General features: G+C 66.4%; 55 protein-coding genes. 40 read left to right on the top strand and 15 right to left on the bottom strand.

The window, feature by feature from the left end; genetic code table 11:
- A partial coding sequence (locus IEX97_RS13565) for a hypothetical protein (RefSeq protein WP_229776599.1) occupies positions 1-298 on the bottom strand: 298 nt, incomplete at its 3' end.
- 111 nt (positions 299-409) lie between these two features.
- Complete coding sequence (locus IEX97_RS07385) at positions 410-790, bottom strand: SPW repeat protein (protein ID WP_188882072.1); 381 nt, start codon at positions 788-790, stop codon at positions 410-412.
- Between the two features lie 440 nt (positions 791-1,230).
- Here IEX97_RS07385 and IEX97_RS07380 point away from each other — a divergent pair, with 440 nt between their 5' ends.
- The 3 genes from IEX97_RS07380 (at position 1,231) to purU (ending at position 4,285) form a co-directional block, all read left to right on the top strand.
- Entirely contained in the window at positions 1,231-2,256 is a 1,026-nt protein-coding gene (locus IEX97_RS07380) for a Gfo/Idh/MocA family protein (protein ID WP_229776597.1), read from the top strand.
- A gap of 88 nt (positions 2,257-2,344) precedes the next feature.
- On the top strand, positions 2,345-3,328 hold the full coding sequence (locus IEX97_RS07375; RefSeq protein ID WP_188882071.1) for a Gfo/Idh/MocA family protein: 984 nt from the start codon (positions 2,345-2,347) through the stop codon (positions 3,326-3,328).
- 54 nt (positions 3,329-3,382) lie between these two features.
- The gene (gene purU / locus IEX97_RS07370; protein WP_373289421.1) at positions 3,383-4,285 is read left to right on the top strand and encodes a formyltetrahydrofolate deformylase; all 903 of its coding nucleotides are present in this window, start codon (positions 3,383-3,385) and stop codon (positions 4,283-4,285) included.
- Between the two features lie 7 nt (positions 4,286-4,292).
- Here the strand turns inward: purU and queE are convergent, their stop codons facing one another.
- Genes queE through queC form a run of 3 tightly spaced genes read right to left on the bottom strand, consistent with a single transcriptional unit; the run spans position 4,293 to position 6,197 of the window.
- On the bottom strand, positions 4,293-5,030 hold the full coding sequence (gene queE / locus IEX97_RS07365) for a 7-carboxy-7-deazaguanine synthase QueE (RefSeq protein WP_188882069.1): 738 nt from the start codon (positions 5,028-5,030) through the stop codon (positions 4,293-4,295).
- On the bottom strand, positions 5,011-5,502 hold the full coding sequence (locus IEX97_RS07360) for a 6-pyruvoyl trahydropterin synthase family protein (RefSeq protein WP_188882067.1): 492 nt from the start codon (positions 5,500-5,502) through the stop codon (positions 5,011-5,013). The genes queE and IEX97_RS07360 overlap by 20 nt, the downstream gene beginning before the upstream one ends.
- The gene (gene queC, locus IEX97_RS07355; protein ID WP_188882066.1) at positions 5,499-6,197 is read right to left on the bottom strand and encodes a 7-cyano-7-deazaguanine synthase QueC; all 699 of its coding nucleotides are present in this window, start codon (positions 6,195-6,197) and stop codon (positions 5,499-5,501) included. The genes IEX97_RS07360 and queC overlap by 4 nt, the downstream gene beginning before the upstream one ends.
- A gap of 257 nt (positions 6,198-6,454) precedes the next feature.
- On the opposite strand from queC, the gene pheS reads away from it, so the two are divergent.
- The 4 genes from pheS to IEX97_RS07335 are packed head-to-tail and all read left to right on the top strand — an operon-like array spanning position 6,455 to position 10,881.
- A complete protein-coding gene (pheS, locus tag IEX97_RS07350) occupies positions 6,455-7,492 on the top strand; it encodes a phenylalanine--tRNA ligase subunit alpha (RefSeq protein WP_188882085.1) in 1,038 nt (345 codons plus the stop codon).
- A gap of 23 nt (positions 7,493-7,515) precedes the next feature.
- The gene (pheT, locus tag IEX97_RS07345) at positions 7,516-9,969 is read left to right on the top strand and encodes a phenylalanine--tRNA ligase subunit beta (RefSeq protein ID WP_188882065.1); all 2,454 of its coding nucleotides are present in this window, start codon (positions 7,516-7,518) and stop codon (positions 9,967-9,969) included.
- 56 nt (positions 9,970-10,025) lie between these two features.
- Positions 10,026-10,343 carry a cell division protein ZapA gene (locus IEX97_RS07340; protein WP_188882063.1) on the top strand — a complete coding sequence of 106 codons (318 nt, stop codon included), beginning with the start codon at positions 10,026-10,028 and terminating at the stop codon, positions 10,341-10,343.
- A 4-nt stretch (positions 10,344-10,347) separates the two neighbouring features.
- Positions 10,348-10,881 carry a CvpA family protein gene (locus IEX97_RS07335; protein ID WP_373289420.1) on the top strand — a complete coding sequence of 178 codons (534 nt, stop codon included), beginning with the start codon at positions 10,348-10,350 and terminating at the stop codon, positions 10,879-10,881.
- A gap of 134 nt (positions 10,882-11,015) precedes the next feature.
- Here the strand turns inward: IEX97_RS07335 and IEX97_RS07330 are convergent, their stop codons facing one another.
- Entirely contained in the window at positions 11,016-11,381 is a 366-nt protein-coding gene (locus IEX97_RS07330) for a phage holin family protein (protein ID WP_188882059.1), read from the bottom strand.
- Between the two features lie 102 nt (positions 11,382-11,483).
- Between IEX97_RS07330 and IEX97_RS07325 the strand changes: the two genes are divergently transcribed.
- The 15 genes from IEX97_RS07325 (at position 11,484) to yajC (ending at position 26,502) form a co-directional block, all read left to right on the top strand.
- Entirely contained in the window at positions 11,484-13,850 is a 2,367-nt protein-coding gene (locus IEX97_RS07325) for an endonuclease MutS2 (RefSeq protein WP_229776595.1), read from the top strand.
- Positions 13,851-13,882: 32 nt separating this feature from the next.
- Entirely contained in the window at positions 13,883-15,145 is a 1,263-nt protein-coding gene (gene tyrS, locus IEX97_RS07320) for a tyrosine--tRNA ligase (RefSeq protein WP_188882082.1), read from the top strand.
- A 292-nt stretch (positions 15,146-15,437) separates the two neighbouring features.
- Positions 15,438-16,148: a sporulation protein YunB gene (gene yunB, locus IEX97_RS07315; RefSeq protein WP_188882058.1), complete on the top strand. Its 711-nt coding sequence runs from the start codon at positions 15,438-15,440 to the stop codon at positions 16,146-16,148.
- 251 nt (positions 16,149-16,399) lie between these two features.
- Positions 16,400-17,446, top strand: coding sequence for a LysM peptidoglycan-binding domain-containing protein (locus IEX97_RS07310; protein ID WP_188882056.1), 1,047 nt, complete (start codon positions 16,400-16,402; stop codon positions 17,444-17,446).
- On the top strand, positions 17,385-18,521 hold the full coding sequence (locus tag IEX97_RS07305; protein WP_188882054.1) for a phosphotransferase: 1,137 nt from the start codon (positions 17,385-17,387) through the stop codon (positions 18,519-18,521). Before IEX97_RS07310 ends, IEX97_RS07305 begins: the two co-directional genes overlap by 62 nt.
- 51 nt (positions 18,522-18,572) lie before the next feature.
- Positions 18,573-19,475, top strand: coding sequence for a nitrilase-related carbon-nitrogen hydrolase (locus IEX97_RS07300; RefSeq protein WP_188882053.1), 903 nt, complete (start codon positions 18,573-18,575; stop codon positions 19,473-19,475).
- Entirely contained in the window at positions 19,472-20,323 is an 852-nt protein-coding gene (locus IEX97_RS07295) for an NAD+ synthase (RefSeq protein WP_229776593.1), read from the top strand. The genes IEX97_RS07300 and IEX97_RS07295 overlap by 4 nt, the downstream gene beginning before the upstream one ends.
- A 15-nt stretch (positions 20,324-20,338) precedes the next feature.
- Positions 20,339-21,082 carry a YebC/PmpR family DNA-binding transcriptional regulator gene (locus tag IEX97_RS07290; protein WP_188882051.1) on the top strand — a complete coding sequence of 248 codons (744 nt, stop codon included), beginning with the start codon at positions 20,339-20,341 and terminating at the stop codon, positions 21,080-21,082.
- Between the two features lie 70 nt (positions 21,083-21,152).
- Complete coding sequence (locus IEX97_RS07285) at positions 21,153-21,572, top strand: hypothetical protein (protein WP_188882050.1); 420 nt, start codon at positions 21,153-21,155, stop codon at positions 21,570-21,572.
- Positions 21,572-22,126 carry a crossover junction endodeoxyribonuclease RuvC gene (gene ruvC / locus IEX97_RS07280; protein ID WP_268238327.1) on the top strand — a complete coding sequence of 185 codons (555 nt, stop codon included), beginning with the start codon at positions 21,572-21,574 and terminating at the stop codon, positions 22,124-22,126. The genes IEX97_RS07285 and ruvC overlap by 1 nt, the downstream gene beginning before the upstream one ends.
- Positions 22,123-22,764: a Holliday junction branch migration protein RuvA gene (ruvA, locus tag IEX97_RS07275; RefSeq protein WP_188882046.1), complete on the top strand. Its 642-nt coding sequence runs from the start codon at positions 22,123-22,125 to the stop codon at positions 22,762-22,764. Before ruvC ends, ruvA begins: the two co-directional genes overlap by 4 nt.
- A 4-nt stretch (positions 22,765-22,768) precedes the next feature.
- On the top strand, positions 22,769-23,779 hold the full coding sequence (gene ruvB, locus IEX97_RS07270; RefSeq protein ID WP_188882045.1) for a Holliday junction branch migration DNA helicase RuvB: 1,011 nt from the start codon (positions 22,769-22,771) through the stop codon (positions 23,777-23,779).
- Between the two features lie 133 nt (positions 23,780-23,912).
- Positions 23,913-25,040, top strand: a complete 1,128-nt coding sequence (queA, locus tag IEX97_RS07265; RefSeq protein ID WP_188882044.1) for a tRNA preQ1(34) S-adenosylmethionine ribosyltransferase-isomerase QueA — start codon at positions 23,913-23,915, stop codon at positions 25,038-25,040.
- The gene (tgt, locus tag IEX97_RS07260; RefSeq protein WP_188882078.1) at positions 25,018-26,175 is read left to right on the top strand and encodes a tRNA guanosine(34) transglycosylase Tgt; all 1,158 of its coding nucleotides are present in this window, start codon (positions 25,018-25,020) and stop codon (positions 26,173-26,175) included. The genes queA and tgt overlap by 23 nt, the downstream gene beginning before the upstream one ends.
- Positions 26,176-26,178: 3 nt before the next feature.
- Positions 26,179-26,502, top strand: coding sequence for a preprotein translocase subunit YajC (gene yajC / locus IEX97_RS07255; RefSeq protein ID WP_188882043.1), 324 nt, complete (start codon positions 26,179-26,181; stop codon positions 26,500-26,502).
- Here yajC and IEX97_RS07250 read toward each other — a convergent pair.
- On the bottom strand, positions 26,483-26,881 hold the full coding sequence (locus IEX97_RS07250) for a TIGR04086 family membrane protein (protein WP_188882042.1): 399 nt from the start codon (positions 26,879-26,881) through the stop codon (positions 26,483-26,485). The two genes, yajC and IEX97_RS07250, sit on opposite strands and share 20 nt — an antisense overlap.
- A gap of 82 nt (positions 26,882-26,963) precedes the next feature.
- Between IEX97_RS07250 and IEX97_RS07245 the strand changes: the two genes are divergently transcribed.
- A complete protein-coding gene (locus tag IEX97_RS07245) occupies positions 26,964-27,680 on the top strand; it encodes a DUF421 domain-containing protein (protein ID WP_229776590.1) in 717 nt (238 codons plus the stop codon).
- Between the two features lie 106 nt (positions 27,681-27,786).
- Here the strand turns inward: IEX97_RS07245 and spoVB are convergent, their stop codons facing one another.
- Positions 27,787-29,364 (bottom strand): stage V sporulation protein B, encoded by a 1,578-nt coding sequence (spoVB, locus tag IEX97_RS07240; protein ID WP_188882040.1) that lies wholly within the window; start codon positions 29,362-29,364, stop codon positions 27,787-27,789.
- 155 nt (positions 29,365-29,519) lie between these two features.
- Between spoVB and IEX97_RS07235 the strand changes: the two genes are divergently transcribed.
- The 10 genes from IEX97_RS07235 to IEX97_RS07190 all read left to right on the top strand — a co-directional run bounded on the left by IEX97_RS07235 (position 29,520) and on the right by IEX97_RS07190 (position 41,130).
- Positions 29,520-29,798 (top strand): post-transcriptional regulator, encoded by a 279-nt coding sequence (locus IEX97_RS07235; RefSeq protein ID WP_188882039.1) that lies wholly within the window; start codon positions 29,520-29,522, stop codon positions 29,796-29,798.
- 67 nt (positions 29,799-29,865) lie between these two features.
- Positions 29,866-31,134, top strand: a complete 1,269-nt coding sequence (secD, locus tag IEX97_RS07230) for a protein translocase subunit SecD (protein ID WP_188882038.1) — start codon at positions 29,866-29,868, stop codon at positions 31,132-31,134.
- Positions 31,131-32,042 carry a protein translocase subunit SecF gene (secF, locus tag IEX97_RS07225; RefSeq protein WP_188882037.1) on the top strand — a complete coding sequence of 304 codons (912 nt, stop codon included), beginning with the start codon at positions 31,131-31,133 and terminating at the stop codon, positions 32,040-32,042. Before secD ends, secF begins: the two co-directional genes overlap by 4 nt.
- Before the next feature lie 445 nt (positions 32,043-32,487).
- Positions 32,488-33,891, top strand: coding sequence for a group II intron reverse transcriptase/maturase (gene ltrA, locus IEX97_RS07220; protein ID WP_188882036.1), 1,404 nt, complete (start codon positions 32,488-32,490; stop codon positions 33,889-33,891).
- Positions 33,892-33,991: 100 nt separating this feature from the next.
- Positions 33,992-34,921 carry a cation diffusion facilitator family transporter gene (locus IEX97_RS07215; protein WP_188882035.1) on the top strand — a complete coding sequence of 310 codons (930 nt, stop codon included), beginning with the start codon at positions 33,992-33,994 and terminating at the stop codon, positions 34,919-34,921.
- Positions 34,918-37,077 carry a single-stranded-DNA-specific exonuclease RecJ gene (locus IEX97_RS07210; protein WP_188882034.1) on the top strand — a complete coding sequence of 720 codons (2,160 nt, stop codon included), beginning with the start codon at positions 34,918-34,920 and terminating at the stop codon, positions 37,075-37,077. The genes IEX97_RS07215 and IEX97_RS07210 overlap by 4 nt, the downstream gene beginning before the upstream one ends.
- Positions 37,013-37,525: an adenine phosphoribosyltransferase gene (locus IEX97_RS07205; RefSeq protein ID WP_188882033.1), complete on the top strand. Its 513-nt coding sequence runs from the start codon at positions 37,013-37,015 to the stop codon at positions 37,523-37,525. Before IEX97_RS07210 ends, IEX97_RS07205 begins: the two co-directional genes overlap by 65 nt.
- A 318-nt stretch (positions 37,526-37,843) precedes the next feature.
- Positions 37,844-40,000 (top strand): RelA/SpoT family protein, encoded by a 2,157-nt coding sequence (locus IEX97_RS07200; protein WP_188882076.1) that lies wholly within the window; start codon positions 37,844-37,846, stop codon positions 39,998-40,000.
- 21 nt (positions 40,001-40,021) lie between these two features.
- Complete coding sequence (gene dtd, locus IEX97_RS07195) at positions 40,022-40,471, top strand: D-aminoacyl-tRNA deacylase (RefSeq protein ID WP_188882032.1); 450 nt, start codon at positions 40,022-40,024, stop codon at positions 40,469-40,471.
- 20 nt (positions 40,472-40,491) lie between these two features.
- The gene (locus IEX97_RS07190) at positions 40,492-41,130 is read left to right on the top strand and encodes an MBL fold metallo-hydrolase (RefSeq protein WP_229776588.1); all 639 of its coding nucleotides are present in this window, start codon (positions 40,492-40,494) and stop codon (positions 41,128-41,130) included.
- A gap of 204 nt (positions 41,131-41,334) precedes the next feature.
- On the opposite strand, the gene IEX97_RS07185 is transcribed toward IEX97_RS07190, so the two are convergent.
- A complete protein-coding gene (locus tag IEX97_RS07185) occupies positions 41,335-41,523 on the bottom strand; it encodes a hypothetical protein (RefSeq protein WP_188882031.1) in 189 nt (62 codons plus the stop codon).
- Positions 41,524-41,965: 442 nt separating this feature from the next.
- On the opposite strand from IEX97_RS07185, the gene IEX97_RS07180 reads away from it, so the two are divergent.
- From IEX97_RS07180 to IEX97_RS07165, 4 genes are all read left to right on the top strand, one after another.
- Positions 41,966-43,180, top strand: coding sequence for a glycosyltransferase family 4 protein (locus IEX97_RS07180; RefSeq protein ID WP_188882030.1), 1,215 nt, complete (start codon positions 41,966-41,968; stop codon positions 43,178-43,180).
- On the top strand, positions 43,161-44,297 hold the full coding sequence (locus tag IEX97_RS07175) for a glycosyl transferase (protein WP_188882029.1): 1,137 nt from the start codon (positions 43,161-43,163) through the stop codon (positions 44,295-44,297). The genes IEX97_RS07180 and IEX97_RS07175 overlap by 20 nt, the downstream gene beginning before the upstream one ends.
- Entirely contained in the window at positions 44,248-45,672 is a 1,425-nt protein-coding gene (locus IEX97_RS07170) for a phosphomannomutase/phosphoglucomutase (RefSeq protein WP_188882028.1), read from the top strand. The genes IEX97_RS07175 and IEX97_RS07170 overlap by 50 nt, the downstream gene beginning before the upstream one ends.
- A 168-nt stretch (positions 45,673-45,840) precedes the next feature.
- Complete coding sequence (locus IEX97_RS07165) at positions 45,841-46,794, top strand: type I phosphomannose isomerase catalytic subunit (protein WP_188882074.1); 954 nt, start codon at positions 45,841-45,843, stop codon at positions 46,792-46,794.
- Between the two features lie 54 nt (positions 46,795-46,848).
- On the opposite strand, the gene IEX97_RS07160 is transcribed toward IEX97_RS07165, so the two are convergent.
- Positions 46,849-47,283, bottom strand: a complete 435-nt coding sequence (locus IEX97_RS07160; RefSeq protein WP_188882026.1) for a PilZ domain-containing protein — start codon at positions 47,281-47,283, stop codon at positions 46,849-46,851.
- A 447-nt stretch (positions 47,284-47,730) separates the two neighbouring features.
- Between IEX97_RS07160 and IEX97_RS07155 the strand changes: the two genes are divergently transcribed.
- A complete protein-coding gene (locus IEX97_RS07155; RefSeq protein WP_188882025.1) occupies positions 47,731-48,495 on the top strand; it encodes a sulfite exporter TauE/SafE family protein in 765 nt (254 codons plus the stop codon).
- A gap of 60 nt (positions 48,496-48,555) precedes the next feature.
- On the opposite strand, the gene IEX97_RS13915 is transcribed toward IEX97_RS07155, so the two are convergent.
- The 5 genes from IEX97_RS13915 to hemE form a co-directional block, all read right to left on the bottom strand.
- Complete coding sequence (locus IEX97_RS13915) at positions 48,556-48,678, bottom strand: hypothetical protein (RefSeq protein WP_268238326.1); 123 nt, start codon at positions 48,676-48,678, stop codon at positions 48,556-48,558.
- A gap of 82 nt (positions 48,679-48,760) precedes the next feature.
- Positions 48,761-49,090: a hypothetical protein gene (locus IEX97_RS07150; RefSeq protein WP_188882024.1), complete on the bottom strand. Its 330-nt coding sequence runs from the start codon at positions 49,088-49,090 to the stop codon at positions 48,761-48,763.
- Positions 49,091-49,274: 184 nt separating this feature from the next.
- Positions 49,275-50,726: a protoporphyrinogen oxidase gene (hemG, locus tag IEX97_RS07145; RefSeq protein WP_188882023.1), complete on the bottom strand. Its 1,452-nt coding sequence runs from the start codon at positions 50,724-50,726 to the stop codon at positions 49,275-49,277.
- Positions 50,723-51,700 carry a ferrochelatase gene (hemH, locus tag IEX97_RS07140; protein WP_229776584.1) on the bottom strand — a complete coding sequence of 326 codons (978 nt, stop codon included), beginning with the start codon at positions 51,698-51,700 and terminating at the stop codon, positions 50,723-50,725. The genes hemG and hemH overlap by 4 nt, the downstream gene beginning before the upstream one ends.
- Positions 51,701-51,706: 6 nt before the next feature.
- Positions 51,707-52,780, bottom strand: coding sequence for a uroporphyrinogen decarboxylase (hemE, locus tag IEX97_RS07135; protein WP_229776582.1), 1,074 nt, complete (start codon positions 52,778-52,780; stop codon positions 51,707-51,709).
- 275 nt (positions 52,781-53,055) lie between these two features.
- On the opposite strand from hemE, the gene IEX97_RS07130 reads away from it, so the two are divergent.
- Together IEX97_RS07130 and IEX97_RS07125 are read left to right on the top strand one after the other, a co-directional pair.
- Positions 53,056-53,484 (top strand): BrxA/BrxB family bacilliredoxin, encoded by a 429-nt coding sequence (locus tag IEX97_RS07130; protein ID WP_188882021.1) that lies wholly within the window; start codon positions 53,056-53,058, stop codon positions 53,482-53,484.
- Between the two features lie 22 nt (positions 53,485-53,506).
- The coding region (locus tag IEX97_RS07125) for a glycerate kinase (protein WP_188882019.1) at positions 53,507-54,297 on the top strand (791 nt) is incomplete at its 3' end.

The raw sequence follows: 54,297 nt of genomic DNA, 5'->3' as shown, positions 1-54,297 counted from the left end.
TGCCAGGCGAGCGAGGAAGGCGAAGGGGAGAGCGAGGCTTGGCAAACGCCAACCGCTCTCCCCTTTCGCATCTCGGCGGCACGACCTGCTTCAACGGCCCGTATCCCCGCGTGCGCTCCGGCCACGCCTGCGGCGTGCGCCGTGCGCCGTGCGCTTGGGGATACGGGGCCAAGGCGGGTGGCAGCTCACCCGCACCGGTACATACCCACGGTGTCTCGTCCCAGCGCGTGACACCTGTCGCAATGCGCGGGTGTGGCGCACCGGGCACGGTCGGAACCGGGTGGCAGTTCACCTGCACACCTACACACCTACACATACAAAATGTCCCGTATCCCCGGCCGAACGACTCGCGCCGACAGGCGCGGTCGGAGTGAGGCCGGGGATACGGGACAAGGGATAGGGACCGATTTCACGAGGCCGCTGCACGCGACCCGCCGCTCGAAGAACCTGCCGTGGACTCCTCGGCGCTCATCTCCCACAGGTTCAACGCCGCTGTGACGATGCCCAGGATGACGCTGGTCCAGGTTTCACCAGCCAACCCGCTGAGAGAGAGCACGAACGGCTGCAGGATGAACCACACACCGGTCAGACAGGACACCCAATTCTGCCACGTCTTCCACCCGTGTGCAGCCTCCCGTTGGACGGCGATCCAGATCGACGCGATGGCTTGCACTGCGCCGATGATCACGCTCGTCCAAACAGCGGCCGTCCGATCGGAGAAGCCGAGGATCCAGGGCGCGAGGATAAACCAGACACCAATGAGAGCACTCAAACCGTTGCGCCACTGCATACAGACTCCTCCTTTCACATCCCATGGATGTGCGGTCGCTGGAAACGCCGGATGACGTTTCCGCAAGTTAACATAATCCAAGACGGCATACACTGCAACGACCATTGTCCGCGGATTTTTCGCACGGTGTGTCTTTATGGTCTGACGTCGGCTGTAAACATACATGAAATCAAAGTCAGGCGCGTTCAAGCTCCTTCATGAACGACGGCACGCGGGTCTCATCTTCATCGTTTGAAATTCCTCGCCATGTTGTTCCGCCGGGTTGTCTGAATCATCCGCATCGTGATACGATCGCGTCGGTACGCAGGGCGCTTGTGCATACGTCGTGACTTCGCGCCAGCGAAGAAGAGGTAGGTTGCACCGTAGGAGCACTGTATCCACGGCGTACACTGCTTAAGCGGCGGACGTTGGGAGATTCGCTGCCGAGGGGGAGATTGCGCGTGCCAAACATCCATGTATTGCTTGTCGGCGCCGGCACGATGGGCCGCGTGCATGCGGCGGCCTATGCGAAGTTGCCGGACGTTTCGCTCGTCGGGATTGTCGATTCGGACCGGGAGGCGGCGGAGGCGTTGGCGCGGGTTCACGGCGTGCCCGCGACGTACAGTGACTTGACGACCGCGCTCCACGATGTGGCGTGCGATGTGGTGGACCTGTGTGTCCCGACGCACTTGCACAGCACGTACGCCGTCGCGGCTGCGGAGCGGGGTAAACACGTGATCTGCGAGAAGCCAATCGCTCGTACGTTGGACCAGGCCCGGGCGATGTTGGACGCCTGCCGAACCTACGGGGTGCAGTTGCTCGTCGGACATGTTGTCCGCTTTTTCCCCAATTTCGTGCGCGCGAAAGCGTTGATGGAATCCGGCCGCATCGGCCAGGTCGCCGTAGCGCGGATGTTTCGCGGCGGGCAGTTTCCTCGCGGTTGGGACGACTGGTACCGTGACGTGGACCGAAGCGGCGGCGTCATGCTCGACCTGATGATCCACGACTTCGACTTTTTGCGTTGGACCTTCGGCCCGGTGGCCCGCGTCTACGCGAAGTCGGTGCACGACGCTGCGGCACCGTTGGCTTACGCCTTGTGTACCTTGCGCTTTCAAAGCGGTGTCATCGCCCACGTCGAGGGCTCGTGGGCGCATGAAGGGTTTTCGACTCGGTTCGAATTCGCCGGTTCGCAAGGCATTCTCGAAGAGGACTCGCGCTACACCGCCCCTTTGTGGGTGCACGAGCGAGCGTCTGCGGCGACGGGCAGAGCCGCAGATGGCGGCGGAGCAGCAGCGGGCGGGGTCGCCGTGCCCCTGTCGCCTGTGTTCGTCAACCCGTATGAGGCGGAGATTGACCACTTCATCCGTGTGATCAGAGGCGAAGAGACACCGCGCGTCACGGCCATGGACGCCTACGAGGCGCTTCGGATTGCCTTGGCATGCGCCGAGTCGGCGCAAACCGGCCGCCCGGTCGCCCTCGGCGATTGACCATGGGAAGGACAGGGCGCGTGACCGTCCGTACCCAACAGACAACCCGGCCCAAAGCGTACACAGAGCGAAAGAGAGGGATGTGACGTTGAACATCGGGATCTTGTCTACGGCGCATATGCATGTGTATTCTTATATGGCTGCACTTCGCCGTCTCGGTGTGCCCATCGTCGGCATCTACGACGACGACGCTGAACGCGGGCGGCGGGCGGCGGAAGCGACCGGGGTTCCGTTCTTTCCCGATGCCGAACCGTTGCTCGCCCAAGTCGACGCTGTGGTGGTTTGTTCCGAGAACGCGAACCATAAACGGGATGTCCTGGCGGCAGCGCGCCATGGCAGGCATATCTTGTGCGAGAAGCCTATCGCCACGTCGGTCGCGGACGCCCTGGAGATGATCCGCGCCTGCCAGCAGGCTGGCGTCATCTTGCAGATGGCGTTTCCTGTGCGTTATATCGCAGCGGTGCGCCAACTGCGGGATCTGGTGCAGGCAGGCCGGTTGGGCCGGATCCTCGCCATGCGCGGGACAAACCACGGATACATGCCGGGCGGATGGTTTATCGACCACCGGTTGGCGGGCGGCGGCGCGGTGATGGACCACACCGTGCATGTGGCCGACATCATGCGCTGGATCCTGGGTGCGGAGGTCCGCCGGGTGTACGCCGAGATCGACAACCGCGTTCACCAGAAGGACATCGACGATTGCGGCATTCTGACCATCGAGTTCGACAACGGCGTGTTTGCGACGCTCGATCCGTCCTGGTCGCGTACAGATGCGTACCCAATCTGGGGTGACGTGACACTCGAGGTCGTGGGGTCCGGGGGGACGGCGTCGCTCGATGCCTTCGCTGCGCACCTGAACGTGTATTCCGTACAAGACGGCAAAGGGGTGCACGAAGGCTACGGCGAGGACATGGACTACTATTTGATCAAAGATTTCGTGGAGACTGTGGCCGCCGGGCGGCAGCCGCTGGTCGACGGCGTCGACGGCTTGCGCGCGATGGAGGTGGCGTTGGCCGCGTACGAGTCGGCGGCTCGCGGTGAGCCGGTCGAGGTCACGTTGGCGGCCGTCTGAACGTGACAGCGAGGAGCGATGGGATTGGCAGAAGAACACGTCGAGTTCCGTGTGATCACGCCGAAGGTGCAACAGGCGTTGTTGGCGCAACAGACACGGTTGCGCGACCGGGCGCGCCTGCTCATCTCCTGCCCGGACCGGCCGGGCATCGTGGCGGCGGTTTCGCAGTTTCTCTACCAGCAAGGGGCCAACATCGTCCAGTCGGACCAGCACTCGACCGATCCATCGTCCGGCCTGTTTTTCATGCGGATCGAGTTTGAGTTGCCCAATCTCGGTGCGCACTGGGATGAACTCACCGGGCGCTTCGCCGAGGTGGCGCGTACGTTCCAGATGACGTGGCGTTTCAACCGCGCGCATGTGCCCAAACGCATGGCGGTGTTTGTATCCAAGGAGGAGCACTGCCTGTTGGAGCTTTTGTGGCAGTGGCAGTCGGGCGACCTGTACGCCGATCTGGTGATGGTGGTGAGCAACCATCCGGATGCCGGCGCGACGGTGGCGCCGCTCGGCATCCCGTTTTATCACATTCCGGTCACGCCGGAGACAAAAAAGGACGCAGAGGCAAAGCAGCTGGCGCTGCTCGCCAGCCACAAGGTGGACCTGGTGGTGCTCGCGCGGTACATGCAGATCCTTTCCGGCGACTTTGTCCGCCAATACCCGAACCGGATCATCAACATCCACCATTCGTTTTTACCCGCGTTCATCGGGCGCAACCCGTACGCCAGGGCGTACCAACGGGGTGTGAAGCTCATCGGCGCCACCGCTCACTACGTGACGGAGGACTTGGATGAAGGGCCCATCATCGAGCAGGACGTGCAACGCGTGGACCATCGGGACGAGGTGGAGGACCTCAAGCGCATCGGCCGGCAGATTGAGCGGACGGTTCTGGTGCGGGCGGTGAAGTGGCACCTGGAGGACCGCATCCTGACATACAACAACCGCACCATCGTCTTCCGCTGATGGTGGATCACTTCCTTCGCTTGTTCCCCCAGACCAGGGCGTGCAGCTGCGGCAGGACGCGGACGTCGTTGAACGCCTTGTCGGCGATGACCTGCTCGAAGAGCCATGCCAGCTTGTCGAGGAGGCGGCGGGAGATGTCTCCTGCCGCCGCGACGTCTTCGTTGCCCGGCTGCAGGTATTTCTCAGCGTGCGGATAGCGTGCGAACACCGCGCGGGCGAACGCCAGGTCCGCCGCGTTGAACACCACCACCTTGAGGCTGAAGTGCACGCCGTGCGAGGTGAGGCGGGCGACGAGGTCGTCGAGCACGTCCCAGTCGGTCTCCATCCCGGAGCTTGGGCCCTTCGGGCTGATGGACAGGTCGTCGATCTCGGTGAACCAGTCCTGCCAGCGGCTGCCCTGCGTCTCCAGGCCCACGCGCAGCTCCCGCTCGTGGCAGAGGCGGATGAATTCGGCCATCGGCTCGCCGATGAGGGCAGGGTTGCCACCGGAGACGGTGACGTGCTGAAAGCGGTCTTGGCCGAGGGCGCACACTTCCGCCAGCACCTCAGCGGGGGTGAGATGGCGCACCAGGTGGCGCTCGCTCCCGTCCCACGTGAACTTCGAGTCGCACCAAGCGCACCGGTAGTCGCAACCGGCGGTGCGGACGAACATCGTCTTTTGGCCAATCATCATCCCTTCCCCTTGAATGGTCGGGCCGAAGACCTCCAACACGGGCAGTCTCGCCTCAGTCGCCGTCCTCGTCAACGTCACACCCCCCTACGGTGCGGTATGTCGGCCCTTGAGGCGGGATGTCTGCCGCCAGCACCTCCGCCCAGCTCGTCGGTGTCTCCCACAACCGCACCGCGTACACCGGCAAGCCGGCCGTGCGCAGGCGATGGCAGACGTACATCGCCAGATTCTCCGCCGTCGTACGAAACCCGAGCCGAACCACCTTCGATCCCGTTGCCATGAGCGCCGGCAGCGCCGGCTCCGTGCCCATGGCGAGGAAGGCGTGATCGAACCGGGAGAGGATGAGCGCATGCACCGCTTGTTTCAGGTCGCCGAAGTCGATGACGAACCCTTCCTCCGCCGGATGGTCCGGCCCTTGCGGCGCTCCGGCGGCGACGACTTCGAGCTTGTACGTGTGGCCGTGCAGGTTGGCGCACTTGCCTTGGTGACCGACCAGTTGGTGGGCGGCGTCGAAGGTGAACACCTTGCACACCTTCACCTGAGTCATCCGTCGTCTCTCCTTTGCGCCGGCTGCGCGTGTGCCTGTTTTTCCGCCAGGTACGCCTCGTAGCCGCGGCGGCGCAGCCTGCAGGCCGGGCACTCGCCGCAGCCTTGGCCGATGATGCCGTGGTAGCAGGTCAGGGTTTCGTCGCGGACGAGATCGAAGCAACCGAGCTCATCCGCCAACGCCCACGTCTCCTTCTTGTCGAGCCACATCAGCGGCGTCTCGATGACGAACTCGTAGTCCATCGCCAGGTTGAGCGTGACGTTGAGCGATTTGATGAACACGTCCCGGCAATCCGGGTAGCCGCTGAAGTCGGTCTGGCAGACACCGGTCACAATCCGCCGCGCCCCGATTTGTTTCGCGAAGACGGCCGCGAACGAGAGAAAGATGAGGTTGCGCCCGTCGACGAACGTGGACGGCAGCCCGCCCTCCGCCTGCGTCACCGGGATGTCGGGCCGGGTCAGGGCGCTCGGCGCCAATTGGTTGAGCAGGCGCATGTCGAAGACGTGGTGCGGCACGCCGAGCTTGGCGGCGATCCGGCGGGCACACGCGATTTCTGCCTCGTGGCGCTGTTGGTAATCGAACGTCACGGCCTCGACGCGCCGGTAGCGCGTAAGCGCCCAGACAAGGCAGGTGGTGCTGTCCTGGCCGCCGCTGAACACCACCACCGCGGCGTCGTGGCCTGCCGCTAGCGGCATCCATCATCCCTCCCGCGCTTTGCGTGGTCAAACACTCGGCGCTGGGCCATGCCCAGGAAACGCGCGTTGCACGGTTGGCCTCGCGGCACGCGCGTCATGTTCCACCGAGAGCATACCACAAACCATGTTAACCGTTGCGTGTCAAGACCGGATTGGGTATACTGCGGAATATATAGACAGGCCAACGGGCAGTTCGTCCCTCGTGGCGAATTGCTTTTTTGTTGATCCGGGAGTGAGCGCACGTGGACTTGGGGCAGATCCAGGCAGAGCTTGCCGCGTGGGAGGACGAGGCCTTGCGGAGCCTGGCGGAGGCGGCCGATGCCCGGGCCTTGGAGGCCTGGCGGGTCGCCTGCCTGGGCAAGCGCAGCACCTTGTCGCAGTGGCTGCGGCGCATGGGCGAGTTGGCGCCGGAAGACCGGCCGCGGCTGGGGGCGCTGGTCAACCAAGTGCGGGACCGCCTCGAGGCGGCCTACGCGGCGCGGCGCGCCACGGTGGAAGAAGCGGAGCTGGCGCGGCGCTTGGCGGCGGAGCGGTTGGACGTCACCCTGCCGGGACGGCGGCAGCCACTGGGCGCCGTCCATCCGCTGCAGCAGGTCATCGCGGAGATTGAGGACGTCTTTTTGGGGATGGGGTTTTCCGTCGTCGAAGGCCCGGAGGTGGAGACGGACGCGTACAACTTCGAGATGTTGAACGTGCCGAAAGACCACCCGGCCCGCGACATGCAGGACACGTTTTACCTGACGGACACGCTGTTGTTGCGCACCCACACCTCGCCGATGCAGGTGCGGACGATGGAGCGGCTGCGGCCGCAGGTGCCGGTCAAGGTCATCGTCCCGGGACGTGTGTACCGGCGGGACGAGGACGACGCGACCCATTCCCACGCCTTCAACCAAATCGAGGGCTTGGTGGTCGGCGAAGGGGTGTCGATGAGCGACCTGAAGGGGACGTTGCTCGCCTTCGCCCGCGCCGTCTTCGGGGCGGAGCAGGAAGTGCGGCTTAGGCCGAGCTTCTTTCCGTTCACCGAACCGAGTGCCGAGGTCGACCTGCGCTGCATCGCGTGCGGAGGGTCAGGCTGCCGGGTGTGTAAAGACACGGGATGGATTGAGATCCTCGGCGCCGGCATGGTGCACCCGCGGGTACTCGACGGCGCCGGCTACGACAGCCGGAGGTACTCCGGGTTCGCGTTCGGGTTAGGGGTCGAGCGGATCGCGATGTTGAAGTACGGCATCGAGGACATCCGGCTCTTCTATCAGAACGACCTGCGGTTGCTGCGGCAGTTCGCCCGCGTGCTGTAGCAGGGAAGCGAGGGAAACGGGACGTGAGGGTATCGTATCGGTGGCTTGGCGAATATGTCGACATCGCGGACATCTCGCCGCAAGAGCTGGCGGAACGCCTGACGCGGGCCGGCATCGAGGTGGAGTCGGTCACACCGCGCAACCAGGGTGTCGCGGGCGTGGTGGTGAGCCACGTCTTGAAAGTCATGCCGCACCCGAACGCGGATCGGCTGCGGGTGTGTGAAGTGGACGTGGGTTCCGGTGCGCCGCTTTGCATCGTCTGCGGCGCTCCGAACGTCGCGCCGGGGCAAAAGGTGCCGACCGCGCTGCCCGGAGCGCGCCTGCCGGGGGGCAGGATCGACCGGGCGAAGTTGCGCGGCGTCGAATCCCACGGCATGCTGTGCTCCGCCAAGGAGATTGGCCTCGAAACCCGGCTGTTGCCGCGGGAGCAGACGGAGGGCTTGTACATCTTGCCGGACGACGCGCCCGTGGGTGCGGATGTGGTCGCGTACTTGGGACTCGACGACGTGGTGCTGGAGTTGAGCCTCACGCCCAACCGGGCCGACTGCCTGTCGATGCGGGGATTGGCGTACGAGGTGGCCGCCCTGCTCGGGCGCCCGCACCGCTTCCCGGACGCGGACGGCGGCGCCGCGGCCGCAGGCAACGATGGCGCGGCGGCGGTGACGGTGCGCATCGAAACGGACCTCTGCCCGCGCTACGAGGCGCAGGTGCTCGCCGGGGTCCGTCCCGGGCCGTCGCCGGTGTGGATGCAGGCCCGCCTGCTCGCGGCCGGCATCCGGCCCATCAACGTGATCGTCGACGTGACGAACTACGTGATGTTGGAATGGGGCCAGCCGCTGCACGCGTTCGACCTCGACCAGGTGCGCGGCCGGACCATCGTGGTGCGCCAGGCACGGCCGGGGGAGCGCATCGTCACCCTGGACGGGGTGGAGCGCGAGCTGGGGCCTGAGACCATCGTGATTGCGGACGCGGAGCGGGCCATCGGCATCGCGGGGGTGATGGGCGGCGAAAACTCGGAGGTCAGCGCGGCGACCACGCGCATCGTCCTGGAATCGGCGGCGTTCGACGCGGCGAGCGTGCGCCGGACCGGCCAGCGCCTGGGGCTGCGGTCCGAGGCGCAGCAGCGGTTTGAGAAAGGGATCGATCCGGTGGCCGTCCGCGGCGCCCTCGTGCGGGCGACGGAGTTGTTGGTGACGCTCGCGGGGGCGCAGCCGGAGGGACCGCTGGTCTCTGCGCAGCGGGGTGCAGCCACTCCGCAGGAGACCAAGGTGACGTTTGCGCCTGCACGGTGCAACCGGCTGCTCGGGACCGAGATCCCGCCGGCCACGATGGCGGAGGTGTTCGCGCGCCTCGGCTTTGCAGTCGAAGGTACGGACGGGGACGAATGGACGGTGCGGGTGCCGAGCCGCCGCCGCGACGTGGCGCTCGAGGCGGACCTCATCGAGGAGGTCGGGCGGCTGTGCGGATACGACACCATCCCGGCGACTTTGCCGGTGGGGCCGACGACGGTCGGGCAGCGGACGCTGGCGCAGCGACTGCGGACACGGACGCGCGCGGCCCTCGTCGCCTCCGGAATGACCGAGGTGTTCACCTACAGTTTGACCAGCCCGCAGTGGTTCGATGCCATGCGGCTGCCGGCAGACTCGCCGTTGCGCCGGGCCATCCCGCTCTTGCGCCCGATGTCGGAGGAGCGGGTGGTGTTGCGCACCCACCTCTTGCCCGGTTTGGCGCAGGTGGCGGCGTACAACCTGGCGCACGGTGTGCCCGGCGGGCAGGTGTTCGAAATCGGGCGGGTGTACTGGCCGCATGAGCTGCCACTCGTCCGGCAGCCGGAGGAACCGACCCAGTGGGCCGGGCTTTGGTTCGGCGAGGCGGCGGCAGGTTTCGGCGAGCGGCCGCGCCGCTACGACTTCTTTGACGCCAAAGGGGCCATTGAGCGCTGGCTGCAGGCCATCGGGCTCTTGGACGAGGCGGCATTCCGTCCTGGTGAACGGCCGTATTTGCACCCCGGCCGGACCGCGGAGGTATGGATACAGGATTGCGCCGTCGGCGTCGTGGGCGAGTTGCACCCGGAGACGGCGGCGCGTTGGGAGCTTGCCGGCGCCGTGTACGCCGAATTTCATCTCGACGCCGTCACGCCCCTGGTGCAGGAGCGGTGGCGGGTGGCGCCGCTGCCGAAACATCCGGCGGTGCGGCGCGATCTCGCCGTCCTGGTGGCGCGCGCGGTGCACGCCGGGGACCTGCTGCGGCTCGCGCAAGCGGCGTGTGCGGGAAGCGGGTTGTTGGAAGACGCGTTCATCTTCGACGTGTATGAGGGCCAGGGTATCCCGGCGGGCGAGAAGAGCGTCGCGATGGGCTTTGTCTTTCGGGCGCCGGACCGCACGCTCACCGACGCCGAGGTGGACGCCGAGGTGGCGCGCATCCTCGCCCGCCTGGCGGAAGATGCCGGGGCGCGGCTGCGGCAGGCAGGATTTTGACGACCGGACACGAATCGCTGTAGCAAGGGACGTTTTTTGTCGAATGGAGGCGGCCCATGAACGACGGACAAACCAACCGGATTCGGGTTCGCATTTTCGGCAGCGAGTACGTGTTGCGGGGAGACGCGCCCGAAGAGATGTTGCGCAGCGTGGCGGAGTACGTGGACGGCATGATGCGGCGGATCACCACCGCCAATCCGCGCCTTGATGCGCAAAAGGCGGCGGTCTTGGCGGCGCTCAACATCGCGGAGGAGTTGTTCCGCCTGCGGCGGGAGGCGAACATCCTGCAACAGGAGGCGACGCGGGTGCGCCGGGAGAACGAGGAACTGTTGCGGTTGCTCGACGAACTGACGCGGACCGCTGCGAACCAGTGAGGGGATGCGCGTGTCGACCGCCGACTTGGTCATTGCCGCCATCATCCTCCTCGGGGGGCTCAACGGCTACCGAACCGGATTCATCCGGCAGGTCACGCGGTTGTTCGGGGCGGTCATCGCCTACGGGCTGTCCTTGTACCTGCGGCCGTACGTGGCGCCGGTCATCCGCGGCATGCACCTGTTCCCGCAATGGCCGGCTTCAGGCCTCGCCAGCCAACTGCTCGGGGATCTCTCGGACGCCATGGCGTTCGCGGCGGTGTTCGTCGTCACGTTCTTCTTGCTGCGCTACGCGGTGGGGTTGATTGAAACCCTGTTCAGCCTGCCGGTCATCTCGTGGCTCAACCGGATGGCAGGGCTGGCGGTGGGGCTGGTGTTTGCGCTTTTGTTCGTCTATGTCGGCGCGCTCATCGCCCAGTACATTGCCGATCCGCCGCTGCAGCACGCCCTGCACCAATCGGTCATCCTGCACGGACTCGGGGTGTTCAGCAAGCCTGCCCTCGGGCAGACGGGAGCCGGCGGCTTGGCGATGCGCGTGTGAACATCCGTGTGTGATCCTGCGCGTGGGAAGGCTGCCCGTTGCGCGGGATATGACGGGCATGGAAAAAGAGACGGATCCAGAGCGGATCCGTCTTTGCTTTGGTACGCCCGGCACGGGCGGTCAGGCACGGGCGGTCATGTGCGGTCGCGGTCTCCGATTCGCCCGCGGTCCCCGAATTCCGTGGGGACGAACAGATCGATGATCCCGATGACGAGCGAAGCCAACAGCGCACCAAGCACGGTGACGCGCATTCCGGGCACGAACAGTTGCGCGATGTAGAGGACGACCGCGCCGGAGACGAACCCGACGATGCCGCGTCCGTAAGGGGAGATCCGCCGTCCGAACAGGGCTTCGATGGCCCAGCCGAGCAGGGCGATGACGACCGCCGCCAAGAGCGCCGACCAGAAGTTCATCACCCCGAACCCGGGGACGAGGAACCCGACGAACATCAGAACCAGCGCGGACACGACGAACCGTACGACGGTGCCCAGTATGTTCATGTCGTTCCTCCTTTCGCGGGTGTTGTTCATAGCTTGCCCGGCCGGTCGGCCGACATGTGGTACAATAAGTGGGACTTGAGCGAGGGATCGGGAAGGACGGCCATGAACGCACACGCGACACCCAGCGCACCCCTGATGTCCGATCACGTCCTTACGGTGTTGGAATTTCCGAAGGTGCGGGCGCAGATTCGCGAGCTGGCGGCGACCTCCCTCGGCAAGGAGCGCGTGGACATGCTCCGGCCGCTCTCCGAGCGGCAGGCGGCGGAGGCCGAATTGGCGGCGGTCGACGAGTGCCTCCAATACCTTCACCGCCAGGGGCCGCTGCCGTTCGGCGGTATCCGCGACATCCGCCCCGCCGTGCGCAAGGCGGCGCTTCGCAGCACGCTCTCCGGCGAAGAACTGGTGGCCATCGCTTCGTTCATCCACGGGGCAAGGCGCATTCGCCAGGCGCTGCTCGCAGCCGCCGCGTCGTTCGCGCTGCCGCGGCTGATGGCCACAGCGGAGCGGTTGGCCGACGTCCGGGACGCCGAACAGGAAATCCGCCGTCACCTGGACGACGAGGGGCAGGTGCTCGACGGGGCGAGCCCGGAACTCCGCCGTATTCGCACCCAGAAGCGGGAGACGGAGGCACGGGTGCGTCAGGTACTGGACGGAATGCTCCGCACCCACCAGCGCTACCTCCAGGACCCGGTCGTCGCGCTGCGCGGGTCAAGCTTGTGTCTGCCCGTGCGGGTCGAGTTTAAGAACATGGTGCCCGGCGTCGTGCACGACTACTCGGCGTCCGGCGCGACGGTGTACATCGAGCCGCAGGCGGTGGTGGAACTCAACCTGCGCATTCGGGAACTCGAGGTGCTCGAGGCGCGCGAGGTGGAGCGCATCCTGGCCCGCATCTCGGCGGTGGTGGGCGATGCGGCACCACAGCTTTTGACCAACGCGGACGTGCTCGCCGAGATCGACAGCTGGATGGCGCGGGCGGAGTACGCCGTGCGCGCGGGAGCCTCGCGTCCGCGCCTTGCCGACGACGGCGTCTTTGACCTTCGCCGGGCGCGCCACCCGCTGTTGCCGCGGGAACAGGCGGTCCCCATCGACCTGCGCCTGGGCGACGCCTACCAGATGGTGGTCATCACCGGCCCCAACACCGGGGGGAAGACGGTGACTTTGAAGACCATCGGCCTGTTGACCCTGATGGCGATGGCGGGTTGCTTCATTCCGGCAGGCGAGGGCAGCTCCATCGGCTTTTGCGACCAGGTGTTTGTCGACATCGGCGACGAGCAGAGCATCGAGCAAAGCCTCTCCACCTTCTCGTCCCATATGCGGCACATCGTCGACATGCTGGCGCATGTGACGCAAAACAGCCTGGTCTTGCTCGATGAGCTCGGCGCCGGGACCGACCCGACGGAGGGCGCAGCCCTCGCCATGGCCATCCTGGACCACCTGCGCAAAGTCGGGTGCCGCGTCGTCGCCACCACACATTACCCTGAACTCAAGGCGTACGCCTTCCGGACGCCGGGTGCGGTCAACGCGAGCATGGAGTTCGACGTGGAGACGCTGCGGCCGACGTACCGGTTGCTCGTCGGCGTGCCCGGCCGTTCGAACGCGATCGCGATTGCGGAGCGGCTGGGATTGCCTGCCGCCATCCTCGCGCAGGCGCGCGCGTGGCTCGACCGGCGGGACGTGGCGGTGGAAGATATCCTCGCTCAGATGGAGCGGGCACGCCAGGAGATGGAAGCGGCGCGGGAGCGCGCCGTGGCGGCCCGGGCCGAGGCGGAGGCGCTGCGCGCGCAGTGGGAAGAGGCACGGACCCGCTTGGAGGAAGAAACCCGGCGCGTCCGGGCGCAGGCGGCCGCACAAGCCCAAGAGACGGTGGCACGGGCACAGGCGGAGGCGGACCGGATCATCCGGGCGTTGCGGCAGATGCATGCCCAGGCGGTGAAAGACCACGAGTTGGTGGCGTTGCGCAAGGCGTTGGCGGATGCGCTGCCGGAAGAGCCGGCGAAGACAGGGCGCGGCCGTCAGCCGGCGTCGGTGTCGCCCGGGGATGTGGTGCGGGTTTTGTCGCTCGGGCAAAAGGGTGAAGTGGTGGACGTGGCCGGGGACGGGCAGGCGTTGGTGGTGCAGTTGGGCGCGCTGCGGATGAAGGTGGATGCGACCGATGTGGAGGTGCTGCAGAAGCAGCCGCCGGCCGCGCCCGCCAGCCTCGGTGTGCGGCGCGGACTGCCGCGGACCGTTCCGCTTGAAATCGACGTGCGCGGCGAGACGGTGGACGAGGCGTTGCCGCGGGTCGACAAGTACCTGGACGACGCCGTGGTGGCGGGGCTGAAACGGGTGGCCATCATCCACGGCAAGGGCACGGGTGCGTTGCGCGACGGGGTGCGCCGTTTCCTCAACCGCCATCCGCACGTCGCCAGTTGGACGCCCGGCGGACCGGGTGAAGGCGGGGACGGCGTGACGGTGGTGGAGCTGGAGTAAAGTGGACGGGAGGGATCCTCGTGGCGGAACCCATGGACCTGATGACAGAACTGGAGTGGCGCGGCCTGGTCTATCAGGTGAGCGATCGCGACGGCTTGGCGAAGGCGTTGGCGGCAGGCCCGGTCACGGTGTACGGCGGGTTCGATCCGACGGCCGACAGCCTGCACATCGGCAACCTGGTTTTGATCCTCACGCTGCGCCGGTTTCAGCTCGCCGGCCACAGGCCCATCGCGCTGGTCGGCGGTGCCACGGGGCTCATCGGCGACCCGAGCGGCCGGACGACGGAGCGCGCGCTCAACGCGGCGGAGACGGTGGCGGCGTGGAGCGCGAAGATCCGCCGTCAGCTGGAGCGGTTGCTCGATTTCGACCGCCCGGGCAATCCGGCCGCCATTGTGAACAACTACGATTGGATTGGCGATCTCGGCGTGATTGCGTTTCTGCGCGACGTCGGGAAGCACTTTTCCTTGAATTACATGCTGGCGAAAGAATCGGTGGCGACGCGGCTTGAGCGCGGCATCTCGTTCACCGAGTTCAGTTACATGCTGCTGCAGGCGTACGACTTCCTGAACCTGTTTCGCACCGAGGGCTGCCGGCTGCAGATTGGCGGTTCGGATCAGTGGGGCAACATCACCGCCGGCCTGGAACTCATCCGCCGGGTCGAGGGAGCGGACGCCTTTGGTCTCACGCATCCGCTGGTCACGAAAGCGGACGGAACCAAATTTGGCAAGACGGCCGATGGCGCCGTCTGGTTGGACCGGGAGAAGACGTCGCCGTACCAGTTCTACCAGTTCTGGATGAACACGGATGACCGGGACGTGGTGCGGTTTTTAAAGTACTTCACGTTCTTGTCACCGGCGGAGATTGAGGAATTGGCGCGCGAGGTGGAGGTCCATCCGGAACGGCGCGCGGCGCAGCGCGCGCTGGCGCGGGAAGTGACGAGGCTCGTGCACGGGGACGAGGATGCCGCGCGGGCGGAACGGATCTCGCAGGCGTTGTTCTCCGGCGATGTCCGCCAGCTGTCGGCGGAGGAACTGGCGCTCGGTTTCGCGGACGTGCCGTCGGTCACGCTGGCGCGCGGCCAGGCGCGTCCCCTGCTCGACGTCCTCGTGGAAGTGGGCGCGTGCAGTTCGAAACGACAGGCCCGCGAGGACATCCGGAATGGTGCCGTTTCGGTCAACGGCGTCCGCGTGGCCGACCTCGAGGCCCAGGTGACGGAAGCGGACGCGCTGGCCGGGGAGTATGTCGTCCTGCGGCGCGGCAAGCGGAACTACTTCTTGGTGCGTTTCGCAAAATGAGCCGGTGAGCAACATGAGCCGGTGAGCAACATGAGCCGGTGAGCAACATGAGCCGGTGAGCAACATGAGCCGGTGAGCAACATGAGCCGGTGAGCAACATGAGCCGGTGAGCAACATGAGCCGGTGAGCAACATGAGCCAGTGAGCAACATGAGCCAGTGAGCCGGTGCGCTCCGGCGCGCCGCTCTGTCCGCCGGCAGGCATGAGGGCCGTCTATTCCGGGATGCCCGCGCGTATACGTAAGGGCGTGACGGGTCACGCGGCACCCACGATGCGCGCGGGAGGGGAGCGGGATGGCGGACCGGTTTCGTCCGGCGCGGACAGTGCGGTCAAGGGGGCGCCGGCTGGCGCTGTGGGCGGCAGGCGGTCTGTTGGGGGCCGTCCTGCTGCTCGTGTTCATCGACGTGCGTCTCGAGCCGGTCACGGCATCGGCGGCGCGGGCGGCGGTGGTACGGGCAGCCACCGAGGTGCTCAACCGCGCCGTTGCCGACGAGGTGGCGGACGACGGCGAGTACGCGCGCATCATCGAGATCGATAAAAACCAATACGCCGATTTTCAAGTCCTGCACTTCAACCTGGCTGCCGTCGCCCGCCTGCAGACGAAGGCCACCCAGCGGGCGGAGGCCGCGCTGAGGGAACTGGGATCGGAGACCATCTGGCTGCCGCTCGGGCAAGTGCTGGGGGGGTCCTTGTTCAGCGGGGTCGGGCCGCGCCTGCCGGTGCGCTTTGACGTGCTGGGGTCGGTCCACTCCGCGGTCGATTCGGAGGTCAAGTCGGCGGGCATCAACGAGACGGTCCACCTCTTGTTTTTGGATTTGAGCGCGCAAATGAACGTGATGGCCCCGTTTGTCCGCGAACCGGTGGAGGTGCGCATCCGGCAGCCCATCGCCTACGTCATCCTCTCCGGCAAGGTGCCGGACGCGTACGCCCGTGCGGAGGGTGGTTTTTTACAGCCCATTCCGTCCTCTCCGCCCGCCGCGAACCCGGGATCCGCCGCGCGCTGAGGCGTGGCTTGGCCGGGAGACGCGGCGGGCGAACGCCCAATTTGCCCTTGCGCCAGGACACATGCTGGGCGTGCGCATATACTGGGGCAGAACCGCGTGGGCAGGGTGAAACAGCCCAAGGCACCGGTTGACGGGGACCTTCGGAGATGGCGCGTGGCGGGCGCTTGGTGCACAGCACCCCATGCAAGGTCCGGTGCGCAGCTCCCGGCGCCAACGCGTTGCAGAGGGTCCGGCTGGAGGAGGCCATGCGTGTGAAGAAGTACATCGTCCGCGAAGGAGACACGTTGTGGAGCATCAGCCAGGAGACGGGGGTAAAACTCCATCTTCTCATGGCGGCGAACCCGCAGATCCGCGATCCAAATCAAATCTACCCGGGGATGGTGATCGCCATCCCGGAGATGGAGAAAGGCCAGGCTGCCGCGGACACTGCGCAACATGCAGGCACATCCGGAGCAGGGGCTGCGGGCGCAGGGGTTGCGGGCGCAGGGGCTGCAGGCGCGGTGCCCCCGTACTTTGGCATGGTCTGGCCGCACGTGGTGCGGCCGGGAGAGACCTGGGCGAGCATCGCGCGGGCGTACGGCGTCACGGTAGCGGAGTTGGAAGAGCTCAATCCGAACTTGGCTGGCAGGCCGCTGGAGGCTGGCGATATCCTCTACCTCCCGGCCAGCGCGGTGCCGCAACCGGATACGGCGCTCCCCCCGGCGGGTGCGGGTCCCTTGCACCCGGAGGCGATGACACAGCCGGTTCCTGGTGCCGCGCCGGTACCCAGCCTGGAACCAGCCGGGCATGCGGGCGCGGCCGGGGTGCCACCGGCGGGCGAGCCTGGCGCTACGGGTTGGGCAACCGCCGAAGCCGGGCCGGGACCGGCGCCGTGGCCCGCGCCGCCGCCTGGTGGGCCGGCGACGGGCGGTATGCCGTGGTCTGCGCCCGGCGCTCAGGGTTTACCGGTTTACCCGGTGTTCGGTCCGCACATGCACTATCCGTTCCGTGCCGAGGTGCGGTCGTCCGCCATGCCGGCCGTCCCGGCTGGTCATCCGTGGCCGGGATGGGGATGGCCGGCATACGCGGCGCCCGCGCCCGCCTGGGCTTGGGGATGGCCGTGGACGTGGGCTGCCTGGCGTCCCTGGCCGCCTGTTTGGGAGATGGCGTGGGACAGCTCTGCATGGGAATCCTCGGGCTGGGAAACCTCGCCCGGGCTGGTGCAAACAGGCCGGGACGGACAGGGTGGCGGGCACCATGACGGTTGGTCGGAGCATGAAACCCCGCCTGCCGCCGATGGCACTGCCAAAGGACACTGAGCGCCCCCTGGCCGCGGCGGTGCGCAGGTACTACGGGATCGACGTCAAGTGCTTGGTGCGGATGAAGTCGGTATGGGGATTGGTGACAGAGGACGGCCGTCGCTTCGTGTGGAAGCAGGCCGGACCGTACGATGATCCCCGGCGACTGGCGGATTTGGCGGGGTTGCTTGCCGCGGCGGCCGCCTGCGGCATCACCGCAGCCGGTCCGCTGCCATCCCGCTGCGGCACCTGGCTGGTGCGGGTGGAAGGATTGGGGCCAGGGTATCTGCAACCGTGGCTCGACGGCAGGTCCCTGGACGTGCGGTCGGAGGCGGAGCGCCACGCCGCGTTGGTGGCGCTGGCCCGTCTGCACCGCGCCACGTCCGCTGCTGCGGCGGCAGGTGTGACATGGCGCGTCCACCGCTTTCACGAACGCCTGCGGATGAAGCTCGCGGTGCTGCGGCAGCTGTGGCCCATGGCTCGCTTCCGCTTCCCGGAGCTCAGAGGCATGGAGCGCGCGGTCCTCGCAAACGCGCAAGCCGCGGTTGCCGTCTACACCGCCTGGTGCCGCGAGCCGCAGGGTGGCGGCCATCGCTGGCGCGAAGGGTTGTGCCACGGCGACGTCGCGCCGCACAACCTGTTGTGGGCAGAGGACGGGCGTATTTCGTTCATCGATTTCGATCAGGCAGGCATCGACGATCCGCTTGCCGATGTCTTCCAGTTTTGCAACCATGTCGCCTTATTGGATCCGCTCGGCCCTGGGCAGATGCGCGCGATGGTACGCACGTACGCCGCGGCGGCCGGCCTGTCCGAACCCATGGAGCGTGTGCTCTGGCACCTTCTCCGGTTCCCGGACGCCCTCATCCGCGCGCTGGCACAGTGGGCTCGTCCGGGCAGCCCGGCGGGCGCGGACGTGCGCGTCCGCTGCGCCGTCCGCGCGGAGCAGGCCCGGTTTGCCACCTGGGCGGAAGATGGACCCTGGGCGGAGCATGGAGCTTGGGTGGAAGATGGATCCTGGGCGGAGGATGGTTCCGGGACGGCCGGGATGCTTCCTGTGCGGACAGGTTGGCTTTCCCCAGCCGGGCCGGTATACTGAGAGAGGCAGTGGCGGTCAGACGGAGCAGCCGCCCGGGAATGGAGTGGGAGGATGGCGCGAACGTTCAAGGTCGCCCTCGGGCAGGTCCGGCCTGTCTTGGGCGATGTGGCGGCGAACGTGGAAAAACATCTGGCGTGGGCGGCACGGGCGCGGGAAGAGGGAGCCTCGCTCATCGTCTTCCCCGAGCTGGGCCTGACCGGCTATCAGGTGCAGGACCTGACGCTCGATGTCGCCCGCCCCCCCGCGCATCCTGACATACAACGCCTGGTCGCGGCCAGCCAAGACCTGGACATCGTGTTCAGCTTCGTCGAAGAGTCGGATGAGCACCTCTTCTACGTGGCGTGCGCGTACGCTGCAGAAGGTCGGATGGTCGCGCTGCACCGCAAGGTGTTCTTGCCCACCTATGGCATGTTTGATGAGGGACGGTATGTGGCCCCAGGGCGGAGATTCGCCGCGTTCCCTACCCGTTTCGGCCGCGCGGGGATGCTCATCTGTGAGGACGCCTGGCACCTGACCAGTCCTTATCTGTTGGCGTTGGACGGTGCACACCTCCTCATCCTGCCGGCTTCCAGCCCTGCCCGCAGCGTGCAGGACGAAGAAGGGTTTGGGTCGCAATCGTTCTGGCGCAAGCTCCTCGAGGTGTATGCCCGGCTGCTCGGCGTGCACATCCTCTTCGTCAACCGCGTCGGGTTCGAGGACGGGGTCGGGTTTTTCGGCGGATCGTTCGTCATGGCGCCGGACGGCGAGCGGATTGCCGAGGCGCCGGTCTTGCAGGAGGCGCTCGTGACGGCAGAGGTGGATCTGACGCTCTTGCGCCGGGTGCGGTATACGACGCCCATCCTGCGCGATGAAAAGCCGGAGTTGGTGTTGCGGGCGCTCGAGCGATGGTTGGTCCGCCGCGACGCGTCCGCCTTCCCGGCACGGGATGAGGCGGAGGAGGGGTGCCGGCCGTGAGAGCGTCCATCGCCAGGCGTTTGCAGATCAACGCCGCCCTGACCACGGACACGCTGACCGCGTTCTTGCGCGAGGAGGTCGAAAAGGCAGGTTTCGACCGCGTCATCTTCGGACTGTCCGGCGGCATCGACTCGGCGGTCGTCGCCTACTTGGCGACGCGGGCGTTCGGTCCCAAGCGGGTGCGCGCGGTCATGATGCCGTACCGGACAAGCCATCCCAGCAGCTTGGCGGACGCCCGGGCGGTGGTGGCCGCGCTCGGCATCCCGTCCGTGGTCATCGACATCACCGGCCCCGTGGACGCGTACTTCAAGCAGGTTGACGAGGTGCTCGGCGTCGCGGCGTCGCCGTTGCGCCGGGGCAACCGTATGGCGCGTGAGCGGATGTGCACCCTGTTCGACCTGTCCGCGCATGACCAGGCGCTGGTGTTGGGGACGAGCAACAAAACGGAGCTTCTGCTCGGCTACGGTACCCAGTTTGGCGATCTCGCCAGTGCCATCAATCCCATCGGCGATCTGTACAAGTGCCAGGTCCGCCAATTGGCCCGCTACCTCGGCGTGCCGCAGCCCATCCTCGACAAGCCGCCGAGCGCCGACCTGTGGGCGGATCAGACGGATGAAAAAGAGCTTGGGTTCACATACGATGAGGCGGACGAGGTGCTGTTCCAGCTGGTCGACTTGCGGCTCAGTCCGGATGAGCTCATCGCCGACGGGTATCCGCCGGCGTTGGTGACGGCCATCGCGCGCCGGGTGCAGCGCAATCAATACAAGCGCCGGACGCCGGTCATCGCCAAGGTCTCCGGCCGGACCGTCGGCTTGGATTTCAGGTACCTGCGCGATTGGGGACTGTGACGGAGGGATGGACAGATGGCAGGGCATTCGAAATGGCACAACATCCAGCGCCGCAAAGGGAAGCAGGATGCGCTGCGCGGCCAGTTGTTCACCAAACTGTCGCGGGACATCTACCGCGCAGCGAAGGAGGGCGGCGGCAATCCCGAGACCAACCCGCGGCTGAAGGCGGCCATTGAGCGGGCGCGGGAAAACAACCTGCCCATGGACAACATCCAGCGCACCATCGCCAAGGCCACCGGCACGCTGCAGGGCGTGACGTACGAAGAGGTGGTGTACGAAGGGTACGGCCCAGGCGGCGTGGCGGTGATGCTCGACATCGTCACCGACAACCGGAACCGGACGGCGGCGGAGATCCGGCACATCTTCAACCGCCGCGGCGGCAGCCTCGGGGAGAGCGGATGCGTGAGCTGGATGTTCCAGCGCATCGGTCTTATCACCATTCCGAAGGCGAAGTGCCCGTTCTCCGCCGACGAGTTGCTGGAGAAAGCGGTCGAGGCGGGAGCGGATGACCTGCGTGAGGACGGGGAGATGTATGAGGTGGTGACGGCGCCCGAGTCGTTCACCGCGGTCCGCGATGCGTTGGAAGCGCTCGGATTGCCGTTGGAGGACGCGGAGTTGACGTACGAACCCAAGACGACGGTGCCGCTTGCCGGGGAGGCGGTCGACCGGGTGCTCGACCTCATCGAAGCCCTCGAGGCGCACGACGACGTGCAGAACGTGTACGCAAACTTCGAGGTCAGCGAAGCGGACGCTGTGTGACGCGGTATAAAACCAGCCGGCCGCGCCCACGCTACACCCATGATCTCCAATGGGTGCGAGGTGACACGTCATGAGGCGCCGCGGCAGGTGTGCGGGGAAGGACGGGCACGGCTGGCGGACGTGGGGGTTGCGGGCGGTCGCGGCCTGCTTGGCCGCCGGCTGCGTGTGGGGATGGTCAGACCGCGTCGCCGCGCAGGCGGATGTCCCGGCGGTGACCGATTTTTGCGCAGGATTCGTCCCGGCGGCAGAGCGGACCGGGTACGCCGCCTCCGCAGACGGTCGCGGCCAGCCGGGCGGAGCGGGCCGGGCGCTGTTCGTCACGCTGTACGCCGATGGCCGCCACCAGGAAGTGGTGCGGTTCGTCGCGGGCGACGCGGTGGTCAGCTTCGCCGGGGAGCATCCGGCATGGCGCCTCGACCACGGGTTGATGTGGTTTGTGCAGATGCCGGTCTACGTCCGCGAGGTGCAGGTTTCGCCGCCGTCCGTCTGATTGCGGGAAGGGGAGAGAGGAAGACGGCGCGGATCATCGGTATTGACCCAGGACTGGCCCGTATGGGCTGGGGCATCGTGGATCATCAGGGCCAGCGCTTGGCGCTGGTGGCGTGTGGTTGCATCGAAACGCAACCCGCCGGACCGGTGTCCGAGCGGTTGGCGCGGATTTACCAGGAATTGCGCGCCTTGCTGGCCGCCCATCAGCCGCAGGAGATGGCGGTCGAGGAACTGTTCTTCCATCGCAACACCACCACCGCGTTTCATGTCGGCCAGGCGCGGGGAGTCGCTTTGCTGGCGGCCGCGCATGCGGGCATGCCGGTGGCGGAGTACACGCCGATGCAGGTGAAGCAGGCGGTGGTCGGATACGGCAAGGCGGAGAAGCGCCAGGTGCAGGAGATGGTGCGGGTTTTGCTCGGCCTGTCCGAGCGGCCGCGCCCGGACGATACGGCCGACGCCTTGGCGGTCGCCATCACCCACGCGCACGCATCGGCGTACCGGGATCGCGTGGTTCGGCCCGGACCCGCGCCGGGGACGGGGGGCGAGGTGCGGTGATTGCCTTCTTGCGCGGCCGGGTGTTCACCGTGGCCGAGAGCTGGCTGGAACTCGACGTCGCCGGGATCGGCTTTCGGGTGTGGGTGCCGGAGCGGGTGGCGCGACAGGTCACACCGGGCAGCGAGTTGTTCTTGTACATCTACCATCATATGCGCGCGGACGGTCAGGAATTGTTCGGGTTTGCGGATGAGGCGGATCGCGCGTGGTTCGAGCGGCTGTTGCGCATCAGCGGCATCGGGCCAAAGCTGGCGCTTCAGGTGGTGTCCGCCGCGGACCGCGGCGCGTTCGCGGCGGCGGTCAGCCAAGGCGACGCGTCGTTTCTGGCGGGATTGCCTGGGATCGGGAAGAAGACGGCGGCGCGGCTTTTGCTCGAATTGCGCGACTGGGCGGAGGCCGAAGCCGGTCGTACAGGGTGGTGCGCGCCCGCGCGCGCGCCGGCGGGCGGCGTGCCCGCAGCCGCCATGGACGACCAGGCGCTGTTGCGGGACGTGGTGGAGGCGCTCACTGCGCTCGGGTATCATGAGAAACAAGCTTGGGAGACCGCACGCGGCGTGCTGCAGGAACACCGCGGGTTGTGCCTCGAGGACGCCCTGCGGATGTGTTTGCAGGCGCTTGATCGCGCCCAGATGAGAAGGTGAAGCGATGGCTGACGAGAGACTCGTGTCGGCGGCGTGGTCGGGCGAGGACGCGGTCCTCGACTCCGTTCGGCCGCGGTTCCTCGACGACTACATCGGGCAGGACGCGGTCAAGGACAACCTGCGCGTCTTCATCCAGGCCGCCAAGGAGCGCGCGGAGGCGTTGGACCACGTGCTCTTGTACGGACCGCCCGGCCTCGGCAAGACGTCCTTGTCGATGGTCATCGCCAACGAGTTGGGGGTCCAGATCCGCGTCACCTCCGGCCCGGCCATCGAGCGTCCGGGCGATCTCGCCGCACTGCTCACCAACCTGCAACCGGGAGACGTGTTGTTCATCGACGAGATCCACCGCCTGCCGCGGACGGTGGAAGAAGTCTTGTACCCAGCCATGGAAGACTTCTCCCTCGACATCCTCATCGGCAAGGGGCCGACCGCCCGCTCGGTGCGGCTCGATTTGCCGCCGTTCACCCTGGTCGGAGCCACCACGCGCGCGGGGTTGGTTTCCGCGCCGCTGCGCGACCGGTTCGGCGTGATCATCCACCTCGACTATTATTCGGTGCCTGAGCTCACCCAGATTGTCCGGCGCACGGCGGACGTCCTGCGCGTCGCCGCCACCAAGGAGGCGTGCGAGGAGATTGCGCGGCGGGCGCGCGGCACGCCGCGGGTGGCGAACCGGCTCCTGAAACGGGTGCGGGATTTCGCCCAGGTGATGGGGGCGCCGGTCATCACACGGGAGGTCGCGGTGTCTGCCCTCACCCGCCTCCACGTCGACCACCTGGGGCTGGACGAAGTCGACTACAAGATCCTTTCCACGCTGATTCGCAAGTTTTCCGGCGGGCCGGTGGGGTTGGAGACGCTGGCGGCCGCGGTCGGCGAGGAGGCCGACACATTGGAGGACGTCTATGAACCCTATCTGCTCCAGATGGGATTCATCCAACGCACCCCGCGCGGCCGCATGGCCATGCCGCGCGCGTACGCGCACCTGGGCCTGCCTGTCCCCGACGCGCCGGCACCGTGAGCCGCTGCGGATGCGTCCGCGGCGCCTTAGCGCCCGTTTGGCGGGCCGGGCGCTTTCGTCTATAATAGGGAAAGCTTGTCCCAGGGTGCGGCAGGAGATGACAAGACGGCCGATACCGGCAGGGAGGTGCGGGATGCGCGTCGAAGATTTCGATTACGAACTGCCGGAAGAACTCATCGCGCAGTCACCCTTGCCCAACCGGGCGGACTCGCGCCTCTTGGTCTGCGATCCGGTGGCGCGCACGATGGTCCACACCCATTTCTGGAACATCGGGGCGCACCTGCGTGCGGGGGACGTGCTGGTGTTCAACAACTCCAAGGTCCTGCCCGCGCGCTTGTTTGCGGTGAAGGAGGATACCGGCGGCCGTGTCGAGCTGCTGTTGGTCCGGCCGGTGGACGGGACGACGTGGGAGGTGTTGGCGCGCCCTGCGAAGCGGTTGCGGCCAGGGACCAGGCTCCGGTTTTTGGCGGCCGGCGAGGCGTCCGCGGACGCAGAGGGCGCGGAAGCGATCGATCCCGCCGTCGCCCGGGCCGAGGTCCTCGCGGAACTGCCGGAAGGCATGCGCACGGTGCGGTTCGAGGTGGCGGGATCGTTTGCGTCGTTCCTGGAGCGGGCGGGTACCGTGCCGCTGCCGCCGTACATCCGGCAGCCGCTTGCCGACAGGGACCGCTACCAGACGGTGTACGCCGATCCGCCGGGGTCGGTGGCCGCGCCGACGGCCGGCTTGCACTTCACGCACGAGCTGTTGGCGTCGTTGCGGGAGATGGGCGTCGAGGAGCGTTTTGTGACCCTGCACGTCGGGCTGGGCACGTTCCGTCCCGTCCAGGTCGAGCGGGTGGAAGAGCACCGGATGCACAGCGAGTGGTATGACGTCCCCCCGGAGACGGCGGCGGCCATCCGGAAGGCGAAGGCGGAAGGCCGCCGGGTCATCGCCGTCGGCACGACCGCGCTGCGCACGTTGGAGGCGGCCGGCGCCGGCGGTACCATCGTCGCGGGCAGCGGCGAGACGGACATCTTCATCTACCCGGGGTTTCGCTTTCAAGTGGTGGACGCGCTCATCACCAACTTCCACCTGCCCAAATCGACGCTGCTCATGCTGGTCGCGGCGATGATGGGCCTTGCGTTCACGAAGGAGGTCTACAGGGAGGCGGTCCGGGAGCGGTATCGCTTCTTCAGTTTCGGGGACGCGATGTTCATCACCCGGCGCGCGGAGGTCGACGAGGAGGGGCGCGTGCGTGATCCAGCCACCGGTGCGTTTTGAACTGCTCCACCGCGATCGCGTCACCGGCGCGCGGCGCGGGCGGCTCCACACGCCGCACGGCGTGATCGAAACCCCGGTGTTCATGCCGGTGGGCACGCAGGCGACGGTGAAGACGATGGCGCCGTGGGAGCTCACCGAGGTGGGCGCGGGCATCATCCTCAGCAACACCTACCACCTCCATCTGCGGCCGGGAGAAGACCTGGTGGCCGCGGCGGGCGGCCTGCACCGCTTCATGGATTGGCCGGGCGCCATCCTCACCGACAGCGGCGGGTTTCAGGTGTTCAGCCTGGCGCCGTTGCGCAAGGTGACCGACGACGGGGTGGCGTTTCGTTCCCACATCGACGGCAGCCTGCGGTTTTTCTCCCCCGAGTCGGTGATGCGGATTGAAAACGCGCTCGGCGCGGACATCATCATGGCGTTCGACGAGTGCCCGCCGTATCCGTCGTCGCGGGCGTATCTGGAGACCTCGCTGCGGCGCACCCTGGATTGGGCGAAGCGTTGTGTGCGGGCGCACCAACGGCCGCACGAGCAGGCGTTGTTCGGCATCGTCCAGGGCGGCGACCAACCGGACTTGCGCCGGCATGCCGCCCTGGAACTGGCGGCGCTCGACCTCCCGGGTTACGCCATCGGGGGCTTGAGCGTCGGCGAGTCCAAGCCCCTGATGTACGAGTTGCTGGCGTTCACGGCGCCGCTCTTGCCGGCCGACAAACCCCGGTACCTCATGGGTGTCGGTTCGCCGGAGGACCTCTTGGAGGGTGTCGAGCGGGGCGTCGACATGTTTGATTGCGTCCTGCCGACCCGCATCGCGCGCAACGGCACGGTCCTGACGCGCCACGGCAAGCTGGTGGTGCGCAACGCGCAGTACGCGCGCGATTTCCGGCCGCTCGACGAAACATGCGGCTGCCGGGTGTGCCAACGGTTCACGCGGGCCTACATCCGCCATCTCCTCAAAGCGGACGAGGTGCTCGGGATCCGTTTGACGACGTATCACAATGTGTACTTCTTGTTGCGGCTGATGGAAGAGATGCGCCGGGCGATTGAAGAGGACCGATTCCTCTCGTTCAAGCAGTCGTTTTACCGCGACTTTTGCGTTGCGGACCGTGAGCGTCCCGGTCCCGGGGAAGGAGCGTCGTAGCGGATGAAGGGTGCCGCCAATCTGGTCTTTCTCATCGTCCTCTTGGCCGTGTTTTGGTTTTTGATGGTTCTGCCGCAGCGGCGTCAACAGCGCCAGCGCCAGCAACTCCAGCAGCAATTGCGGCCCGGCGTGCGCGTGCTCACGTACAGCGGCTTTTACGGGGACGTCGAGCGCGTCGAAGGGGGACACGTGTACGTGCGGATTGCCCCCGGGGTCGTGGCCGACATGGACGTCCAGGCGATTGCGCGCATTGTCGAAGCACCCGCTCCCCCGTCAGGCGACGAAGCGGGCGCGGACGGGCGGCCGGTCAGCGACCGCCCAAATTGACCCCGATGATCCCTCCGCACGCGCCGATGAGCGCCATCAAAAGCACGCGAAAGGCGCCGGGCGCGTCGAAGGTGAACGTGTTGTACACCGCGACGCCGATGATCACCATGATCACGGCGTAGCACAGCCCCGTCATGCCTCCATAATACCAACCGCGTTCCCCGGCCGTCTTGCTGCCGGCGACGGCTCCGCACAGGACGGCCAGGCAGTGGATGACGTATGCCGCGGTGGTGATTTGCGCATCGCTCAGGGTGTGGGTGTGTGCCCACACCGAGATGCCGAGTGTGCCGAGGACCGCATAAAACAACGCCCACGTGACACCGTACAGGATGGGAAAGCGCCGCAACAGGCGCAACGTCCCGCGCACCGACGAGTCCACGTTTGCTCACCCCCTTTGATGGGTATGCGGCCTCGTCCCGGCTGATGCCGGATGGCGCGGCTGGCAAAAGGAGGTCTCCCGCTTGGGCGAGTTGGCTTGGTGGGAGTTCGGGATCCGCGTGGTTGTCCTGTACGTCTTGGTCATGGTGGCCCTGCGCCTGATGGGCAAGCGGGAAATCGGGCAATTGTCCATCTTCGACTTCGTCGTCTCGGTGATGATCGCCGAGCTTTCCACGCTGCCGATGGAGCAGACCGACGTGCCTCTGTGGCGGTCGGTGTTCGCCATCGGCATGCTCGTGGTGCTGCAGGTCGCCGTCGCTCTCCTCTCCCTCCGCTTTCACACCTTCCGCCACTGGGTGGAGGGTGAGCCGGCGGTGCTCATCGAACACGGGCAGGTCAAGGACCGCGAGATGCGCAAGACCCGGTACAGCATGCACGACTTGTTGATGCAACTTAGGCAAAAGGGCATCGCGGACGTGGCGGACGTCGAGTTTGCCATCCTCGAGACGTCGGGAGAGCTCAGCGTCTTCCCGAAAGCCGAAAAGCTGCCGCCCGCCGCGGCCGACACCGGGGTGCGGGTACGGCCGCAGGCGATGCCGATGCCGCTCATCATCGACGGGCGGCCGGTGGAAAAGACGCTTGCGGCCATCGGGCGCGATGTCGCATGGTTGGAGCAACAGGTCCGCCACCGCGGATTCACCGCCATCGACGAGGTGTTTTACGCGACCATCGACGAGCACGGCGCGTTGTACCTCGACGGGTACGACCACCGCGATCCGCCGGATGTCGGCGCACGGTGAGCAGAGGGCGGTCCGGCGCAGCATGGCGGTGCGGTGAAGGATGGCGGTCCGGTGCGAGCATGGCGGTCCGGCGCAATATGGGCGGCCCGGCACAGCATGGCGGTGGTCAGACGGCGAACGGCAGCCGGGCGACCAGGCGGGCCAGCGGCGGGCCCACCTTCGGGATCCGGCGTACATTGCGGCTGGTGATGACCCGAAACGCACAACACAGCACGAAGTACACCGCCAGGCCGAGGGTGACGACGGCGAGCAGGCGGCTGCCGGTAAGACGAGGCTGCAAGGTGTACGCCCACTTGGTGAACACCAGCAGGGCGAGCGACGCGACGGCGATCTTCGTGGTGTCGACGAGGCGCACGGCGAAGCCGATGTAGCGGTAGACGGACGCGAAGTACAGCGCGGTCGTCAAGCAGATGGAGAGGCTGGTGGCCAGCGCCACGCCGAGAATGCCGTAGCGGCTCCCCAGCCAGTACATGAGCATCAGCCGCACCACCGCGCCCAGGAGCGAGTTGGCCATGGCGACGCCGGCGTGGTTGAGGCCTTGCAGGATGCCGGAGAGCGGCCCCTGCAGGCAGATGAGGAAGCAGCACGGCGCCATCAGCGACAGGATGGGACCGATGCCCGACGTGTTGTACACCGTGCGGCACAACGGTTCGGCGAGGACGGTCAGGATGACGGACGACGGGAAGCCGACGAGCGCCGCCGCTTTCCACGCTTGGGACAGGCGCATACGGATGCGCTGCGCGTCGCGGGCCGCGGCCGATTCCGACACGGCGGGGACCAGGTTGGTGGCCAGAGCGCCGGTGAACAGCGTCGGAAAACCGAGCAGCGGCCAGACCATCCCTGCGTACGCCCCGTATTGGGCGGTGGCCTCCGCGGTGGTGGCGCCCGACCAGAGCAGGGTGCGCGGGATGAGCAGCGCTTCGATGGTGAAGATGGCGGTGCCGATGAGCCGGCTGAGGGTCACCGGCACGGCGATCCCGGCGATGGCCCGCAGTGTCTGCCGGGTCGTCTCCAGGCTGCGCGGCAGGGGGTCCGGCAGCACATGCGCCAAGCGGCCGCGCCGCGAGAACTGCCAGACCATGAAGCAAAGTCCGCAGACCTCGCCGAGCAGCCCTCCCGCCATCGCGGCGGCGGCCGCGTACGCCAAGCCGTGTTGCGCGAGTGCGGTCGCGATCAAGTAGATGGCGGCGATGCGCACCACCTGCTCCACCACCGACGCCAGCGCCGGCGGGCTCATGTCCTGCAACCCCTGAAAGTAGCCCCGGAAGAGCGACGCGATCGCGATGACGCACACGTACGGGATGGTGACGAGAAACGTCGGATACGCGCGGGGATCGGTGAGCCAGTGGCTGCGGATGAAGCCGCGGCCGAACCACATCGCAAGGCCGCAGACCACGGCCATGGTGAGGGTGACGGCGGCGCTCGTGCGCATGATGCGCCGGATGCGCACCGCGTCGCGCTGGACGAGCGCTTCCGCCACCAGCTTGGCGATGGCCACGTTCATCCCGGCGGTGATGAGCGTCCACATCAGGCTCGTCATCGGCCACACCAGCCGGAACAACCCCATGCCTTCCGCGCCGATGAGGCGGCTGAAAAACACGTTGTAGATGAACCCGAGGATGCGGTTGACGAGGCTCGCGGTCACCAGCACCATCGCGCCGTGCAGAAACGAGCGTTGGCTCATCGCGGCGCCTCCTTCCTGACCGAGCGCGGATCGGTACAGCGTATGTCCCGGCCTGTCCGTTTAGTCCAGGGCGGGCGAGCGCAGTCGCTTTGCAGGCAGGAAATCTGTCGTCCGGCGGCGAATTGGGAAGGCGCGTGCGACAAGGGGGATGGGCGATGCCGGAGTCCGGAAGCGATTGGACGGCGTATCAACCTGAGTTGCTCGGCCTCTGCCGGGTGAAGGCGGAGGAACTGCGCCTGCTCGGGTATGCGGAGGTCACCGCGGAAGATGTCTGGCGCGCTGTGCTCGCGCAGGTGAAGGGCGAAGTGGCGCTCTATGACCTGGTGGCGCGGATCTTTGGCCTCAGCGCCGGCCAGTTCATGAATTATGTGACGAGGAACGCCTACCGTGCTGCCGCAAGCAAGGGCGAGGACGAGCCAAGCATGCTGGTTTGACGCTGGAAACCCGGCTTGCGTATACTAGGGGTTGCATCTGGCAGGACAAGCACAAGGAGGAACATGGATGCGGTGGGGCCGCTTCGGCGCGTTTCTCGCCATCGCCGTGGCCATCGTTGGCCTCACGGCCGGGACCGCGCTGCCATTGTGGAAATCGATTCGGCTCGGCCTGGATCTGCAGGGCGGGTTCGACCTTTTGTACCAAATTGAACCGACCAAAGGGCATCCGCTCACCCCATCCGGCATCCAAGCGGCATTGCAGGCCGTCGAGATGCGGGTGAACCGGATTGGCACCGGATCGCCCGTGATTGAGCTCGAGAACGGCAACCAGATCCGGGTGGAATTGGCGGGTGTCTTCAATCACGACGAGGCGAAAAAGATCATCGGCGAAACGGCCGAATTGGAAATCTACGGGAAGGCGACGCAGCGTAAGGACGGCTCGTGGCAGCCGGACCCGAAGACGCTGCTCATGACCGGCGACGACCTGAAGAGCGACGCCCACTGGTCGACCGACCCGAACACGGGTGAAAACGGCGTCACCGTCAACTTCAAAGACCCGCAGAAGTGGGAAAACATTACAAAAGCCTACCTCGGAAAGCCGATCTATATTTTTCTCAACGGCCAGCTGTTGAACGATCCAGTGGTCCGCGACATCATGGTCAACGGGTCGTCATTCATCTCCGGCGGCGACCTGACGACCCCGCAGGCGTGCATCGAACTGGCGGACGCGCTCAACGCCGGCGCGCTGCCGTATCCGCTGCGCCTGGTCAGCCAGACGGACGTCGGTCCGTCCTTGGGGGCGGCGTCGCTGCGGGCGACGATGTGGGCGGGCCTTGCCGCCGTCTGCCTCATCTTCCTTTTCATGTTCGCCGTCTACCGGCTGGCCGGGCTCATCGCCGACCTGGCGCTGGTGGCGTACGCCTATTTGGTGCTCGCGACGTTTGCGGCGGCGCAGGTGGTGCTGACCTTGCCCGGTTTGGCGGCCCTCATCCTCGGGATGGGCATGGCGGTGGACGCGAACATCATCACGTATGAGCGGATGAAGGAAGAGATGCGCAACGGCAAGAGCCTGCAGTCGAGCGTCGTGGCGGCCAACCGGCACGCCCTGCGGACCATCCTCGACTCCAACACCACGACCTTTCTGGCGGCCGCCGTCATGTACTGGGTAGGCCAGGGGGACATCCGCGGCTTCGCGGTGGCGTTGATGTTCAGCATCCTCATCAGTCTCCTGACCGCCGTGCTCCTCAGCCGGGCGATGCTGCTGCTCCTGGTGCGCTCGGGCGCGGTCCGGCGCCCGTGGTGGTTGGGTGGACCGAAGGGGGCGGTGTCGCGGTGAAGGTCCGGTTCAGCATCGTGCAACGGCGCCGCTGGTTCTTCCTGCTCTCGGGCCTCATCACGGTCGCGGGGTTCATCGTCTTCCTCCTCAGCGGCTTCAACCTGGGGACCGATTTTCGCTCGGGTTCGCGCGTGCAGATGCAGCTCAACCAGCCGGTGGATGTCGGCCGGGTGGAGCAGATGCTGCGGGCGGGCGGATTCTCGGTGCCGCAGGGGGCCATCACGGCGGCAGGCACGCGTGGCGACGCGGTGGTCATCCGCTTCCCGACGGTGTTGTCGCAGGCACAGCAGGACACCCTGCAGCGGTTGGAGAAGCAGTACTTTCCGCGTTCGCAGGGCGCCGACGTCCGCACGGTCGATCCCATCGTCGCCAAGATCCTGTCGCGCAAGGCGGTGTGGGCGGTGGCGCTCGCCTCGCTGTTCATCGTCGTCTACATCGCCATCCGGTTCGAGTACCGGTTCGCGGTGGCGGCCATCGTCGCGCTCTTGCACGACGCGTTCATCGTCATGTCGTTCTTCGCGCTCTTCCGGTTGGAGGTGGATACGCTGTTCGTGACGGCGGTGCTCACCATCGTCGGGTACTCCGTCAACGACACCATCGTCATCTTCGACCGCATCCGTGAAAACCTGAAGGCAGAGAAGCCCAAGACGTTCGAGGAACTCGAGGCGTTGGTCGACCGCAGCCTCTGGCAGACGATGTCCCGGTCCATCAACACGGTGCTCACGGTGCTCATCGCGGCGGTGATGCTGTTTTTGTTCGGCGGCGCCTCGATTCACACGTTTACGCTGGCGCTCATCATCGGCCTGGTCAGCGGCGCCTACAGCTCCATCTTCATCGCCAGCCCGCTGTGGGTCGTCTGGCGCGGCCGTGCTCTGCCGCGGGCCGCGACGGCCGCCAAGACGCCTTGAGACAAAGTCAAGGCGCGCCCCGCGAGGGGCGCTTTCTTTGTGCGCCCGGCATGGGCGATAGCTAGGCGGTGAAAGTCCGCTGCGGGGGTTGGCTGTTACCAACCGCTAGCCAAAGGCAAGGGTGTCCGTCGCGAGGCGGAATCTGAAGGAAGCCGGAGGCAAAACCCCGGCCTGAGGACCACGAACCCTAGGCGAGGCTGTTGCATCCGGGCGAGTCTGCAAAACAAGACGAAGCCCCATACAGCCAAGGGATGCAGCAGTAAATTGGGCAGGCACATGGGGTGAAAGTTATCGTCCTTACCCGGGGAGGCCTGTCTGGTACGCCGGCAGAGCCGGTAACCGCCGTCGAGAGGCGGCGTTGAACGGACAGGAGTCAGCAGAGGCCATAGTACGCGGGCGAGCGCTCGTCCGCGGAAGGGCCGAACATGAAACGAGGACGGACTACATGCGTTCATGCGACGAGCGACGACAGAAGAATACCCCGCAAGGGGCCTCCGCCCGGAGGGTAGCGGTGAAGCCGCGAGAGGCCGGGATTGGAGGGCCGAGTTCGTCGTTGGCACAAGTGCAGACCCCATCCTGCGAAGAGGGTGACTCCCTGCTGGAGAAGATGCTGGAACGGGAGAACCTGCTCTTAGCGCTTCGTCGAGTCGAGGCGAACAAGGGAGCGCCAGGGGTGGATGGCGTGACGGTAGAACAACTACGGTCATACATCCAGACCCACTGGGCTGACATCCGTCAGCAGCTGCTCGCGGGGACCTACAAACCGCAACCCGTCAGGCGGGTCGAAATTCCGAAACCTGGAGGCGGGGTGCGGGGACTGGGGATCCCCACCGTGATAGACCGACTCATTCAGCAGGCACTGCTCCAGGTACTGAACCCGATTTTCGACCCGGAGTTCTCCGAGAACAGCTTCGGATTCCGGCCGGGGCGAAGCGCACATGATGCGGTGCGCAGAGCACAGCAATACATTCAGCTGGGTTACCGGTGGGCAGTGGACCTGGATCTGGCGAAGTTCTTCGACCGAGTGAACCACGACAAGCTCATGGCACGCGTGGCGCGGAAGGTCAAGGACAAGCGGGTGCTTAAGCTCATCCGGGCCTATCTAAACGCGGGCGTCATGGCGGACGGGGTGGTCATACGCAACGAGGAAGGGACACCGCAAGGCGGCCCCCTCAGCCCGCTGCTGGCCAACATCATGCTGGACGACTTCGACAAGGAGCTGGAGAAGCGAGGACATCGGTTCGTTCGCTATGCGGACGACTGCAACGTCTACGTGAAGTCGCGCCGGGCGGGCGAGCGAGTGATGGCGTCACTGACCAGATACCTGGAGGGGACACTGAAACTGCAGGTCAACCAGGAGAAGAGTGCGGTAGACCGGCCGTGGAAGTTGAAGTTTCTCGGATTCAGCTTCCTGTCCGACAAGCTGGCTACGATACGCCTGGCACCGAAGACGATTGAACGATTCAAGGAACGGGTGCGCCAGATCACCAGCAGGTCACGGAGCATGCCTATCGCGGAGCGCATCAGGCAACTGAACGCGTACATCATGGGATGGGTGGCGTACTACCGGTTGGCGGCGATGAAGGGGCACTGCGAACGGTTCGACGAATGGATTCGGCGCAGGCTGCGGATGTGCATATGGAAGCAATGGAAACGAGTGCGCACGCGGTATCGGGAGCTACGCGCGTTGGGGCAACCGGAGTGGGTGGTCCACATGACAGCCAACTCACGCCGAGGGCCGTGGTTTATGGCGAGAATGCTGAACCAAGCCATGGACAAAGCGTACTTTGAGCAACTGGGGCTGCGCAGTCTTCAGGCGAGATACCTTACACTTCGTGGAGTTTCATGAACCGCCGTATGCGGACCCGCACGTACGGTGGTGTGAGAGGACGGGGGCTAGGCGCCCCCTCCTACTCGATTGCAACCATCACGGTCGAGGATGATCGGATTTGCACAGGAAGCTTGGGCATCGTCACCTGGAAACCGCGGCCTGGGTCGGCGGCGGGATCAACGTGGCCTTGACGGCCGCCAAGGGCGCGGTCGGGCTATGGACCGGCAGCCACGCCTTGGTCGCCGACGCGGTGCATTCTGCCGCCGACGTGGCGGGATCGGTCGCCGTCATCGTCGGCCTGGCGATTGCACGCAAGCCGCCGGATGAAGACCACCCTTACGGACATGGGAAGGCAGAGTTGATCAGCGCCGGCGTGGTGGCCGGCATCCTGATGCTGGCCGCGCTCGACGTGCTCTACGAGGCGGTGCGCGCCCTGTTTGTCGCTCCCGTGTTGCCGCACAGGCTCGCCGCCGTCACCGCATTGGTGGCCGTCGTCGTGAAGGAGGCGCTGTTTCGTTACAATTATCACCTGGGCAGACGGACGGGCAGCCCGAGCTTGGTTGCGAGCGCCTACGAACACCGGTCGGACGTCTACGCCTCGTTGGCGGCCCTCTTCGGCATCGTGCTCGCGTTGGCGGGGCAGGCGGCTTCGGTGCGTTGGCTGTTGTACATGGATCCCGTGGCGAGCGGCGTGGTGGCGATCCTTGTGTTTTGGATGGGGTACCGGATGGCGGCGGATGCATCGCACAGCCTGATGGACCGCACGATGGACGACCAGGACCTCCATCCGTACCGCGAGCGGGTCATGGCGGTGCCGGGCGTGGAGCGGATCGACGCCCTCTATGTGCGGGATCACGGGCAATACGTGATTGTCGACGTGAAGGTGAGCGTCGATGCGCGGATGACGGTCGCCGCCGGGCATGAGATTGCCGCGCGGGTGAAGCAGGAACTCCGCCAGGCGTTTCCGCGCGTGCAGGACGTACTCGTTCACGTCAATCCGCACTTTGCAGGCGGCGAGACGGACGAAGAGCGGGGTGAGCGTCCATGAGCCGGGAAGGAGCGGAGCGCGGGAGCGGATCGCCGGGCGGCAACGCGCACACGCCGGATGGGTGCGGCGGGTACCAGGCGCAGGATGTGTTGTGGCGGACCGCGGTGGTCGACCCGGATGCAGCCCGTGCGTTGGCGGCGCGCCTCTGTGTGCCGGAACGGGTGGCGTGCTGGTTGCTGGCGCGGGACATTGCCGATCCGGACGCCTGGCTGCGTCCCGGCCTGCACGTTGGCCAGCCTTGCGCGTTCACCGACATGGCGCGGGCGGTGGAACGGGTCCGATGGGCGGTGCAGGCCGGGGAGCGCGTGGCGGTGATGGGGGACTACGACGTGGACGGGGTGACGGCAGCCGCCATCGCCTGGACGGCGCTCACGCGGCTCGGGGCGGACTGCCGGGTGATCCTCCCGCACCGTGTGCGGGACGGGTACGGCTTGACACCTGCTCTGGTCGACCGTGCGCGGGAAGCGGGCGCGCGGCTCCTGCTCACGGTGGACAACGGCGTCCGTGCGGCGGAAGCGGTGGCGTACGCGCGGGCGCACGGCCTTGATGTCATCGTCACGGATCATCATGAACCAGGGGACGACATGCAACGTGCGGCCGCCCTGTGGCACGGCGTCCCCGTGGTGCATTGGTGCCGCGCCTCCCATCCGTGGGTCCGCGACCTCTCTGGGGCTGGGGTGGCTTGGACATTCGCGCGCGCCTTGCTCGGCGATGCGCTGGACCAACCGCTTGCAGCCGGTGCCGCCGTGTCGCTCGGCGATTGGCTGGCGGCGTTGGCGGCGTTGGGGACGCTGGCCGACGTCATGCCGTTGACAGGGGCCAACCGCGGCCTGGTCAAGCACGGCTTGGCCGTGCTGCGGACGGTGCAGCACCCGGGTTGGCTGGCGTTGTGCCGAGAGGCGGGGGTGGATCCCGCGTGGTTGGGCGAGGATGACCTGATGTGGTCCATCATCCCGCGCTTAAACGCGGCCGGCCGGATGGACAGCGCCGAGGACGCCATGGCGGTGTTGTTGGCGGAAGACCCGGCCGCGGCGGCGGCCGCGGCCGCCCGCGTCGGCCAGTGGCACGCGCTGCGGCGGCGGGAGACTGAAAGAGCGGTGGCGGAGGCCTTGGCTTGGTGCCGCGCCGCGCCGCCCCAGGCCGGCGGTTTGGTCGTGTCCGGCGCGTGGCCGCTCGGGGTGGCCGGGATTGTGGCCGCGAAGCTGGCCGAGGTGTTCGGATGCGCGGCGGTGGTCTTGTGCGACGACGGCAGCGAGGTGCTGCGCGGTTCGGGGCGCGGACCCGCGGGCGTCTCGGTCTACCAGGTGCTCTCCGCTTGCTGCGATGGGCTGGACGGCGTCGCGTTCGGCGGCCATGAAGCGGCGGTGGGCTGCCACGTGCGGCGGGACGTGCTGGCGGAATTTTCGCGCCGGGTGGCTGCGTGCCCGCTCGCCCGTCCGGGGGCGACGGCCGGCGCGGACGGCGGGGAGACTGCGCCCGCCGCCGACGATGTGTTGCCGCTCGCGGAAGCGAACGAAGCGCTGTGGCCGTGGGTGGAGGCGATGGGCCCGTTCGGGCCGGGCAATCCGCCCCTCACGTTCTATATCGGGCCGGTGGTCGTCGAGCGCGTCGTCCCGATGGGGGACGGATCGCACGCGCGCATCCATGTCCGTGAACAAGGGATCGCCGCGGAATGGGTCTGGTTTCGTGCACCTGCGGCGGTGTTCCACTGGCAACCGGGAGCGGTGGCGGCGGCGGTGGTCACGTTGCACCGCAACGCTTGGCAGGGGCGCGTGCGGTATCAATGGCGCGTGGTGCGTGCCTGGCGTCTCCGTGGTGTGCTGACGCGGGAGGATTTCGCGTACGTGTACCGGTTGCTGCGAGCGCGCCGCCGGCTGTTGCAGAGCGAACTTGGCAACCTGGGGGCGCGGCGGTCGGAGCGGGAGGTCGCGCTCGCCCTCGACACGTTTGTCGAATTGGGGTTTGCTGAGCGCACGGACGGGGCGTATCATGTTGTTGAAGCGGCGCAACCGCGCGACCTGCGGGAGTCCCGCCGCTACCAGCGGCACCTGTGGGCGGCGGTGCGCCGTGCCGAGACGAGGGGCGTCGAACATGGATTTCGCGAGCAAAATCCGTTCGATCCCGGATTTTCCGCAACCCGGGATCCTGTTTCGTGACATCACACCGCTTTTGGCGGACGGCCAGGCGTACCGCATGGCCATCCAAGAGTTGGCCGCGTTTGCGCGGTCGCTCGGCACCGAGGCGGTCATCGGCCCGGAAGCACGCGGTTACGTGGTCGGCGCCCCGTTGGCTTACGAATTGGGCGTCGGGTTCGTTCCTGTCCGCAAGCCCGGCAAGTTGCCAGGGCGGACGGTGGCTGTGGATTATCAGTTGGAGTACGGCTTCGGGCGGCTGGAGGTACACGCGGACGCCATCCGCGCCGGGACCAAGGTGCTGGTGGCCGACGACCTGTTGGCCACGGGCGGAACCATCTCGGCGACGGTGGAGTTGGTGCGCCGCTTGGGCGGCGAGGTGGTGGGCGCCGCGTTCCTCATCGAGTTGACGGAGCTTGCCGGCAGGCAGCGGTTGCCCGGGATGAAGATCAAGACCCTGATTCAGTTTTGACAGCGCGGGTTCCACGCGCAGCGGAGGCTGCGGGGCGTAAGCTCCGAACGCGGCGTGACCAAGCGCGAGACGTCGCACAGCGGGGAGTCGATAGGCATGGACCAGGATGCAGGGTGCGCCCACACGGCGCACTTTCGTGTACCGATACCGACCGGGGTGCTGCCCGGACAAGCCGGTCCTGGCGAGCCGGAATCTGTCCGTGACGGGGGGCAGGGGACGGCGACTGCGCTGCGGAACCCGGCGCAGCCAGGTACGGACGCACCGGATGTGCGCTCTTTGCTGACGGTGGAGGTCGTCGGGTCGCAAGGGGGTGAGTCGATGAACATCGAAACCCTGTGCGAACGGGTGCAGAGCCACGTCCGTCCGGATGAGCTCGAGCTCATCCGCCGGGCGTATGCGTACGCCGAGGAGGCGCACCGGGGACAGATGCGGCGCTCGGGGGAGCCGTACATCACGCACCCGCTGGCGGTGGCGAACATCCTGGCCGACCTGCAACTCGACGCGACGACGCTCGCGGCGGCGTTGTTGCACGACGTGGTGGAGGACACGCGGGTCACCGACGAAGAGTTGGCGCGCCAATTCGGCGCGGAGGTGGCGATGCTGGTCGACGGCGTCACCAAGCTCAAGCGGATCAAGTTCGATTCCACGGAGGAGCAGCAGGCGGAGAACTTGCGCAAGATGTTCATGGCGATGGCCAAGGACATCCGCGTCGCCCTCATCCGTTTGGCGGATCGGCTGCACAACATGCGGACCTTGCGTTATCAGCCGCCGGACAAGCAGATCCGCACGGCGCGCGAGACCTTGGAGATCTTTGCGCCGCTGGCGCACCGCCTGGGTATATACACCATAAAATGGGAACTGGAAGACCTGGCGCTGCGCTACCTCAACCCGCAGGAGTACTACCGCATTGCCCAGCTGATGGCGCAAAAGCGCAAGGAACGGGAGAGCTACGTCCAAGAAGTGATGGAGATGCTGCGCGCGAAGCTGCGCGAGTTGAACATCCAGGCGGAGGTCTCCGGGCGGGCGAAGCACATTTACAGCATCTACCGGAAGATGCTGACGCAAGGCAAGGAGTTCAACGAGATCTACGACCTGTTCGCCATCCGCGTGATTGTGGAGAGCATCAAGGACTGCTACGGCGTGCTCGGGGTCGTGCACACGATGTGGAAGCCGATGCCCGGGCGGTTCAAGGATTACATTGCCGTGCCGAAGGCGAACATGTATCAAAGCCTGCACACCACGGTCATCGGCCCGAAAGGTGAGCCGCTCGAGATCCAGATCCGGACGTGGGAGATGCACCAGACGGCCGAGTACGGCATCGCCGCGCACTGGGCGTACAAGGAAGGCGAGCCGCGGGCGGAAGGAAAGTTCGCCCAGAAGCTGGCCTGGTTCCGCGAGGTCCTGGAGTGGCAGCAGGACTTTCGCGACGCCCAGGAGTTCATGGAGACGCTCAAGCTCGATTTGTTCTCCGACGAGGTTTTCGTGTTCACGCCCAAGGGGGACGTGGTGCAGTTGCCCGCCGGATCGGTGCCGATTGACTTTGCGTACCGGATCCACACCGACATCGGTCACCGTTGCATCGGGGCCAAGGTCAACGGCAAGATGGTGCCGCTCGATTACCGGTTGCGTACCGGCGACATCGTCGAGATCCTGACGAGCAAGCACGGCTACGGCCCGAGCTGGGATTGGTTGAAGATTGTCCAATCTTCGCACGCCAAAAGCAAGATCCGTCAGTGGTTCAAGCGGGAGAAGCGGGAAGAGAACGTCCAGCGCGGCCGGGAATTGGTGGAAAAGGAGCTGTTGCGCCACAGGTTGGACCCGGCGGAGGTTTTGTCGTCGCGGTATGTGGCGGAGGTGTTGCAGAAGTTTAACTTCACCCGCGAAGAGGACCTGTACGCGGCCATCGGATATGGCGGCCTGGGCGCCGGCCAGTTCGTCACCCGGCTCATCGAGCGGTATCGGAAGGAGCAACAACGCGCGGCCCACGACGCACTCAGCGTCGAGGTCAAGGAACCTGTCCGTCCGACCGACTCCGGGGTGCGCGTCAAAGGCATCGACAACGTGCTGATTCGGTTCGCCCGCTGTTGCCATCCCGTGCCGGGCGACGACATCGTCGGGTTTGTCACGCGCGGGCGGGGGGTGTCCATCCACCGCGCGGACTGCGCCAACGTGCGGCAACTGCTCGCCGATCAAAACCGGGTGATTGAGGTCGAGTGGGCGACGAGCGCGAACCTGTCGTATCCGGTCGATCTCGAAGTGCTGGCGGTGGATCGGCGCGGTTTGGTGAATGAGGTGATGAACGCCATCGCCGAGACGAAGACGGAGATCACGGCGGTGAGCGGGCGTGCGGACGCACGGCGCATGGCGCACGTGGTGGTCAGCGTCCGCATCCGCAACCTCGATCACCTGCGCACGGTGATGGAGCGGGTGAAGCGGCTGAAGGACATCCAAGCGGTGCGGCGGCTCGACCAGTGAACGGGAGCGGAGGGGACGAGCGTGCGGCTGGTGGTGCAACGCAGCGGGCCGGCGCGGGTGCGCGTCGGCGATGAGGTCATCGCCGCCATCGAGCGCGGCCTGGTGGTCTTGGTCGGCGTCGGTGCAGACGATACGGCGTCCGACGCCTTGTCCATGGCGGACAAGGTGGCGCACCTGCGCATCTTTCCGGACGCGGACGGGAAGATGAATCTGGATGTGCGGCAAGCGGGCGGCGAGGTGCTTTCCGTCTCGCAGTTCACGCTGTACGGAGACGTGCGCAAGGGCAGGCGGCCCAACTACATGCGTGCGGCCGAGCCCAAGACCGCCGAAGCGTTGTATGAGGTGTTCAACGAAGCGCTGCGCCGGTTCGGCGTGCCGGTACAGACGGGCCGGTTTGGCGCGATGATGCAGGTGGAACTGGTGAACGAAGGACCGGTGACCATCCTGCTCGACTCGGAACGGGTGTTTTGAGGCGGAAAGGAGGGCATGGCGTGCTGCGGGTGCAAGCGTTTGTGGTCAGCCCGCTCCAAGCCAACTGCTACGTGGTCGATGCGGGAGAGGACGGCGGCGAGGCGGTCATCATCGACCCGGGTGACCCCGACTTGGCCCCGGTGTTCGCGTACGTCCGTGCACACCGCTTGCGCGTGGCCGCCGTCTGGTGCACGCACGCCCACCTCGACCACATCGCCGGCGTCGATGTGGTCCGCGCCGCGTTCGGCGTTCCGGTGTACGTGCACCGTGCCGATCTGCCGCTGTGGGAATCTTTCCCGGCGTCGGTCGCCGCATGGTACGGCCGTACGGCTCATCCGCTCGCCCCGCCCGACCGGATGTGGTCGGACGGCGATACGGTGACGGTGGGCAGCGCCCGGTTCGAGGTGCGGCACACGCCGGGCCATTCCCCGGGCAGCGTCTGTCTGGTGGGCGAGGGTGTGGCGTTCACCGGCGACACCGTGTTTGCCGGCAGCATCGGTCGGGTGGACCTGCCGCTCGCCGATCCCGCCGCGATGCAGGCGTCGTTGCAGCGGATCAAAGGGTGGCCCGCGACGCTCGTCTTGTACCCCGGGCATATGGGCGCGACGACCCTCGCCCGGGAACTGGCATCCAATCCGTTTTTGCACGCATCTTCCTGATGATGTAACTCTTTGCATGAATCCACCGGCGGCCGGCGCGCACGCAGGCGGTCTAATGGTGTCCGCCTGCGCCGCCGGTGACTGTATCCGCCTTGTCTCAGGGTACGCAACCGCGTGCGTCGGTGTGCCGGCCAACATGGCGGCCGGCACGTCGGCCGCCATGGAGCGTTTGCATCGCCGCATGGCCGCCGGATGCGGCACGCTTCAGTCCCCGTCGCGTCTGCCCGCCCGCAGGTCGGCGACGGCGCCCGCAAGCACCGGCACAAAGAGCAGGATCAGACCGAGAAACTGGATGACGGGCCGTCCTTTTTCGACCACGATGGCGGCCACACCGGCGACCATCAGAATCAACGAGACGACCCAGAACACGCGCAGTTTTCCGACCTCCGACATCGCCCGACCTCCTTGCCTGCTCTCCTTGCCCGCTCTCCTTGCCAGACTTCCCTCTCGCTGCCGCCGTGATGGATCGTACCACAATTTGTGCGCCCGCACCAAGGCAGAGCCAGACTTATGTTGGGTTTTGGCCGCAATTGGGGTACAATGGCTTCACACCCGCGTGCGGGCTTGTCGGAGCCAAGGCGGCCGGAAGCCCGCGGCGGTGGGAAGGATTGCTTGCAAACCAAAACGGTGCTGCCTATACTGATTGCTAGCAGCCGGTGTGATTGAGTGCTAATCAAGCCGGGGACGGAGTTCGGGGCCCTGCCTGCTCGGCGGTGCCGTGGCGTAGGCAATTTGGCGTGCTGGGCCATATGGGTGTCTCGGCCGGGCTGGTTCACTTCGGCACCGCGCGGATCCGTCCGGTCGAGGCTTGCACAAGCCGAGGAGGGATGGATGGATGATGCGCGTGGCGTATGTGAGCACATTTCCACCGAGACGATGCGGGATTGCGACGTTTACGCACCACTTGCGGCAAGCGGTCGCCGCGGCGGCAGGACGACCCGCTGTCGATCCGGTCATCGTCATGACCGATGCCAGCGTGGCTGCACCGGAGGACGAGTCGCTGTTTTGGCCGCTGGAACGGGACGAGCGTTCGATGTACGCTGAGTTGGCGCGGCGGGTGAACGAGAGCGACGTCGCTGCCGTATCGTTGCAGCACGAGTTCGGGATCTTCGGCGGTGAGGCAGGGGAGTACATCCTGGACTTCATCCGCGCACTGCGCAAGCCGCTCATCACCACGTTCCACACGGTATTCCAGCGGCCGGAAGCGCCGTACGCGCCGGTGCAACGGGAGATTGCACAGCAAAGCGACCGGATTGTCGTCATGAACCGGCACGCGGTGGCATACCTTTGTGACGCGTTCGGCATCCCCGCGAGCAAGGTGGTCTTCATACCGCACGGGACGCCGGCGCCGCGGGAAGCGGATCGGGAAGCGTGCCGGCGGGAGTTCGGATGGGTTGGCCGGCGGGTCGTCCTGACGTTTGGACTGCTCAACCGCGGCAAAGGGATTGAGACCGTGTTGCAGGCCCTGCCGGAGGTGGCCGAACGGATCCCGAACGTGTTGTACGTGGTGGCGGGGCTCACGCATCCGGAGGTCAAGAAGCGTGAAGGCGAGGCGTACCGCGAATCCCTGCTGGCCATGGTGGAGCAACTCGGCCTCTCCAACCATGTGGAGATGATCAATCGCTACATCGACGATGACGAGCTGGTGCGGTTATTGACCGCGTGCGACCTGTATGTCACGCCTTACCCAGGCATGCAACAGATCACAAGCGGCACGTTGGCGTACGCGGTGGGTCTCGGCCGTCCGGTGCTGACCACGCCGTACGATTACGCGCGCGACCTGTTGCGGGGGTTTGAGGAGCTTCTGATTCCGTTCGGAGACACCCGCTTGTGGGCGGAAAAGATGGCCGCGCTGTTGGCGGATGATGCCGCCCGTCAGGATTGGTCGGCGCGCATCGCCCGCATCGGCCGGACGATGCACTGGCCCCAGATTGGCTTGGCCCACTGGCAGTTGTACGCTGAGGCGGCAGCGCCCGGGCGGCTGGGCCGGGCGGCAGCCGACGCGCCGCAACAGGCAGGGGTGAGCAGCGTTGTCTCCATCACCGGTTAGTTTCGCCCACCTCATACGGTTGACGGACGACACCGGTTTGTTGGAACATGGTCTCGGGAAGATCCCTCGCCGGCGCGAGGGCTACAGCACCGACGACAACGCGCGCGCCATCTGGACGTGCTTGGTGTGGCTGGATCACGTCGCAGCGGAGGAACGCGCGACGCTGCTGCGGCTGGTGGACACGTATCTGTCGTTCTTGCTCTGGGTACAGCACGAAGACGGCGGGTTTCAAAACGACGTCGCCTACGACCGGACGTTTTTGCGCGAGCGGCGTTCCGACGACTGTTTCGGCCGCGCCGTCTGGGCGCTGGCGGTCGCGTGGACCAAACTGGAGTCGCCGGACCGGCGGATTGCGGTCCGCGAGATGCTGGAACGGGCGTACCGGCAGGTGCCGCGCCTCTCGTCCGCTCGCGGCTTTGCGTACACGCTGGCCGCGCTCTGCTTGTTGTGGCAGCATGCCAAGACAGACGCGTCGGACGAAGTGACCGCCGCGTTTCACGCATGGGTGGAGCGAAACGTCCCGCGTTGGGTGACGGAACTGGAGCGGAACCTGTTGTCGATGTACAGCCGGAACGCCCAAACCCATTGGCGGTGGTTCGAGCCGGTCCTCACGTACGGCAACGGCGTGTTGCCCTGGTCGCTCCTCGTCGCGTACACGGTGACCGAGCGCCAGGATACGTTGTCGGCGGCACTTCATACCCTCGATTTTCTCATCCGTCAGATGACGGGGCAGGGCGGCATCATCCGCCCGGTGGGCAATCAGGGCTGGTGCACGCCCGAGCGGCGAGCCGAATGGGATCAACAGCCCATCGACGTCATGAAGCTGGCGTTGGCCGCCGCGATGGCATACCGGGTGACGGGAGATCCGGCGTACCGGGACGTCGTGCGCCGCTGCCGAGCTTGGTTTTACGGGGAGAACGATTTGGGCGTGCCGCTGGCCGACGCTGAGGACGGCAGCTGTTGCGACGGCTTGACGCCTGTGGGTGTGAATGTCAACCGGGGCGCCGAATCGACGTTGTCGTATCTGTTGACGGAAGCGATGTTCCGAAACGTGGAGGTCGATGCGCATGAGTACCACCGTCGAGAAAGGGTTCTCCATTCCTTCGCATGTATTTAAGGAATACGACATTCGCGGCAAGGCGGGCGAAGAGCTGAACGGTTCCTTCGCGTACCTGCTCGGGTGCGCCCTCGCGGAGACGCTGCGCCAGTTGGGTTATCAGGATGCCGTCATCGGCCACGATAACCGGCTGTCGTCGCCCGAGTTGCACCGGGCGCTCGTCGCGGGACTGAGCCAGGCGGCCATCCACGTGATCGACATCGGCCAGGTGACGACACCGATGTTTTATTACAGCCTGGAATACTTCCACGTCCCGTGCGGCGTGATCATCACGGCCAGCCACAACCCGGGCGACGAGAACGGGTTCAAGATTGCCATCGGCAAAACGACGATTTACGGCGAGCGGATCCAGGAGTTGCGCGTCGCGATGCGGCGGATCGGCAACTCGCAGGGCGTGGTGCAATCCTACGTTTGGGATGAACGCTACGTCCGCCGCGAAAACATCGAACCGGCGTACCTCGATATGCTGGCGCGCAAAATCCAGCTCGGACCGCGCAAACTGAAGGTCGTCCTCGACTGCGGCAACGGCACGCCGTCTTCGGTGGCGCCGAAGGCGTTGGCGCGCTGGGGTTGCGAGGTGATTCCGCTCTACTGCGAGTCGGACGGCACGTTCCCCAACCATCACCCGGACCCGGTGGTACCGGAAAACCTGCGCGACCTCATCCGGACGGTGCGCGAGACGGGCGCGGACATCGGCATTGCGCTCGACGGGGACGGTGACCGCCTGGGGGTGGTCGACGAACAGGGGAACATCCGCTGGGGAGACCAGTTGATGATCCTGTTCTGGCGCGAGATCCTGCAGAAATATCCTGGCGCGGCGGCGCCCGTCGAGGTGAAATGTTCCCAAGCGTTGTTTGACGAGATCGCACGCTTGGGCGGGCGGCCGTTCTTCCACCGCACGGGCCACTCGCACGTCAAGGCGACGCTCAAGTCCCGCCGCGATGTGCCGTTTGCCGGCGAGATGTCGGGCCACTTGTTCTTCAACGATGAGTTCTTCGGCTTCGACGACGGGTTGTACGCCGCGGGCCGGATGCTGCGCATCCTCTCCAACACCCAACAGCCCTTGTCCGCCTTGTTCGCCGATGTACCGCAGTTTGTCGCGACGCCGGAGACGCGCGTACCCTGCCGGGAAGAGGACAAGGCGGCGGTCATCGCAGGGGTGCGCCAGCAGTTCGCCGGCAAGTACGAGGTGGTCGACGTGGACGGCGTGCGCGTGCAATTCCCGGACGGATGGGGGCTGGTGCGCGCCTCCAACACGCAGGCGGTGCTGGTGATGCGCGCCGAGGGCAAAGACGAACCGGCGCTCGCCCGCATCAAGGCGGAGATGGAATCCGCCATCCATGCGGTCAATCCGGCGCTCGCGATCCCGTGGTGAAGCGCGGGGATCCTCTCTGAAGCGCGGGGATCCTCTCCCGGGCGGGCGCCGCCCGGGACAGGTGCCTGGCCGTCCCACGGCGCCGTCCTGCCGTGCGCAGCCATCCACAGCCGATCATGCAGCAAAGGACGTGATGGTTTGTACCCAGTGAAGTTTCGCCCGCTCCCTATGGCGCGCCTCTGGGGCGGGCACCGCTTGAAATCGTGGTTTGGTGTCGACGATCCGGCCCCCATCGGGGAGTACTGGGTGCTCTCCGGCCATCCCAACGGCGTGAGCGTGGCGGAGAACGGCCCGCTCGCCGGGATGACGCTGTTGATGCTGACCGAGCAGTATCCGGAGGCGTTTTTGGGGCACTCGCCGCAGAATCGCTTTCCGTTGCTGATTAAATTTTTGGAAGCCCAGCAAGACCTGTCGGTGCAAATCCATCCGGATGACGCGTACGCGCAGGCGCATGAGGGTGACTTTGGCAAGACGGAAGCGTGGTACGTGCTTGACTGTCCGCCGGACGGGCGGGTGAACTACGGCCACCGGTTTCCGTCCCGGGAGGCGTACTTTGCCGCGGTCCGCGAGGGGCGGGTGCGGGATTACTTGGAATATGTCCCCATCCGGCCCGGGCAGGTGGTGTTCGTGCCGTCGCGCACCTTGCACGCCCTCTTGGCCGGCACCATGGTCATCGAGGTGCAGCAGACGTCGGACGTCACGTACCGCGTCTACGACTGGGACCGTGTGGATGAGCACGGGCGCCCGCGTGCGTTGCACGTGGACAAGGCGGCCGAGGTGATGGATTTCGGCGACGAGGAGCGCCGGCGGCGAGGAGAGCAGGCCGCATTGCCCGTGCCGCAGACCTTGTTTGCAGCGCCGGGGGTGGTGCACGAGCGTTTGGTCGCCTGTCCGTACTTCACCATGGAACGGCTGCGGTTGGACAAGGGCGGGCATCGCCTGACGCGAGGGCGGGACGGCAACCCGGACATCGTGATTGTGGCTGAAGGTGAGGTCACGCTGGCCTGGCCGGACGGTGCGTTGGCGCTGCGCCGCGGCGATACGGTGCTCGTTCCCGCCACCTTGGCCGGCTACGAGGTGCGTTCCGCGGGCGCGTCGGTGATGTTGCGTGCGTTTTATTGAGCGCGTGCGCCGGAAGTGTCCGGCCTGCGCAGCATGAAGGCAGGGGGTGTGGTGTCACACCCCCTTCTTTTTCCGGATCTCCAAGCGCATCAGTTCCCGCAACAACAGATCGCGCTGACGCGGGTGAACAAGGTCCCACGCAAGGCCGTACCGGTGCAGTTTTTCAATGGGTTGCAGGTCTTCCCAGACGATGGTGGCGCGCAGTTGCCAAGGTTGCAACAGGAGCACATCCACTTCCACCCGGACGTCGGCCGGATCGACACCGTCCGGCAAGGGGTGCGGGAGGGTGAGCGGGGTTTTGGTGGCGATGCGCGCCCCGCCGGCAGAGATGTCGATAAGGATGCAGGGCAACGGATCGGTCAGGATCCGGTGCTTCGCCACCCAACGGTATGCGGCATCTTGCAGCAAAGACAAGCGAAAAAATTCGCGACGGTTGTGGTCGGATTGTTCCGCCGCCGCTCTGTGCTCTGCTTCTTTTTCCGCATGCACGGAGCACACCTCCTCGTGGGTCATCCATCTTTCCATACCTGCATCACAAGTCCTTCACACGTTCAACCTTCTCCAGGACGATAATGGGTGTATGAAGAAAGGTTCTCCGACCGCCGCAGACGCGAAAACGTCCGAGCATCATGCGCAGAGCGCGCAGAGCTGTCTCGCTTCAGTTGTTTCTGTGAACGCATGCCAAAATCCTGCTGTCTGCCCCAACACGTTCCCGGGGGTGCGCATCGTGAGGCGGTTTGCAAAGCCGGGCGGGGAAGTGCGCGGTGATGAAGCGGGACGATGATAAGAACATCTTATCATTGTCATAGACGGAGCTGATTTACAAGCTGGCGTCCGTTCTGTATAATCAGGTCATAATCCATAATATCCAATATATATACTAGGATTTTAAGTATGCGGGCCGAGCAAAAGGCTCTGGTTGAGGAGATGTGCAGCATGAGCGCGGGCGTGTTGCTGATGGGGCTTTTGGTCGGATTTCTGGTCGGATTGACCGGTGTCGGCGCAGCCTCGTTGTTGACGCCGTTCCTTGTGCTGGTCGGGGTGCACCCGACCATCGCGGTCGGTTCGGACCTGGTATACAACTCGGTGACGAAGCTGTTCGGCACGGTGCAACATGGCCGCCAGAAGACCGTTTTGTGGCCTTTGGTATGGCAACTCGCCGCCGGGAGCGTGCCGGGGGCGCTGGTTGCCATCGGCCTTTTGCACCTCGTGCCGGCGTGGCACGCCCGGAGTGAGAACATTGTGCGTCACGCCTTGGGCTATGTCCTCATCTTGGTGGCCCTGGCGACACTCGTGCGCGTGTTCTTCGGCGACAAGCTGGGCGCGAATCGTTGGCAGGAGAAGCCCTTGCGGGAAAAGTGGCCGTTGACGGTCGGCATCGGCTTCCTCGGCGGATTTTTGGTCGGTTTGACATCTATCGGATCGGGTTCGCTGTTTGCCATCGCCCTGCTTTATTTCTACCGGCTCGGCGCCGCGGAGCTCGTGGGCACGGATGTCGCGCATGCCTTTGTGCTTTCGACGGCCGCGGGTTTGGCCAATGCCGGCTTGGGCCACGTGGATTACCGGTTGGTTTTGAATTTGATCCTCGGCTCGGTGCCCGGGGTATTGGTGGGGAGCCGCCTGGCGGTCAAGGTGCCGAGCCGGCCCCTGCGGGCGGTGATGTCGCTCCTCATTTTGGCGAGCGGTTTGAAATTGGTGTGATGGACGAACGGGCGGCTGCGGGACACAGCCGCCCTTGGTACCCCTTGTTCTGACTGAGTCTCAGTACACGGGCACGGTCGTGCACTTGGTGACGTAGCTCGGGACCAACAGGAAGAACAGGACGAAGATGATGAGGAACACCACCGCCCAGCGCGTATATCCGCCAAAGACGCCGTCAAACATCCGGATTGCCTCCTTTCTCACACAGGATGCTCACACAGGATGAACCGGTGCGGTCTGCCGGGGCCGGCTTGACTGCACGCCATCACCAGAGGAAAGCCAGGGCGAGGATCCAGGCGAAGGCCAGCCACCACCAGAACCACCCGGCCCACCACCACCAAGCGCCTGGATACGCGTACGGATAGCCTCGTCCGGGATAGCCCCAATACTGTGCCAGCACGAGGTCGCCCTCCGCACGCTGTCCTTCGTTGCCGGTGAAGTTCGCGAGACCCACGGGTGCGTATTGGCGCGGCATGCGGACCAACACCGCCTGCGGCGTCACCGCTTCGACAATGCCGCGGTGAACGCCCCACGGTGTGCGGAATTGCACCCAGTGGCCGATGCACCTTTCACATTGCAGCCTGGTGACCCCCATCTCAGTCCCCCCTTTCCACAAACAGTCATATGCAGCGCAACCACCCCCCGGCATGGACACTTCTCCTACGGCATGCCAGGGAGCGGCGGTTGGCGAGGCGGGACTGGGGTCGCCAGACTGGGGGTGTGCCATGCTTGGCACGGTGCGGGAAGCTGTGCGGTGCCGAAACGAGGAGTTCTTTGCGTCAAACCTGGCGCGCTGCGAGATGGGAGAGGATGGCTTGGGCCGCCCGCTCGCCCGCGGCGATGCAGTCCGGGATGCCGACCCCGTGGTATCCGCCGCCCGCCAGGAAGACACCCGGCGCGGTGCGCGCGAGGTCTTGTTCCACCTCTGCCACCAAACGGCGGTGGCCGACGGCGTACTGGGGCATCGCGTGCGGCCAGCGCACCACGCGGTGGAACCACGGCCAAGCCGTCACCCCGAGCAATCGCTCCAGGTCTTCCCGGACGCGGCGGACCATCGCCGCATCGCTGTCGGCCAACCCTTCTTCTTGCCCGGCCCGCCCCACATAGCAGCGCAGGACGACGTACCCGGCGGGCGTGGTGTGGGGCCACTTGCTGGATACGAACGTACAGGCGCTGATGTAGGCGCCTTCGGCGCGCGGCACGAGGAATCCCGATCCGTGTGCCGGCAGACGGACCTGGTCTGCAGGATAGGCGAGCGCCACGGTCGCCGTCGATACGTACCGGATGCGCGCCAATCGCTGCGCCGTGGGCGTCAGCGCGGAGAGCAGGGGGGCTGCGGCGCCGGCCGGGGTGGTGACCAACACCGCGTCGGCGACGATCTCGCCGCGCTCGGTGCGGATCCGGTAGCTGCCGTCGGCGGCGCGGACCAGGGATTGCGCGCGGGTGCCCGGTTGCAGGTCCGCCCATTCGTACAGCACGTCGTACAACCGCTCGACCAGGGTGCGCAAGCCGCTGCGCAGCGTCACGAATGCGCTGCGGCCGCTCGCCGGATGAGCTGCCGCTGCGGGCACATCCCGCAACTGGCGCTGGCGTTCCGCAGCCGCCCCCCGGATGAGGCTGCCGTGTTCCGTCTCATACCGCGCGAGCTGCGGGAATGTGGCGAGCAGGCTCAGTTCGTCGATTGCCCCTGCGTAGATGCCGGCGAGCAGCGGTTCGAACAGCCAATCCACCATCTCGTCGCCGAAACGGCGGCGCAGCAGCGCGCCGAGCGCTTCATCGTTCGCCTCCGGCTCCGCGCGGCCTGGCGCAGGCAGGCAGAGGTCCATGAGCGCGCGGGCTTTGCCGCGTGCGGAGATGAGCTGGTTGCGCAAAAAGGCCGGGATATCCACCGGGATGCCCATGCTCGTCCCGTGCGGCATCGGCACCAGCTTTCCGCCGCGCACAATCCAGGTGCGGTGAGCCCCCGGGTCCATCGGCACGACCTCCGCCTCGAGGCCAAGGCGCCGGATGAGCTGAAGTCCGGCCGGCTTGCGGGCCAACAAAGAGTCCGGCCCGCCTTCGAGGATGAACCCCGCCTCGCGGTGCGTCTCAATCTTCCCCCCCCATTGCGGGCTCGCCTCCAGCACGGTGCACCGTACGGCCAAGCCGTCCGCTTCGCTTCGCTCCTTGATGGCGAACGCCGCCGCAAGGCCCGTGATCCCGCCGCCGAGGATGACGATGCGGGCTGTCATGCGTCCATCCCTCCCTGGCGCGCCCGCGCCTGCACCACACGTGCCAACATCCGGCAGAACGCCGGGTCGGCGTTGAGCGACGCGGTGCGCACAAGTTGCATGCCGAGGCGTTGCGCCAGGCGCTGGCACTCGATATCGATGTCGTAGAGGACCTCCAGGTGGTCCGCCACGAAACCGGCAGGACAGACGATCACGTCGTTCCACCCGTCCGCCCGCAGGGTCGGCAGCAGTTCGAGGATGTCCGGGCCGAGCCACGGCTCCGCCGTCCGGCCCGCGCTCTGCCAGGCGAACGCGAAGTGGCGCAGGCCGAGCCGTTCCGCCACCGCCTCGCCCGTCTCGCGGATTTGGCGCGGGTACGGATCGCCCACGGTGAGGATCCGCTCCGGCAGGCTGTGGGCGGTGAACACCACCATGACGCGATCGCGATCCGGAAATGCACGCATGGCGTCGGCGACACGGCGGGCGAGCAGGTCGAGGAAATCCGGTTCGAGGTGCCAGTGGTCGACATGCAGCAGCTTGGGACCGCCGAGACGCACCGCGGCCGCTTCCGCCGCCTCTTGGTACGTCCGCACGCTCATCGACGAGTAATGGGGCGCCAGGACGAGCGTCACGGCCTCCCGGATCCCGTCCGCGTACATGGCTTGCACCACCTGGTCGATGAACGGCTCCGCATGCTTCATGCCGAGATACACCCGGTAGGTATCATCCGGATCGTCGGCCAAAAAACGGGCAATCCCGTCCGCCTGGGCGAGCGTGATCGCTCTGAGCGGCGATACCCCGCCAATCGCCCGATAGCGTGCCACCAAGTCGGCGAGTTGCTCGGGCGTGGGCGGCCGGCCGCGGCGGATATGGGTGTAGTACGCCTCGACCTCCGCCAGCGAGCGGGGGGAACCGTACGCCATGACGAGGACGCCGATGGGCGAACGGTCATGCGCCTGCGGCGAACGCATCGGCGCAGGAGACAATGGCTGCATGCGGTCTCATCTCCCTTCGCGGCGCGCGAGCACCTCGCGGCCGTACGCGTGCACGAGCTCGGTCAACCGGGCCAGGGTGGCGGGATCGACAGGCGGATGGTGGTGGAGAATCCCCCAGCCGAGGTTGAAGATGAATCCGTCCGCCGCCGCGCCTTCCTCGATCACGCTGCGCGCCCGCGCCGCGAGCAGCGGCCAAGGGGCGAAGAGGAGGGCGGGATCGAGGTTGCCTTGCACGGCCGTCCTTCCTCCGAGGATGCGCCGGGCGTCCGCAAGCGGGATGCGCCAGTCAATCCCCATCACCGTCGCGCCCGTCTCGGCCATGTCCGCCAGCAGGGTGGCGGTGCCGACGCCAAAGTAGATGAGCGGGACGCCGAGGTCGGTGAGGGCGCCGAAGATGGCGCGCATGTGCGGGAGGACGAAGCGGCGGTAGTCGGCCGGAGCCAAGCAACCGACCCAGCTGTCGAAGACCTGCACCGCGGCCGCGCCTGCGGCCACCTGCGCCCGCAGGTAGCGGACGGTCATGGCGGCCAGCTTGTCCATCAACCGGGCCCACGCGTCCGGCTGCGACCACATCCACGCCTTGGTCCGCAGATGGTGCCGCGACGGGCCGCCTTCAATCAAATAGCTGGCAAGGGTGAACGGCGCTCCGGCAAAGCCGATGAGGGGCACCGGCAGGTCGCGGGCCAGCTGCCGGATGGCGGTCATGACGTACGCCAGTTCGTCTTCCGGAGCATAGAGTTGAAGCGCGGCGACGTCCGCAGGGGTGCGCACGGGACGGGCGATGACCGGGCCGATGTGCTCCTTGATCTCGAATTCGACCCCCATCGGACCGAGCGGCACCATGATATCGGAGAAGAGGATGGCCGCGTCGACCCCGAGTTGATCGACAGGCAGCCGGGTCACGGTATAGCACAGCTCCGGGTTGCGGCAGATCTCAAGCAGGCTGTAGCGCTCCCGCAGCGCGCGGTATTCCGGTTGGTACCTTCCGGCTTGGCGCATGTACCACACCGGGACGGTGTCCACCGGTTCGCACCGGCAGGCTTTGAGGAAGCGATGGTCCTTCCAACGTTCAAGCGTCACGTCGCTCGGCCTCATTTCCTGGGATGAAGAAGGGTTTGGCGCGCGCGGGTGTGTGTCACCCTGCGCACGTCCCGATCATAGCAAATTTTCGTCCTGCTTTGCGTCCGCGGCCGCATCCTGCCGGGCACGCCGCGGCGGCCGGGACCGGGGCCAATCAGCGCGCCGTTGCGTGTTTTGCCGGAAACCGATACCGGTGGCCGCCGCGAAACCGTTATAATGAAGGTGGCATTGCGGAAGTCTGCGAGATGGAAACGACCATGCGGAGGTGGCGGACAATGCAGGAACTGGATTTCTACGCGATGATGATTCAGCCGATGCGGGAGGAGTTGACCCAGATTGGCTTTCAGGAGCTGCGCACGCCGGAGGAGGTCGACGCGGTCCTGCAGCAAAAGACGGGGACCACGCTCATCGTCGTCAATTCGGTGTGCGGTTGCGCGGGCGGGATCGCCCGTCCCGGCGTGGCGATGGCCCTGCAGGGGGACAAGCGGCCGGACCGCCTGGTGACGGTGTTCGCCGGCCAGGACAAGGAGGCGACCGCGCGCGCACGGGAGTATTTCGAAGGGCTGCCGCCTTCTTCGCCGTCGATGTTCTTGTTCAAGGACGGCAAGCTGGTGGCGGCGCTCCACCGCAGCGACATCGAGGGCACCAGCCCGGAACATGTGGCCGCCCGGTTGCGGGAATGGTTCGAACAGTATTGTGCATGACGCGGCGAGGGCGGCGCGGCAGATGCGGATTGTGATTGCACCCGATTCGTTCAAAGGAACGCTCTCCGCCGCGGCGGCGGCCGCCGCGATGGCTCAAGGCGTGCGGCGGGTTGTCCCTGCGGCGGACGTGGCGGTCTTTCCGATGGCGGACGGCGGTGAAGGCACGCTGGAGGTGCTGCTCGCCGCCCAAGGCGGCGTGCGGTACGAGGTGGACACGTGGGATCCGCTGGGCCGCCCGGTGCGGGCGGCGTTCGGGTGGCTCGCGTCCGGAGCCGGGCGCACGGCGGTCGTCGAGCTGGCTGCGGCCAGCGGCTTGGTCTTCCTCGCCGAAGCGGAGCGTACGCCGAGCGCTGCGCTCGCCGCTTCGACCTACGGCACGGGCGAGCTGATCCGGGCGGCGCTCGACGCCGGCGCGGACGAGGTGGTCCTCACCCTGGGCGGCAGCGCCACGACGGACGGGGGTTTCGGCCTCCTCACCGCCTTGGGCGCCACCGCGCGCGCGGCAGGCGGCCGGCCCCTCTCCGGACGGGATGCGCGGGAGCTTGGCCTGGTGGAGCACGTCGATCTGGCCGGGCTGCATCCGCGCTTCCATCATGTGGTGTTCCGCCTGGCCAGCGATGTCACCCATCCGTTGTGCGGGCCTGACGGCGCCGCGCGCGTCTTTGGACCGCAAAAAGGGATGGACGAAGCGGCCATCGTCCGCCGGGACGAGGAATTGGCCAGGTGGGCGGAGCGGCTCTCTGCGGCGGCGCGGACCGCCGGCCTCGGCCGCGCCGCCGAGGACGTGCGCGCCGTGCCGGGCCTTGGCGCGGC

It is taken from the genome of Paenalicyclobacillus cellulosilyticus (assembly GCF_014647315.1).
Lineage (GTDB): Bacteria > Bacillota > Bacilli > Alicyclobacillales > Alicyclobacillaceae > Alicyclobacillus_J > Alicyclobacillus_J cellulosilyticus.
The sequence above is the reverse complement of the archived record's forward strand: the minus strand, read 5'-3'. Positions and strand labels throughout refer to the sequence as shown.

Bases quoted from the DNA above. Each gene is read 5' to 3' on its own strand.
- IEX97_RS07385 (WP_188882072.1), bottom strand. From the start codon at position 790: ATGCAGTGGCGCAACGGTTTGAGTGCTCTCATTGGTGTCTGGTTTATC.
- IEX97_RS07360 (WP_188882067.1), bottom strand. From the start codon at position 5,502: ATGACTCAGGTGAAGGTGTGCAAGGTGTTCACCTTCGACGCCGCCCAC.
- queC (WP_188882066.1), bottom strand. From the start codon at position 6,197: ATGCCGCTAGCGGCAGGCCACGACGCCGCGGTGGTGGTGTTCAGCGGC.
- IEX97_RS07340 (WP_188882063.1), top strand. From the start codon at position 10,026: ATGAACGACGGACAAACCAACCGGATTCGGGTTCGCATTTTCGGCAGC.
- IEX97_RS07335 (WP_373289420.1), top strand. From the start codon at position 10,348: ATGCGCGTGTCGACCGCCGACTTGGTCATTGCCGCCATCATCCTCCTC.
- IEX97_RS07330 (WP_188882059.1), bottom strand. From the start codon at position 11,381: ATGAACATACTGGGCACCGTCGTACGGTTCGTCGTGTCCGCGCTGGTT.
- IEX97_RS07325 (WP_229776595.1), top strand. From the start codon at position 11,484: ATGAACGCACACGCGACACCCAGCGCACCCCTGATGTCCGATCACGTC.
- tyrS (WP_188882082.1), top strand. From the start codon at position 13,883: ATGGACCTGATGACAGAACTGGAGTGGCGCGGCCTGGTCTATCAGGTG.
- yunB (WP_188882058.1), top strand. From the start codon at position 15,438: ATGGCGGACCGGTTTCGTCCGGCGCGGACAGTGCGGTCAAGGGGGCGC.
- IEX97_RS07305 (WP_188882054.1), top strand. From the start codon at position 17,385: ATGACGGTTGGTCGGAGCATGAAACCCCGCCTGCCGCCGATGGCACTG.
- IEX97_RS07300 (WP_188882053.1), top strand. From the start codon at position 18,573: ATGGCGCGAACGTTCAAGGTCGCCCTCGGGCAGGTCCGGCCTGTCTTG.
- IEX97_RS07290 (WP_188882051.1), top strand. From the start codon at position 20,339: ATGGCAGGGCATTCGAAATGGCACAACATCCAGCGCCGCAAAGGGAAG.
- IEX97_RS07285 (WP_188882050.1), top strand. From the start codon at position 21,153: ATGAGGCGCCGCGGCAGGTGTGCGGGGAAGGACGGGCACGGCTGGCGG.
- ruvB (WP_188882045.1), top strand. From the start codon at position 22,769: ATGGCTGACGAGAGACTCGTGTCGGCGGCGTGGTCGGGCGAGGACGCG.
- queA (WP_188882044.1), top strand. From the start codon at position 23,913: ATGCGCGTCGAAGATTTCGATTACGAACTGCCGGAAGAACTCATCGCG.
- yajC (WP_188882043.1), top strand. From the start codon at position 26,179: ATGAAGGGTGCCGCCAATCTGGTCTTTCTCATCGTCCTCTTGGCCGTG.
- spoVB (WP_188882040.1), bottom strand. From the start codon at position 29,364: ATGAGCCAACGCTCGTTTCTGCACGGCGCGATGGTGCTGGTGACCGCG.
- IEX97_RS07235 (WP_188882039.1), top strand. From the start codon at position 29,520: ATGCCGGAGTCCGGAAGCGATTGGACGGCGTATCAACCTGAGTTGCTC.
- secD (WP_188882038.1), top strand. From the start codon at position 29,866: ATGCGGTGGGGCCGCTTCGGCGCGTTTCTCGCCATCGCCGTGGCCATC.
- ltrA (WP_188882036.1), top strand. From the start codon at position 32,488: ATGCGTTCATGCGACGAGCGACGACAGAAGAATACCCCGCAAGGGGCC.
- IEX97_RS07210 (WP_188882034.1), top strand. From the start codon at position 34,918: ATGAGCCGGGAAGGAGCGGAGCGCGGGAGCGGATCGCCGGGCGGCAAC.
- IEX97_RS07205 (WP_188882033.1), top strand. From the start codon at position 37,013: ATGGATTTCGCGAGCAAAATCCGTTCGATCCCGGATTTTCCGCAACCC.
- IEX97_RS07200 (WP_188882076.1), top strand. From the start codon at position 37,844: ATGAACATCGAAACCCTGTGCGAACGGGTGCAGAGCCACGTCCGTCCG.
- IEX97_RS07185 (WP_188882031.1), bottom strand. From the start codon at position 41,523: ATGTCGGAGGTCGGAAAACTGCGCGTGTTCTGGGTCGTCTCGTTGATT.
- IEX97_RS07180 (WP_188882030.1), top strand. From the start codon at position 41,966: ATGATGCGCGTGGCGTATGTGAGCACATTTCCACCGAGACGATGCGGG.
- IEX97_RS07170 (WP_188882028.1), top strand. From the start codon at position 44,248: ATGAGTACCACCGTCGAGAAAGGGTTCTCCATTCCTTCGCATGTATTT.
- IEX97_RS07165 (WP_188882074.1), top strand. From the start codon at position 45,841: ATGGCGCGCCTCTGGGGCGGGCACCGCTTGAAATCGTGGTTTGGTGTC.
- IEX97_RS07155 (WP_188882025.1), top strand. From the start codon at position 47,731: ATGAGCGCGGGCGTGTTGCTGATGGGGCTTTTGGTCGGATTTCTGGTC.
- IEX97_RS13915 (WP_268238326.1), bottom strand. From the start codon at position 48,678: ATGTTTGACGGCGTCTTTGGCGGATATACGCGCTGGGCGGTGGTGTTC.
- IEX97_RS07150 (WP_188882024.1), bottom strand. From the start codon at position 49,090: ATGGGGGTCACCAGGCTGCAATGTGAAAGGTGCATCGGCCACTGGGTG.
- hemG (WP_188882023.1), bottom strand. From the start codon at position 50,726: ATGACAGCCCGCATCGTCATCCTCGGCGGCGGGATCACGGGCCTTGCG.
- hemH (WP_229776584.1), bottom strand. From the start codon at position 51,700: ATGCAGCCATTGTCTCCTGCGCCGATGCGTTCGCCGCAGGCGCATGAC.
- IEX97_RS07130 (WP_188882021.1), top strand. From the start codon at position 53,056: ATGCAGGAACTGGATTTCTACGCGATGATGATTCAGCCGATGCGGGAG.